Genomic DNA, 56,164 nt, shown 5'->3' with positions numbered 1-56,164 from the left:
TTCGAGCCGGCACCCGAGTACCTCGAGGAGCTGATCGAGGAGGACCGCCGTCGCGCCAAGCGCCGCCGGCTGGGCTGGATCGCCGGCACCCTCGTCGTCCTCGCGATGCTGGGCTTCGCCGCGTTCGCCGCCTACAGCTGGACGCAGACGCGCTACTTCATCGGCGCCGATGAGGACAGTGTCGTGATCTTCCAAGGTGTGCAGCAGAACATCGGTCCGATCACGCTGTCGACGCCGGTGGAGGACACCGAGATCCTCCTCGCCGACCTGCCCCCGTATCAGCGGGCCTCGGTCGAGCGCACGATCAGCGCACGCTCGCTCTCCGACGCGATGGCCATCGTCGACCGTCTCCGCACGGGCGCCGAGGCGAACATCATCGAGCAGACCCCGCTGCCCACACCGCTCCCCTCCCCGAGCGCCACACCGTCGGGAGGTGCCGGGTGAGCACCGACGTCCAGGCCGACACCACGGTCATCAAGGCCCTGCGCCGCCTGCGCATGCCGCAGACGCAGCGCAACCGCGAGTTCTGGCTGCTTCTCTTCGCCTGTGCGATCAGCGGCGCCGCCCTCACCCTCGTCCAGCTCGGCGCCCTCGGCACCATCGACCCGATGATCCTGGCGATCGGCGGCGGCCTGGCAGCTCTGGCGTTCGCGCTGCACATCGTGCTCCGCTTCGTCGCCGCCGACGCCGACCCCTTCGTCGTCCCGATCGCGACGCTGCTCACCGGACTCGGCGTCGCGATGATCTATCGGATCGACATCGCCTTCGCGAACACCGGGTGGAACGCCTACTCCACCAAACAGCTCGCCTGGACCGCCATCTCGCTGGCCGGGGCGATCACGGTGGTCATCCTGCTGCGCAACTACCGGATCCTGTTCCGGTACACCTACATCTTCGGACTCGCCGGAATCCTCCTCCTGCTCCTGCCGTTCGTGCCCGGTCTGCGGATCCCCGACGCCAACGCACAGGTGTGGGTCTCGCTCGGCGGCATGTTCGCCTTCCAGCCCGGAGAGCTCGCCAAGATCTGTCTCGCGATCTTCTTCGCCGGCTACCTCGTGCGCACGCGGGAGAGCCTCACGTCGGTGGGCAAGCGGGTGCTCGGGATCACCTGGCCGCGGATGCGCGAGCTCGGTCCGGTGCTGGTCGTCTGGCTCGTCTCGCTCGGCATCATCGTCGTCCAGCGCGACCTCGGTACCGGAACGCTCATCTTCGGCATGTTCGTGGCCATGCTCTACGTCGCGACAGGCAAGACGAGCTGGGTGCTCATCGGTCTCGGCCTCGTGGTCGCCGGCGTCGCCGTCGCCTCCCAGATCCTCAGCTATGTGCAGGGCCGCTTCGTCAACTGGCTCTTCCTGTTCGACTCCTCGAAGGTCGACCCCGACGGCGCCGGATACCAGCCCATGCAGGGCTTGTTCGGGCTCGCCCGCGGCGGCCTCATCGGCACCGGCTGGGGGCAGGGCCGCCCGGAGATCACGCCGCTCGCGCACAGCGACTACATCATCACGAGCCTGGGCGAGGAGCTCGGCCTCATCGGGCTCTTCGCGATCCTCTGCCTTTACATGGTGTTCGTCAGCCGCGGCGTCCGCATCGGTCTCGCCGGTCAGGACGATTTCGGCAAGCTGCTCGCCACGGGCCTGTCGTTCACCATCGCGCTGCAGGTGTTCATCATGGTCGGCGGCGTCACCCGGGTCATCCCGCTGACCGGTCTGACCACCCCGTTCCTCGCCGCCGGTGGCTCGTCGCTCGTCGCGAACTGGCTCATCGTGGCACTCCTCCTCCGCATCTCCGACGGCGTCCGCCGTCAGCCCCGGGTGGTGATCGGCTGACATGACACGAGAACTCCGCAGACTCAGCATCGTCATGCTGTTCATGTTCATCGCGCTGTTCGCCGCGACGAGCTGGATCCAGGTCGTCGAGACCGACGGGCTGTCGCAGAATCCGCACAACAAGCGCACCCGGTTGGACAGCTACGAGATCCAGCGCGGCGCGATCATCGTCGACGGCACCGCGATCGCCAACTCGGTCCCCAGCGACGACACGTACCGGTTCCAGCGCGTCTACACCGACGCCGAGATGTGGGAGCCCGTCACCGGCTACTTCAACCCCGCGCTCGGCTCCAGCACCGGCATCGAGGAGGCGATGAACGCCGATCTCTCGGGCACCGGCTCGAACGCGTTCTTCGCAGAGATCGAGCGGATCCTCTCCGGTCAACCACAGCGCGGATTCAGCGTCGAGCTGTCGTTGAACACGGCAGCGCAGCGCGCCGCCACCGAGGCACTGGACGGCCTGCAGGGCGCCGTCGTGGCGATGGACCCGAAGACCGGACGCATCCTCGCGCTGGCGTCCACCCCCGGCTTCGACACGAACAGCATGGCGACCCACGACGCGAACGCCGCCAACGCGACCTACGACCAGCTCGTGGCCGACCCCGGCAAACCGCTGTCGAACCGGGCGATCGCCGGCGACCTCAATCCCCCGGGGTCGACCTTCAAGATCGTCGTGGCGGCGGCCGCCTACGCCAGCGGAGAGTGGACGCCGGAGTCGACCCTCCCCAACCCCGCCTCGTACACGCTGCCGGGCTCGAACAGTCGCGTCTCCAACGCGTGGGGCGGCACCTGCGGCTCCGGCGCGACGGTCACGATCGCCGAGGCGATCCGTCTCAGCTGCAACATCCCGATGGCCGAGCTCGCGGTCGAGCTCGGCGATGACACGATCCGGGAGATGGCGGAGAAGTTCGGGTTCAACCGCAGCTTCGACATCCCGCTCACCTCGACGCCCTCGAGCTACCCCCAGGGGCTCGACGACGCGCAGACCGCCCTCACCGGATTCGGGCAGGGGCAGGTGACCGCGACGCCGTTGCAGATCGCCATGGTCTCCGCGGGCATCGCCAACGACGGCGTCGTCATGAACCCGCAGATGGTCGACGCCGTGATCGGCAACGACCTCTCGGTGATCCGGTCGTTCGACAGCACCGAGTTCGGTCGCGCGATGGAGCCGGACGTCGCCGACGAGGTGACCTCCGCCATGGTCGCGAGCGTCTCAAACGGCGCGGCGCAGGGTGCAAGAATAGACGGGGTCGACGTGGCCGGTAAGACCGGAACGGCGGAGAACGGAAACAGGCCGCACACGCTGTGGTTCACGGGGTTCGCCCCCGCGGACGACCCCGCGGTCGCGGTAGCGGTCGTCGTCGAGAACGGCGGCGGACAGGGTCAATCAGGAAGCGGGGACACCATCGCCGCTCCGATTGCGAAGAAGGTCATAGAGGCGGTGCTGGGCAGATGAGGCCGACGCAGGGTGTGTCGTTCGGTGGTCGCTACGAGCTGCAGTCGCGGATTGCGATCGGCGGCATGGGCGAGGTGTGGGAGGCGACGGATCACGTCATCGGACGCACCGTCGCCATCAAGATCCTCAAGGACGAGTACATGGGGGACCCCGGGTTCCTCGAGCGGTTCCGCGCGGAAGCGCGTCATGCTGCGCTCGTCAACCACGAGGGCATCGCCAGCGTGTTCGATTACGGCGAGGAGAACGGCAGCGCCTACCTCGTCATGGAGCTCGTGCCGGGTGAGGCCCTGTCGACGATCCTGGAGCGGGACGGCGCACTGAGTGCCGACAAGACGCTCGACATCGTCGCGCAGACCGCTTCGGCCCTCCAGGCCGCGCACGCCGCGGGTCTCGTGCACCGCGACATCAAGCCCGGGAACCTCCTCATCACGCCCGACGGCCGTGTGAAGATCACCGACTTCGGCATCGCCCGGATCGCCGATCAGGTACCGCTCACCGCGACCGGTCAGGTCATGGGCACGGTGCAGTACCTGTCGCCGGAGCAGGCGTCGGGTCACCCTGCCTCCCCCGCGACCGACACGTACTCGCTCGGCATCGTCGCGTACGAGTGCCTCGCCGGCAAGCGCCCCTTCACGGGCGAGTCGCAGGTCGCGATCGCCATGGCGCAGATCAACGAGCAGCCGCCGCCGCTGCCGCCGACGGTCCCGATCCCCGTGCAGAACCTGGTCATGGCGATGATCGCCAAGAAGCCGGCGGATCGCCCCTCCTCCTCGGCCACGGTCGCTCGTGCGGCCCAGGCCCTGCGTCGCGGAGACCTGAACTCCGCGGCCATCGCCGTGCCCGCCATCGCGACGGGCGGCATCGCCGGCGACGACGACGCCACGCGCATGCTCACCGCGACCGGTGACGACGGCACGACACGCATCCTCCCCACCACCGCGCAGCTTCCCACCGACGAGGCCGCCGCGGAGGAGCAGGAGAAGAAAAAGAAGAAGAAGAGCGCCTGGACCTGGCCGCTCATCGCGCTGCTGGTCCTGCTGCTCATCGTCGTCGCCGGCACGCTGTGGGCGCTGTTCGGCAACCAGGGCAAGGATGCCGACCCCGACCCCACCGGGTCCGCGAGCCGCACCCCCACGCAGACACAGACGCAGACGCCCTCGCAGGAGCCCACGCCCGACGAGACCCGGGTCGACGTGACCGCACTCGGTCTCAACGGCATGGACTGCGGCACCGCGACCGCGACGCTCAAGGAGGCCGGGTTCTCCGACATCGCCTGCGGCGAGGGCGACCCCGCCCCGAGCGACGGCGACGTCGGCAAGGTCTACCGGGTGCAGCCGGAGGGGAACGTCGCCACGACGACCCCGATCGCGCTCACGGTCTACGCCGGCCGCACGCCGCTGCCGACGCCGACCGACCAGCCGACGATCACCGGCGACCCGGTCGCGGGCAGCACCGTGACGATCTCCTGGGGCACCGGTTTCACCTGCCCCAGCGGCACGACGCTGTCCGGCTACGTCGTCTCGCTGCAGAACGGCACCTTCGCCTCCGGCGGCCCGAACTTCCAGCCGACGCAGCGCAACGCTCAGGTGACCGTCGGCGACGCCGTGGGACAGCAGCTCATCGCGACGTATCAGGGCCTGTGCTCCGGTGGCGACCAGCGCACGTCGAACGCCTCTCCCCCGCTCTCCGTCACGATCGTGGCACCGGAGGACGGCGAGGGTGACGGCGGCGACGGCGCCCAAGGGTAGCCTGAGTATCCAGTCCAGCCGCAGTCGTTTCCAGGGGGGTCATCCGTGTCCACAGAGCCACAAGTCATCGCGGGCCGGTACCGCGTCGACGAGCTCATCGGACACGGCGGGATGGCGAAGGTGTACCGCGGGTACGACCTGACCCTCGGCCGCGAGATCGCGATCAAGATCCTCGATCCCGATCTCGCCCGCGACACCAGTTTCCGCACGCGGTTCCGCCTGGAGGCGCAGTCGGCGTCGCGCATGTCGCACCCGTCGATCGTCCGTGTGTACGACGCCGGTGATCCGTCGACGGTCGACAGTTCCTCGGACGAGCCGCCGTACATCGTGATGGAGCTGGTCAAGGGCACCCTGCTCAAGAAGATCATCGCCGACGGTCCGGTTCCCGTCGAGGACGCGGTGCGCTACGTCGACGGCATCCTCGAAGCGCTGGACTACTCGCATCGCGCGGGCGTCGTGCACCGCGACATCAAGCCCGGCAACGTCATGGTCACCGACAAGGGCCAGGTGAAGGTCATGGACTTCGGCATCGCGCGCGCGGTGTCCGACTCGTCCTCGACGGTGGCCGAGACCACTCAGATCATCGGCACCGCCGCGTACTTCTCCCCCGAGCAGGCCAAGGGCGAACCGGTCGACGCCCGTGCCGACCTCTACTCCACAGGGGTCGTGCTCTACGAACTGCTGACGGGACGACAGCCGTTCCGTGGCGAGTCGCCGGTCGCCGTGGCCTACCAGCACGTCAGCGAGACGCCGGTCCCGCCCTCCGAGGTCAACGAGGAGTCGCCCGCCGCCCTCGACCCGATCGTGCTGCGTGCCCTCGCCAAGGACCCGTACCAGCGGTATCCGGATGCCGCGCACTTCCGCGCCGCTCTGGATGCCGCGGTGACGGGCGCCGCACCCACCCGCAAGCAGATCGGCGCGCTGACCAGCGAGCTCTACGGCCCGAGCCCCCGCCAGGCGCAGGAGACGGCGCGGTCGCTGCGTCAGCTCAGCACCGACACCACGATGGCACGCACGCAGTCGGGACCGCCCGTCGCATGGATCTGGGCGGGAGTCGCCCTGCTGGCGGTGCTCCTGGCCTCGGTGCTGTTCTGGGTCTGGACCATCAGCATGCGTCCCGCCGACGTGCCCAGCACCTCGCGAGTCGTCCCCGACCTGACGAACGTCGCCTCCGAGCGCGCACAGGACGATCTCGCTGAGCTGGATCTCTCCTCCAAGATCGTCATCGAGTCGAGCCCGTCGATCGCCGAGGGCAACGTGATCCGCACCGACCCCGAGGGCGGCGTCTCCGTGGAGCAGGGTTCGACCGTCACCCTCTACGTGTCCTCCGGCGAAGAGACAGTGGTCGTGCCGAAGCTCGAGGGGATGTCCCTCGATGCCGCGACGAAGGCGTTGAAGGCCGCCGGCCTCGAACTCGGCACCGTGACGCAGCGCAACGACAAGGGCCTCGCCGCCAACACCGTCATGACGGCGAGCGAGGAGGCGGATGCCGAGGTCGCTCCCGGCACCGTCGTGAACCTCGAGGTGGCCAGCGGGAAGGTCACTCTGAACAACGTCGTCGGCTGGTCCCTGGACTCGGCCACGCAGGCGCTCGAGGACCTGGGGCTCACCCCGGTGCCGACCGAGGCGCCGGAGTGCCCGGCGACGGATCCGGAGACCGTGCACTCGATGTCCGTCGCGCCGGGCGACGTCCCGGTCGGGTCGTCGGTCGAACTCCGCTACTGCACCGGATCCTGACGCGACACTCCGCAGCGGTTCAGCGTGCGAGCGGGTCGAGGCGGACGGAGCGGGCGACGGCATGCTCGTCGCCGCACAGCCGGAGCCAGTTGGCGAGGAGCCGGTAGCCCCCTGGGGTGAGGACGCTCTCCGGGTGGAACTGCACCCCGTGCACCGGCAGTGTCCGGTGCGCGAGCGCCATGACGGTGCCGTCGGGGGCGGTCGCGGTCACGGTGAGGTCGGCGGGAAGGTCACCCGCCGCGAGAGCGAGCGAGTGGTAGCGCCCGACGTCGAAGGGTGAGGGCAGGCCCGCGAACAGCTCGGAGCCGTCGTGCCGGACGGCCGAGACCATGCCGTGCATGACCTCGGGGGCGGAACCGACGGCCGTGCCGAATGCGGCCCCGATGACCTGGTGCCCGAGACATACTCCGAGGGTGGGCACTCCCCGCCGCATCGCGATGCGTGCCGCGTCGACCGAGACGCCGGCATCGACGGGCGCCCCCGGCCCCGGAGAGAGCAGGAGGGCGTCATGCGCGCCGAGAAGCGCGTCGATCTCGGCCGGGTCGGCCGCGTCCGACTCCACCAGCGTGGTGTCGGCGCCGAGTTCCCGGAGGTAGCCCACGAGGGTGTGCACGAAGCTGTCGTGGTTGTCGACCACGAGCACCCTGGTCATTCGACGTCGACTTCGCCCGGCGCGATGAGCGGGCTGACCCACGGGAACACGTACCAGAACAACGCGTAGAGCACCGCGGCGATCACCACGAGCAGGATGAGGACGCGCAGCCACCACGGGCCGGGCAGCAGGCGCCAGAGTGCGGCGTACATGGGTCTTCTCTCTCCTGGTGGCGGGTCAGACGGACGGCGCGGCCGGCGGGGGCGGTGGGTCGGTGAGGGCGGACGGAGGCCCCTCGGCCCGAGGCTGGAAGCTCTCGAACACCCCGTAGGCGACGATGCGCTCGGCGAGCGAGTACAGCGGCGAGCACGCCGTCAGTGTGATGTACTGCTCGCCGGTCTGCTGCTCCGGCATCTGCGGCACGTCGGCGAGCACGTCGGTCTGCGTCGGCTTCACATACTCCAGGGTGCGGAACCGGTAGGTGTACCAGCCGTCGGGCGTCTCCACCACGATCGCGTCGCCCACGTGCAGCTTGTCGAGCTGGTTGAACGGCTTCCCCCAGGTCGTCCGGTGGCCGGCGAGCGAGAAGTTCCCCACCTCTCCGGGCATCTTCGACTGCGTGTAGACGCCGATGCCCTTCTGGTCGAGGGTGCGCGCGCGACTCGTGCCCCCGTAGATGCCGAAGTTGTAGTCGGCCCCGAATCGGGGGATGTGCATCTGACCGAACCACTCCCCGTCGGCCGGCGCCGTGGGGACGGGCGCCTCGTACACGGTCTCGCCGTCGTCCGTCTCGACCAGCGGCGGCAGTTCCGGTGCCTCCCCCGCGGCGAGCTGCTGCGAGATCGCGGCACCTTCCTCGTTCTTCTGGGCCGCGATGATGATGTCGCCGATCCACATCTGCCAGGCGACGAAGAGGAGGACGACGACGCCCGCGGTCAGGAGCAGTTCGCCGAGCACGCTCGCGAACGTGGCTCGCGACCGTGGTCGCTGCCGCCGTTCGCGCCGCCCCCCAGGCGCGACAGATGCAGTCATGGGCGTGATCATATCCGTCCGACCTGTGCAGCAGGAGCTGGGGCATCGCCGATCCGCGCCCTGACGGCTCGTCGGCGCCGAGGTCTCCCGGGTACAATGACGGCATGGCACGTGACCGCAAGACCGAAGAACCCGCCGTCGAGCGCGCCGAAGGCGACGCCGCTCCCAACGCCGTCTGGTTCAAGCCGGTGATGATCGGCTTCATGCTCCTCGGCCTCGCGTGGATCCTCGTCTTCTACATCTCGGGCATGCAGTTCCCCATCCCCGGGCTCGACAACTGGAATCTGGCCATCGGCCTGGGCATCGCCCTTATCGGATTCCTCATGACGACACGCTGGCGCTGACCGCGCAGAACGACAGAAAGCCCCTCGCCTCTTCGGCGGGGGGTTTTCGTCTGTGGAGCGAAGCGGAAGTTATCCACAGGTTATCCCCACACTGGGGAGAATTACACCGATGTTATTCACAGGGGTTAACAACCCTGTTAACAACTCGGGATCAGGCCAAAAGGATCAGCGGCGGTACCACGGCGACCACGACGATCAACAGCACCACCAGGGCTGCGAGCGACACGATCTGCCAGGTCCGCTGATCGCGGCGCTTCGTGCGGACGTAGATCAGCGCCACGAGAGCACCCGTGATCGCGCCGCCGAGGTGCGCCTGCCAGGAGATGCCGCCCGCGAAGAATCCGAAGGCGAAGTTGATGCCGAGGATGACGAGGATGCCGGTGACGTTCGCCCCGATGTGCCGTCCGATGATCAGGAGCGACGCCAGGAGTCCGAAGATCGCCCCCGAGGCGCCGACCGTCCACGTCTCCGGCGCGAGAACGGCCACCATGACCGAACCGCCGAGACCGCTGATGAGATACAGCGCGAGGTAGCGGACGCGACCGAGCATCGGTTCGAGATTCTGTCCGAGCATCCACAGGGCGAGCATGTTCAGGGCGAGATGCACGAAGCCGCCGTGCACGAAAAGCACCGTCAGCAACCGCCACGGCTCGAACGGCAGGAGGGAGAGGTTCGGGTACAGGAACGGCGCGTAGAAGCCGAGGGCCTGGATGATCGGGGCGTTGAGCCCGGGGATGAGCTGCACGAGGCCGATGAACGACGTCACCGCGAGCAGCGCGTACGTGACCACGGGCTTGCCGCTGCGCACGGCACCCATGGTGGCGGCCCCACCGCCGCGCCACCGACGCGCGGCCTTCTTCTGCGCAGGGGTGCGGTTCTTGCGCTCCGCGTTCATGCACTCCGGGCAGATGACGCCGACCGGGGCAGGCGTCTGGCACTCCGGGCAGATCGTCCGAAGGCACCGCTGGCAGAGCACGAAGCTCTGCCGATCCGGATGCCGGTAGCAGAAGTTCTCACGGTTGTTCGTGAACTCGGGCGTCGTCATCCGGATCGGCCGTCGCTGTCGTCAGGCGGCGACGATGTCGATCGACTGCAGCACGACCGGCTCGATCGGGCGATCGCCCGCCGCGGTCGGAACGGCGGAGATCGCGTCGACGACCTTGCGCGACGCGTCGTCGGCGACCTCGCCGAAGATCGTGTGCTTGCCCTGCAGCCACGGCGTCGGGTCGGTCGTGATGAAGAACTGCGAGCCGTTCGTGCCCTCGACCTTGCCGGTGATGGCGTTGCGGCGAAGACCCGCGTTGGCCATCGCGAGGATGTAGGGCTCGTTGAAGTTGAGCTCGTTGTTGATCTCGTCGTCGAAGTTGTACCCCGGACCGCCGACGCCCTGGCCGAGCGGGTCGCCGCCCTGGATCATGAAGTTCGGGATGATGCGGTGGAAGACGACGTCCTTGTAGAGAGGACCCTCGCCGGGCTTGCCGGTGGCGGGGTGCGTCCACTCCTGGGAGCCGTCGGCGAGGCCGACGAAGTTCTTGACCGTCTTCGGGGCGTGGTCGCCGAAGAGGTTGATGACGATGTCACCGTGGTTGGTGTGCAGAGTTGCGACGTGGGAAGCGTGAACCATGCGTTCATTCTCGCAGAGCTTCCGGTGAGCGGGCCGGGCGTGTACAACGCAGGGGCCGATGATGCAAGGGGCGGGCGATTCCCTCGCCGCATCCAGCCTCTCGTGGCAAGATGGGGAACCCGTACTCCAATGGACAGGAGAGCATCGTGAGCCTCAGCCGCAAGCGGAAGAAGCAGCTTCGTCGTCTTCAGAAGGACGCGAACCAGCTGTGGGAAGACCAGCAGGTGCTCGTCGGCCACGCTGCCGACGTCGCTCGTGAGGCGGGTCGCCAGCTCGGCAACTTCAATCGCGAGCAGATCGTCCCGGTCGTCCAGGACACCTACAACCGCCGCGTCGCCCCGGTCGTCGACCGTTCGGTGAAGGCCGGCAAGCACGTCGTGGACGACAAGGTCGTCCCGATCGTCGGCGGTGTCGTCGGCACCGCGCTGACCGCCTGGGACGTCGCGAACGCCAAGCGTCACGGCGTCGAGTACAAGGCCCGCAAGGCCGTCTCGCAGAAGAAGGGTCCTGGTCTCGGATCCGTCATCGCCATCGTCCTGGGTGCCGCAGCCGCGGTCGGCGTGCTCTACGCCGCCTGGCAGGCGCTGCGGGCCGACGACGAGCTGTGGGTGGCCGACGACCCGCTGTCGGCTCCCGACGCGTGACCACTCCCGACCCGCACGCGCGGGTGCGGGATGCTGCGGCCGCCCGCGGACTCGACATCGAGATCCGCGAGCGGCCGCAGGCGCGTAGCCTCGTCGAGGCCGCCGAGATCCTCGGCATCCCGCCGTCGGGCATCGTGAAGACCCTCGTGGTGAAGCGCTCGGACGACACGTATCTGTTCGCTCTCGTCCCCGGCGGACGATCCATCTCCTGGCCCAAGCTGCGCGCCCTCGTGGGCGTCAACAAGCTGCGCCTCCCGGAGCCCGAGCTGGCCCTCGCGGCGACCGGCTACGAGCGCGGGACCATCGTGCCGATCGGCAGCACCACCGACTGGCCGGTCTACGCCGACGCATCGATCGTCGGTCAGCGGGTGGCGATGGGCGCCGGCACGCACGGCTACAGCCTCTTCGTCGACGCCGACGACCTCATCGCCGCGTACGACGCCACCGTCGCCGATATCTCGGTTCCCGACGAACGCTGACGGCTCGACTCCTAGAGGATGCCGGCCATCCGCAACGCGATGTCGACCAGGCGAACACGCTGCAAACCCGCGACCGCGGGGAGCGGGAACCATTCCGCGCGATCGGTGGATCCCTCCGTCTCCCAGCGGAGTTTCCCGCCGGATACCTCCGCCCGGTAGACGATGCGCAGGGTGTGCAGCGGATCCGACGACTTCTGCACGCGCCGCCCGGCGGGGATGACACGGGAATGGATACCGAGCAGCGACCCGACCCTCACCGTGTAGCCCGTCTCCTCGCGGATCTCCCGGCGCACGGCATCCTCGGGCGCCTCGCCCGGCTCCAGCCCGCCGCCGGGAAGGGTCCAGGCCACTCGCCGGCCCTCGGTCCATCGCGCCAGGAGGAGGCGCCCACCCTCATCGGTGACGACCCCGTATGCGGCGACGCGCAGGTCCATGGAGACACCCTATCCGGGTATCGAGCCATCGCCCGCCGCGTGACGGGACCGGCGGATCGATCACGAATCGAGAAGCACGGGAGCGGTCGGCGTCCCTACGCTGGGACCATCATCGAGGCCGCACGAGAGGACCATCATGGCCGACACCGAGAAGAACTTCACCACCGAGGAGCGCGAGGCCATGCAGGCCGCCGCGAAGGAGGCGCGCACCCGACGCTCCCGAGCCAAGAAGTCGCCCGAGGAACTGCGCGCCGCCGGCGAGGCCGATCTCAAGGAAGCCGTCGCGAAGCTCACCGACGAGGACAGGCAGCTCGCCGAGAAGCTGCACGCGCTGGTGTCCGAGGTGGCGCCGGAGCTCGTGCCCCGCACGTACTACGGCATGCCGGCGTGGGGCCGAGACGGCAAGGTGCTGTGCTTCTTCCAGCCGGCGAGCAAGTTCAAGGTCCGCTACGGAACCTTCGGCTTCGAGCCGATCTCCCACCTCGACGACGGCACCGTCTGGCCGACCGCGTACGCAGTGACCGCGCTCACGGAGAAGGATCTCGAGTTCCTCGCCGCGCGCATCCGCCAGGCGATCAGCTGATTCGCGGTGAAGGCCTGACGCAGCGGTGTCGCTCGCGTTAGCGTGGTGGCTGTGAGCACCCTCCCCTTCTCCGCCGCCGTCTACGCCCGCCGCCTGGAGCGCGCGCAGGACCTCGCGCATGCTGCCGGTTTCGACGCGATCGTCGTCGGCCCCGGCCCCGACCTCCAGTACCTCCTCGGCGTCGAGGGCGACACCATCGAGCGGCTGACCGCGCTGGTCCTTCCTCCCCGGGGCGCGGCTACGGTGGTCGTCCCACGCATGGAGCTCGCCAAGGTGCGCAGCACGGCCATCGGCGAGCTGGGACTGACGGTCGCCGACTGGGTGGACGGCGAGGACCCGTACGCCCTCGTGGCCGCGGCGACGGGCTCCGTCTCCCGCGTCGGCGTCTCGGATGCGCTTCCCGCGCTGCACGTCGTGCCGATCGGGGAGCGGCTGCAGGCGCGGCTCGAACTCGCCACGCCCGTCCTCCGGGAGGGCCGGATGATCAAGGATGACGAGGAGATCGCCGAGCTGCGTCGCGCCGGCGCGGCGATCGATGCCGTGCACCGCCACGTACCCGCCTGGTTGCGCGCGGGGCGCACCGAGCGGGAGGTCGCCGCCGACATCGCCGCGGCGATCGTCGAGGAAGGCCATCGGACGGTCGAGTTCGTCATCGTCGGCTCTGGGCCCAACGGCGCGGATCCGCACCACGAGGTCTCCGACCGGGTCATCGAGGAGGGCGACGTGGTGGTCGTCGACATCGGCGGCGCCGTGCCGAGCGGTTACAACTCGGACAGCACGAGGACCTATGTCGTCGGAACGCCTGATCCGGATGCTGCGGACCGCATCGCCACCCTCGTCCGCGCGCAGCAGGCGGCGGTGGATGCGGTGCGCCCTGGAGTCACGGCGGCGGAGGTCGACGCGGCCGCCCGTTCGGTGCTCGCGGAGGCCGGGCTGGGGGAGGCGTTCCTGCACCGCACGGGTCACGGGATCGGCGTCTCGGTGCATGAGGAGCCCTACATCGCCCCCGGCAACGACCTCGAGCTCCGAGAGGGCATGGCCTTCAGCATCGAGCCCGGCATCTACTTCCCGGGAGAGTGGGGCGCCCGCATCGAGGACATCGTGGTCGTGACCGCGGACGGGGTCGAACGCCTGAACACGGCACCGCACGGACTCACGGCAACCGACGGGTGAGGTGAGGCGGGGGGAGGATGGTGGAGCCTAGGAGATTCGAACTCCTGACATCCTGCTTGCAAAGCAGGCGCTCTACCAACTGAGCTAAGGCCCCGTGAGGGAATTCTTGAATTGAAAGGGTGGGGCTACCAGGACTTGAACCTGGGACCTCTTCATTATCAGTGAAGCGCTCTAACCGCCTGAGCTATAGCCCCGTCAACCTCCAGAACTTTACCGGAGTTTCGGCGAAAATCCGAATCGAGGGCGGGGGCCCCGCACCGGAGCCCCGCCCTCGCCCGGTTCATCGTCCGGGGTCGACGTTCACACTGCCAGCCGACACGGACACGTCGATCGTGCGACGGGCGCTGGGCGACTCGTCGACACGGGCATCGAACGACCCCGCATTGACGTCCTGACTGATCCGGTACTCCACATCCGGAAGGGTCAGGTTCAGGGATCCGGCGCTCACGTCGATGGTGGTCGTCGTCGGCGCGTCGCCGGTCAGCTCCACCGTCAGATCACCTGCGGCGATGCCGAGATCCGCCTGGTCGACGCCGTCGAGGAGGACGTCCGCCCGCCCCGCGTTCATCTGCACATCGACGGCCGAGGCCGCTCCGGAGACATCGAGGGATCCGGCGTTGATCTGCACCTCGAGGGTGCCGAACTCGCCGGAGACGTCGAGAGCACCGGCATCGAGCGTGAGGCTCGCGTCGAGGTCCGAGCTGCTGAGCTCCTTCGGAAGGGTGAGCACGGCGCGCTCGTCGTCACCGAACCAGTTGCCGAACCACCAGCCGAAGGCGGGCCGAGGGCTCCGGACGACGAGCTCGTCCGCTTCGCGCTCGAACGTCCACGAACCTCGACCGTTGGTCACGGAGAGCTCCGCCGCGTTCACATCTCCGAAGTCGATGCGGACCATGCTCGCATCGGCGTCGAGATCGATCGCGGTGACGCCGTCGACGTCCACCGTCTGCACCGAATCCGGTCGGCTGGAGGATAGAAGGGTGCCGGTCGCCGCGACGGCCGCCGTGCCTCCGGCTCCGAGCAGGGCGATCCCACCGACCACGGCGGTGACGATCATGACGGCGGTCGCTCCGGATGAACGCCGCGGTCCGGGCGCGCTCGGCGACGGCGTGGGGGAAGCCGCGGACGGCGGCGGCGGGGGAGTGATCGGGGTGTGTCCGCCCTGTGCTCCGGTGTTCTCGGTGGTCATCGTGAGACTCCTGTCTGGCCGTTCGGCGGCGTCGTGCCGCCCGTGTTCTCGAGGTGGGCCAGCGCGGCGAGCACGCGGCGGTTGCCCGACTCGTCCTGTTCGAAGCCCAGCTTCTGGAAGATGGAGGTGATGTGCTTCTCGACGCTCGCTCCCGAGAGGAAGAGGAGGGCAGCGATCGCCTGGTTCGACTTGCCCTCGGCGAGCAGCGCCAGCACGGTGCGCTCCCGCTCGGTGAGCCGCATCATGCGATCGTCGCGGTTCCGGCGGGTCAGGAGCTGGGCCACGACCTCCGGGTCCAGCACCGTGGCGCCGTCGGCGATCCGCTGCACCGAATCGATGAACTCGGCGACATCCGCCACCCGGTCCTTCAGGAGGTAGCCGAGCGGACCGCCCTGCGCGGCGATGAGATCGGACGCGTAGCGCTCCTCCACATACTGGGACAGCACGAGGATGGCGAGCGACGGATGCACCGCCCGCAGATCGAGCGCCGCGCGGATGCCCTCGTCCGTGAAGGTCGGCGGCAGCCGCACATCGAGGATGCAGAGGTCCGGCGTCGTCGACGTCACGGCCTCGCGGAGACCGGTCGTGTCGGTGAGGGCCGCGACCACCTCGTGGCCGGCGTCCTCGAGCAGACGCACGAGCCCCTCGCGCAGGAGGACGGAATCCTCGCAGATCAGGATGCGCATGGCACGTTCACCTCCAGGCTGGTCGGACCGCCCTGGGGGCTGTCGAGTCGGAAGGTCCCGCCCGCGGCGAGGATCCGGTTCGCGATGCCGTCGAGGCCCCCGCCCGGGATGACCTGGGCGCCGCCCATGCCGTTGTCCTCGACCCGCGCCCAGAGGACGTTTCCCTCGCGGAGCCGGACGGTGACCCGCGCTTCGCTCGCTCGGGAGTGCTTCGCCGCGTTGGTCAGCGATTCGGCGATGGAGAAGTACACCGCCGCCTCCGCATCACGTCCCGGCCGGCTTGCTCCGGCGCCGCCACCCTGGGTCCCTGAGCCGTACCCCTGGGTCCCTGCCCCGCCACCCTGGGTCCCTGAGCCTGTCGAAGGGTCCATTCGCACGTCCAACTGCACGGGGATGGGGGAGCGGCTGGCGAGCGCGGACAACGCGGCGTCGAGTCCGCGGTCGTCGAGCACGGAGGCGTGGATCCCGCGGGCGAGCTGCCGCAGTTCGGTGATGGCGGCCTTCGTCGACGTGTGGGCCTCGGAGATGAGCTCTTTCGCGGCGTCGGGGTCGGTGTCGATCTTCTGCTGGGCGAGCCCGAGGGTCATCCCGACGGAGACGAGCCGCGGCTGGACGCCGTCGTGCAGATCGCGCTCGATCCGCGTCCGTTCCACATCGGCCGCACGGACGGCACCCTCACGCTGGGCGGTGGATGCGCGGACACGCTCGGTGAGCTCGACCTCACGAGCCCGGGCGACGATCGCCAGCGCGAGTGTCCGGGCCAGGAGCGCGAGGCCGATGATCCCGGCGGCGGAGGCGAGTGCGCCGAGGATGCCGATCACGGGCGCCCAGGACACCGGGATCTGCCCGCCACCGAAGGGGCCGACGATGGTCTCGGCCGAGGTCAGCGGTGCGAGGGCGATGATCATCGACCAGAGGAGTGCCCAGAACAGTCGGAGCACCACGAAGCCGAGGACCGCGGTGATGGCGAAGTTCGCCACCGCACGCCACATCCGCCCATCGATCGCCTGCCTCCCGAGCGCGCGGAGCCAGCCGCCGAAGCCGGGACGGTCCCGCGGCTGGAGCCGCAGCGGGGCGTTCGGTACCCGGTACAGGGCGGCGACGCGAGCGATCTCGAACCAGCCGACGCCGAAGAGCGCGTACACGAGGCCCACGAGCACCACGATGCCGACGCCGAAGACGAAGAGGAGGCCGAGTCCGGTGCCGAGGAGCCCGCCGAGCATGCCGAAGATGGCGCCCCCGATCACCCCGACACCGGCGAGATGCAGGATCGTGAGCGGGATGCGCAACGGCGGCTTCACCGCCGGCGCGGTGCCCGGGGTCGCAGTCTGTGTGGTCATGCTTCCACGGTAGGGCCGCCGCCGGACCTCGCCCACCGAGTCAACCGGACACTCCCGTACGGGTTTTCCCTACCCCACCCGCCGAGACCCCGCGCTATCACCGAAACCCCGGCCTGCATCGGTGCGCAGGCCGGGGTTTCGGCGGAAAGACGGGGTCTCGGGGGCTCAGTTCGACATGAAGCCGACGAGCAACCCGCCCGTGACCTTCACGGCCAGGTTGTAGATGCCCGCGACGACGGCGCCGAGCACCGTGAACACGATGAGGTTGAGGATCGCGACAACCGCCGCGAACGCCATGACCTGCGGCAGCCCCACGAGCTCGGACAGCGGGATCGCGCCGTCGGTGAAGCTCCGCACGAACTCGTCGGCCGTGGACATGATGCCGGTCGCCTGCAGCACGAGGAAGATCAGGAAGAACGACACCATCGTGACGACGGCCAGAGCGACCGCTCCCAGGAACGAGAGCTTCACCGCGGACCAGAAGTCGACGTAGACGAGCCGCAGCCGGACCTGCTTGCCACCGGTCTTGCGTGTCGACTTCTTCGCCAGCTTGTCAGCCACTGTGCTCATGCGTCTGTATCCTCGGGTGTCTCAGTCGTCTGGGGGGCCTCGGCGTCGGCATCCGGCTCGGTCTCCTCTTCGGTGAGACCACGTTCGCCGTTCCGGGCGATGGCGAGGATGCGGTCGGCCTCCGTCGTGCGGGCGAACACCACTCCCATGGTGTCGCGACCCTTGGCGGGGACCTCGGCCACGGCAGAGCGTACCACCTTGCCGCTGGACAGAACCACCAAGACCTCGTCGTCCTCGGACACGATCAGACCACCCGCGAGAGTGCCCCGATCGTCGTTCAACTTGGCGACCTTGATGCCGTATCCGCCACGCCCCTGGACGCGGTATTCCTCGACGGCGGTGCGCTTCGCATAGCCCCCGTCGGTGACCACGAAGACGTACTTCCCGGGTGCGGCGACGGAGGCGGACAGCAGGCTGTCACCCTCACGGAACTTCATGCCCTTCACCCCGGCGGTGGCACGGCCCATGGGGCGCAACGCCTCGTCGGTCGCCTGGAATCGCACCGACATGCCCCGGCGGCTGATGAGCAGGATGTCGTCCTCGGCGTTGACGAGGAGGGCGCTGACCAGCTCGTCCTCGTCGTTCAGACGGATCGCGATCACGCCGCCCTGGCGGTTCGTGTCGTAGTTGTCCAGACGGGTCTTCTTGACCAGGCCCTCGCGCGTGGCGAGGACGAGGTAGTCCGCCACCGCGTAGTCGCGGATGTCGAGGACCTGCGCGATGCTCTCGTCCGGCTGCAGCGCGAGGAGGTTCGCGACATGGGTGCCCTTCGCGTCGCGCCCTGCTTCCGGCACCTCGTACGTCTTCGCGCGGTAGACCCGGCCCTTGTCGGTGAAGAACAGCAGCCAGTGATGCGTCGTCGTGACGAAGAAGTGCTCGACGATGTCGTCCGCGCGCAGCTGGGCGCCCTTGACACCCTTGCCGCCGCGGTGCTGCGAGCGGTAGTTGTCGCTGCGCGTGCGCTTGATGTAGCCCTCGCGCGTGACGGTGACGACCATCTCCTCCTCGGCGATGAGGTCTTCCATCGACACGTCGCCGTCGAAGCCGTGCAGGATGTGCGTCCGCCGCTCGTCGCCGAACCGCTCGACGATGCCCGTCAACTCCTCGCGGATGATCGAGCGCTGGCGGCCCTCGTCGGCCAGGATCGCCTTGTAGTCGGTGATCTGAGCCTCGAGCTCGTTGGCCTGATCGATGATCTTCTGACGCTCGAGAGCGGCGAGTCGACGCAGCTGCATCTGCAGGATCGCGTCGGCCTGGATCTCGTCGATGTCGAGGAGCTTCTGCAGTCCCTCGTTCGCATCCGCGGTGGTCTGCGAACGACGGATCAGGGCGATGACCTCGTCGAGCGCGTCGAGCGCCTTCAGGTAGCCGCGCAGGATGTGCATGCGCTTCTCGGCTTCGCGGAGGCGGAACTCCGTGCGTCGGACGATCACATCGATCTGGTGAGCGATCCAGTGCGAGATGAAGCCGTCGATCGCGAGCGTCCGGGGGACACCGTCGACGATCGCGAGCATGTTCGCGCCGAAGTTCTCCTGCAGCTGCGTGTGCTTGTACAGGTTGTTCAGCACGACCTTCGCGACCGCATCGCGCTTGAGCACCACGACCAGGCGCTGACCGGTGCGGTCCGACGACTCGTCACGGATGTCGGCGATGCCGGTGATCTTGCCGTCACGGGCGAGGTCGCCGATCTTCACCGCCACGTTGTCGGGGTTGACCTGGTAGGGCAGCTCGGTGATGACGAGGCAGGTGCGACCCTGGATCTCCTCCACGTTGACGACTGCGCGCATCGTGATCGAGCCGCGACCCGTGCGGTACGCCTCATGGATGCCCTTGGTGCCGAGGATCTGCGCGCCGGTCGGGAAGTCCGGGCCCGGAATGCGCTGGATCAGACCCTCGAGCAGTTCCTCGCGCGAGACCCCGGGGTTGTCGAGAGCCCAGAGCGCCGCGTCGGACACCTCGCGCAGATTGTGCGGCGGGATGTTGGTCGCCATCCCGACCGCGATGCCGACCGAGCCGTTGACGAGCAGGTTCGGGAAGCGGGCGGGCAGGACCGTGGGCTCCTGCGTCTGACCGTCGTAGTTGTCGGTGAAGTCGACGGTGTCTTCCTCGATGTCGCGCACCATCTCGAGCGCGAGCTGAGCCATCTTCGTCTCGGTGTATCGCGGGGCTGCGGCACCCATGTTGCCCGGGGAGCCGAAGTTCCCCTGGCCGAGGGCGAGCGGGTACCGGAGCGACCAGGGCTGCACCAGACGGACGAGGGCGTCGTAGATCGCCGAGTCGCCGTGCGGGTGGTACTGACCCATGACCTCGCCGACGACGCGGGCGCACTTGGAGAACGACTTGTCGGGGCGGAACCCACCGTCGTACATGCCGTAGATGACACGGCGGTGCACCGGCTTGAGGCCATCGCGGACGTCGGGGAGGGCGCGGCCGACGATGACCGCCATGGCGTAGTCGAGATAGCTGCGCTGCATCTCCGACTGCAGATCGACCTGGTCGATCTTGCCGTGCTCGTGACCCTCGGTGATGTCGGGGCGTTCTTCGTCAGTCATGTGTCTTTCCTGGTGGGCTGAGCTGGTCGGAGCAGCGGGTCCCGTTCGACGGACTCAGGGACCCCGCGGTGATCAGATGTCGAGGAACCGGACGTCCTTGGCGTTGCGCTGGATGAAGCTCCGACGCGATTCCACGTCCTCGCCCATCAGCACGCTGAAGATCTCGTCCGCGGCGGCGGCGTCCTCGATGGTCACCTGACGAAGCGTCCGGGTGGTGTGGTCCATCGTGGTCTCCCACAGTTCCTTGGCGTTCATCTCGCCGAGACCCTTGTAGCGCTGGATGCCCGCGTCCTTGGGGATGCGCTTGCCGTTCTCCAGGCCGTAGGCCAGCAGCGCATCGCGCTCGGCGTCGCTGAACACGTACTCGTGTGCCGCGTTCGACCACTTGAGGCGGTAGAGCGGCGGCATCGCGAGGTACACGAAGCCGGCCTCGATGAGTCCGCGCATGTAGCGGAACAGCAGGGTGAGCAGCAGGGTGGTGATGTGCTGACCGTCGACGTCGGCATCGGCCATCAGCACGATCTTGTGATACCGCGCCTTCTCGATGTCGAACTCCTCGCCGATGCCCGTGCCGAAGGCCTGGATCATCGCCTGGACTTCCTTGTTGCCGAGCGCCTTGTCGAGACGCGCGCGCTCGACGTTGAGGATCTTGCCGCGTAGCGCCAGGATCGCCTGGGTGTGCGGGTCCCGACCCTGCACGGCCGAACCGCCGGCCGAGTCGCCCTCCACGAGGAAGATCTCGCTGATCGACGGGTCCTTGCTCGTGCAGTCCTTGAGCTTGTCGGGCATCGCCGCGGATTCGAACACGCTCTTGCGACGCGCGGTCTCGCGTGCCTTGCGCGCGGCGAGGCGTGCCGTCGCCGCGTCGATGGCCTTGCGGATGACGTTCTTCGCCTGGTTCGGGTTGCGCTCGAACCAGTCGCCGAGCTGATCGCCGACGACCTTCTGCACGAAGGCCTTCGCCTCGGTGTTGCCGAGCTTCGTCTTGGTCTGACCCTCGAACTGGGGCTCGCCGAGCTTGATCGAGATGACGGCGGTCAGCCCCTCGCGCACGTCGTCTCCGGAGAGGTTGTCGTCCTTCTCCTTGAGGAGGTTGTTCGCACGGGCATAGCGGTTGACGAGCGTGGTGAGCGCCGCCCGGAAGCCCTCCTCGTGCGTGCCACCCTCGTGCGTGTTGATGGTGTTGGCGTAGGTGAACACGTTCTCCGTGTACGACGTCGTCCACTGCATCGCGACCTCGAGCGAGATCTTGCGCGCCGTGTCCTCGGACTCGAAGGCGATGATCTCCTCGTTGACGACCTCGGCGTGGCGCACCTTGTTCAGGTACTCGACGTAGTCGACGAGACCGCGCTCGTAGAAGAAGACGTCGCCCGGCTGCTTCGTGACCGCCTGGCCCTCTTCCTCGGTCTCGTACGCCGACTCCGGCCGCTCGTCGGAGAGCTCGATGCGCAGTCCCTTGTTGAGGAACGCCATCTGCTGGAACCGGGTGCGGAGCGTGTCGTAGTCGAACTCGACGGTCTCCTGGAAGATCTCCGCGTCCGGCCAGAACGTGATGCTGGTCCCGGTCTCCTCGGTGGCCTCGCCCTTCTCGAGCTTCTGCTGCGGGACGCCGCCGTCGGCGAAGCTGTGCCGCCAGACGAAGCCCTTCTGCTTGACCTCCACGTCGAAGCGGGTCGACAGGGCGTTCACCACCGAGGATCCGACGCCGTGCAGACCGCCGGAGACGGCGTAGGCGCCGCCACCGAACTTGCCGCCCGCGTGCAGGATCGTGAGCACGACCTCGACGGTCGACTTCGAGGGGTCCGACGAGTGCGGGTCGACGGGGATACCGCGACCGTTGTCGACCACGCGCACGCCGCCGTCGGCGAGGAGGGTGACGAAGATCGTGTCGGCATACCCGGCCAGCGCTTCATCCACCGAGTTGTCGACGATCTCGTAGACGAGGTGGTGCAGTCCGCGGGGACCGGTCGAGCCGATGTACATGCCGGGTCGCTTGCGGACCGCTTCGAGTCCTTCGAGGATCTGGATCGAGTCGGCGCCGTACTCACCGGGCTGCTGCTTCTTCGGTGCGGGTGCCGCCGATCCTCCGGCCTGTGAGCCCGACGAAGCGTCGTTGTTCGGTTCCGTCTCGTCAGCAGGGGATTCAGGCGTCATCAGAGGGCATTCTCCAGATCGATATCTCGAACTCCCATTCTAGCCGGGTTTCGAGTCGAAATGCCGCTCAACGGCCGCGTGTGGCCCTCTGAGCGTTTCGGACCCCTTGCATGGTGCCCTACCCGTAGGTATCGCGCGGGCCCCGCCCTGGAACGGCTCTGGGACCCCATTTCCACGAGGGGACGTCCGGTCCGATGAAGCGGAGGTTCTCCACTCCCGCCTCCGGGTACCGTCGTCCGATCTCCGTGAGGATCGTCGCGCGCATGAACTGGAGGTTCTTCGCCCACGCGGTGGAATCGCACTTGACGGTGAGCAGTCCGCGCTCGAGAGACACCGGCTCCGAGTGCTTCGCGGTGTCCGCCCCGGCGAGGTCAGCCCACTGGCGGACGAGGTCCTCCCGGGCGAGCGTCGTCTCCCATCCGGATTCGCGGCTGAGCGTGTCGAGGACGGCGCCGAGGCTTCCCGGATCACGGCCGGGGGTGAACGGCGCGTTGTCGTCGTCGACGGAGATCCGCCTTTTGCGCTGCCAGTTCTTGGCGCTCGGCTTGAGTCCCCGCAGTCGCAGGTAGGTGGCGACGGTCTCGGGAGCCTCCGCCGAGGCCGCGCTGTCGGTGACCACGTCAGTCATTCGGCGCACCGCCCTCTCCCTGCAGCCGGTGCCGCTCATCGGTGATGGTCCCCGCCGTGATGCGGACGACGTGAGCATGGAGCACGTCGGGGATATCCTCCTCCACCGCTGCCGTGACCACCACCTGCTCGTAGCCCGCGGTGAGCGCGGCGAGCCGCTGCCGCCGATCGGCGTCCAGCTCCGCGAAGACGTCGTCGAGGATCAGTACCGGGTCGCCGGCCGGGGACTCGCTGCGGAGCAGCTCGGCGGACGCTAGTCGCAGGGCGAGTGCGACCGACCAGGACTCGCCGTGGGAGGCGTACCCCTTCACCGGCAGGTCCCGGACCCGCAGCACCAGGTCGTCCCGATGGGGTCCGGTGAGGGTGAGGCCGCGATCGAGTTCGTTCGAGCGTTTCGCCGCGAGAGAGGCGCGGAACATCTCGGCGATGCGACGGGCGTCCCCGCGCACGTCGTCGATGGGAGCGGCACCGTCCGCGTCATCGCGGTCGTCGTCATCCTCGGGATCGCTGCCGGCGACCGACAGCACCCAGTCGAGCCGGGGACGGTGGTCCGCGCCGGCGATCGCCGCGTATGCATCGGCGACGGGCTGCTGCAGATCGGACGCCAGCCGCTGCCGTGCCGTGATGATCTCGGATCCGAGGGAGACGAGCTTGTCGTCCCAGACGTCGAGGGTGCTCAGCGCTTCACCGCGGATGCCCCGTGCCCTCGCCGACTTGAGCAGGGCGTTGCGCTGCTTGAGCACGCGGTCGTAGTCACCCAGCACGGCGGCGAGTCGCGGGGTGCGCTGGATGAGGAGCTGGTCGGCGAACCGGCGGCGGGCCGAGGGGTCGCCCCGCACGATCTGGAGATCCTCCGGCGCGAACAGCACGACATGTGCGTAGCGGGGGAGCTCGTTCGTCTTCGACGGGGAGCCGTTGATCCGTGCCTTGTTCGAACCCTGGCGATTGAGCTGCACCTCGACGAGCACGCGTCGCTCACCGTGCGCGAGCCGGGCCCGGATGACGGCGAACTCCTGCCCGTCCCGCACCATCGGCGCGTCCGAGGACACCCGATGCGATCCCAGCGTCGCGAGGAACACCACCGCCTCCGCGAGGTTCGTCTTGCCCTGGCCGTTCCGCCCGACGAGGACGTTCGGCCCGCGGTGCAAGGCGAGTTCCGCGGTCGCGTAATTGCGGAAATCGACCAGGCTGAGATGCTCCACAATCACGGAGCCAGCCTACCTTCCGGGTCGGACACTCCCTCGGGGCCGGGGGTGCTCAGCGCAGGAGGAGGTTGGGCTGGAGGAGGTACTTGAACGAGTCCAGACCGGCCTGGTCGACCGACGTCTGACTGGTGATGAGGACCGGGCTCAGCTTGTTGGCGTTGTCGCTGGAGGTGAAGGTCACCCGCACGAACTCGCTCTTGACCGCACCGAGGGCTTCGATGAGGTACTGCGGGTTGAGACCCAGCGTCACCTCGTCGCCGCCGGAGAGGATCGCGTCGACCGACTCGGACGCGCGGGCGTGCTCGCTGCCCGATGCATCCATCGTGACGCTGTCGGTCGAGAACGTGAAACGCAGTGGCGCCGCGCGGTCGAGCACGAGGGAGACACGGCGGACGGCCTCGATGAGATCGGCCGTGTTGACGACGGCGTAGTGGTCGGTCTGCTCGGGGAAGAGGCGGCGGACCGGGGGAAAGTTGCCTTTGATGAGCAGCGACGTCACGGTCTTGTTGCCGGCGGTGAACGCGATGATCTCGCGATCCCCGGCACCCGAGAAGGCGATCTGGATCGTGCCGGCGTGACCGAACGTCTTGCCGACCTCGACGAGGGTGCGGGCGGGAACGAGTGCGGTGGCCTCGACGGCCTCGCCGTCCCAGGGCACGTCGCGGAGCGAGACCCGATAGCGGTCGGTGGCGACGAGGCTGAGCGTCTGGCCGGTGACCTCGAGCTGGACACCCGTCAGCACGGGAGTCACGTCGTCACGGGACGCGGCGAAGCCCACCTGCGCGATCGCCGTGCCGAAATCGTCGGCCGGGACGACGCCGGAGGATCCGGACACCTCGGGAATGGACGGGTATTCCTCGACCGGCATGGCCGCGAGGGTGAAGCGAGCCGAGCCACAGGTCACGGCGATTCCGCCGTCATCCTCGACGGCGATCTCGATGGGAGCGTTCGGGAGGCGGCTCGCGATGTCAGAGAGCAGCCGCCCGTGGACGAGGATCGTGCCCGGTGTCTCGACCGTCGCCTCGATGGTCGTCCGTGCGGATGCTTCGTAGTCGAAGGCCGAGAGCGTGAGTCCGGAGCCGTCCGCCTCGATAAGGACACCGGCGAGGATCGGCTGTGGATTGCGCTGGGGCAGCAGCTTGACGACGAAGGACACAGCCTCGCTGAAGACATCGCGGTTGACCTGAAACCTCACGGGTGCTCCCTTGTCGTCGAACATGACGGGTCGTCGTCGGGTCCTGCCACTGCAGGGAATCCCATGCTAGCCCCACAGTCCTGCGGTTCCCTACGCCGGAGGACTTGTCATGCCGCCGCCGGTTCTCCCCACCGTCTGGTGATCGGATCGCACCCTGAATGACTTAACTCCTTAACGGTGTTAACACCTGTGGATACTGTGGATAAGTCGGTGGAAAGCAGGCGCGAGTAGGGAACTACACACGTGTCACTTGTGGAGACCCTGAGGAATCCGCGGGTGGACAGGGGTCGGTCGTCGTTTCGCCGTCCCAGGGTTATCCACAGGTTTCCCCGATCGCCCCACATTCGAGACGGCGCGTTCCACGTTCATCCACAAGTTATCCACATGTGCATAGACGCATCTATCCGGCGGGTGCATGTCGCCGAAACGCCGAGAGGGACGCCGTCCCGTGTCGGATGCGGCGTCCCTCTCGTGGGTGCAGGTCGTCAGCGACGACCGAGCTGCGTGGTGATCTCGGTCACCTGGTTGTAGATCGAGCGACGCTCCTTCATGAGTTCGCTGATCTTCTTGTAGGCGTACATGACCGTCGTGTGGTCCCGGTTGCCGAAGAGCTGACCGATCTTCGGGAGGGAGAGGCTGGTGCGCTCACGGCAGAGGTACATGGCGATCTGCCGTGCGGTGGCGATCTGCTGCGAACGGCTGGAGCCGTAGAGGTCGTCGACGGTGAGCTTGAAGTACTGCGCGGTCGCGGTGATGATGTCGGTCGGCGAGATGATGTTGTCCTCGGCCGTGTCGATGATGTCCCGCAGCACGGTCTGAGCCAGGGAGATGTCGAGGGCAGAGCGGTTCAGGCTCGCGAACGCGGAGACGCGGATGAGTGCACCCTCCAGCTCGCGGATGTTCGAGGACACGACCGTGGCGATGTACTCGAGCACCTCGTCCGGGATGTGGAGGGCCTCGCTCTGCGCCTTCTTCCGCAGGATGGCGATACGGGTCTCGAGGTCGGGCGCCTGCACGTCGGTGATGAGGCCCCACTCGAACCGGCTGCGCATGCGGTCCTCGAAGCCGGTCAGGTGCTTCGGTGCGACATCGCTGGTGATGACGACCTGCTTGTTGTGGTCGTGCAGCGTGTTGAACGTGTGGAAGAACGCCTCCTGCGTCTCCGCCCGTCCCTGGAGGAACTGGATGTCGTCGATGAGGAGGATGTCCACGTCGCGGTACCGCGCTTGGAACGCGGCGCCGCGGTTGTTGGCGATGGAGTTGATGAAGTCGTTCGTGAACTCCTCGCTCGACACGTACCGCACCTTCACCCCGGCATAGAGGGACTGCGCGTAGTCACCGATGGCGTGGAGGAGGTGTGTCTTGCCCAGTCCGGAGTCGCCGTAGATGAAGAGCGGGTTGTAGGCCTTGGCCGGAGCCTCGGCCACGGCCACGGCGGCCGCGTGGGCGAACCGGTTGGACTGGCCGATCACGAAGTTGTCGAAGGTGTACTTCGGGTTGAGACGGGACTCGTGGCGCAGCGCCGTCGGCTGCTCCATCGGCGACTCGGCGCGCACCGGCTCCTGGCGACCGAAGTCGGCGACCGCGATGGGGGCCGTGGGCTGGTCCGCGAGTTCGTGGTTCACGACCACCCGGTAGGACGTGACCTCTTCGCCGACGTGAGCGAGGGCCTCCATGATGGGCAGGCGGAGGCGCTTGTTGATCTGGGCGGCGGTGAGGTCGTTCGGCACCTCGAGGTACAGGGTCGCCGACATCACCCCGGCCGGCACCGCGAGGCTCAGGAAGCCCTGGAGCTGCGGCGTGACCCGATCGTCGGCTTCCAGCAGCTCCTGCACCGTGGTCCAGATCGGGACTTCGGGCTGGGCTGGTGAGGACATGGTGCTCCGGACGACGGATCGGGTCGGGGTCGACGTGCCGTTCCCCTGTGGATAACTTCGGATGCCACGGTAGTCACACCGGCTCGGAACGGCAACCTGCCCTTGAAAACACGCGGGCGTGTTGGATGTGGCGGATGCGTTCGGCTTGTGGATAATGGCTGTGCGGTACGCATGGGATGACAAGCGGTACAGGTCGCAGATTTGCCCTGTCCGCCGCCAAGACGTACCCTTAGTCGGTTGACTTATGCCTGTTTGGCAGTTCCCTATGTCTCCGGTCGAAGTGAATCCGGTGACAGCATTCCCGGAGTGATCTCATGAGCAAGCGCACCTTCCAGCCCAACAACCGTCGTCGCGCCAAGAAGCACGGCTTCCGTGCCCGCATGCGTACCCGCGCCGGCCGTGCCATCCTCTCGGCACGCCGCGCGAAGGGCCGTACCGAGCTCTCCGCGTAATCAGCTGTGCTCGCCCGCCCGTTCCGTTTGACCCGCGGGAGCGACTACCGACTGGTCGTTCGACGCGGATCGCGTTGTGGCGGGGCCCGCGTCCTCACCTCCATGCTGGCGACGGGCGAGAGCAGGGCCGCGCGGTTCGGCTTCATCATCAGCAAGCAGGTGGGCACGGCCGTGGTGCGCAACACCGTCCGTCGGCGACTCAAAGCCGTCTGTGCGGAGGCGCTCCCGCGTGTTCCTCAGGGCACGGATGTCGTCATCCGTGCCCTTCCTGCGTCCGCGACCGCCTCCTACGCGGAGCTTCGCAGCGATGTGCATCGTTGCCTGGCGCGGCTCGCACAGGCCGAGGCCGCCTCATGACCGCGTTGCCGGCCTCGTCGGTGGGGACGGGGGAGATGCACGGGCGCGACGTGCTTCGCAGCATCCCGCTCCTGCCGCGCAACGCCGTGCTCGCCTTCCTGGCGGGGTACCGCAAGGTGGTCTCGCCGATGTACGGGGACGTGTGTGCGTACTACCCCTCCTGTTCCGCCTACGCTGTAGGTGCGGTGCAGCAGCACGGCGCCGTGCGGGGGGCTCTGCTCTCGGCGTGGCGCATCCTCCGCTGCAATCCCTGGTCTCGCGGAGGCGTCGACGACGTCACACCGCACCGACACTTCCGCTACGACCTGACCGCACACGGTTTCGTCGTCCCCTCCCGAAAGGACTGATCGGTGGGTCTTGACCTTCTGTTCGCCAGTGCCACCCCCAGCCCGGAGCCGGCATCCGGCGGATTCGACCTGCTCGGCACGATCCTGTGGCCGCTGAAGTGGGTCGTCGAGCTCATCCTCGTCGCCTGGCATTGGCTGCTGACCGCCGTCGGTCTTCCTGCGGCCTCGGGCATCACCTGGGTCCTCTCGATCGTCGGCCTCGTGATCGTGGTCCGTGCAGCGCTCATCCCGCTGTTCGTGAAGCAGATCAAGAGCCAGCGCAAGATGATGGAAATCGCTCCTGAACTGCGGAAAGTTCAGGAGAAGTACCGCGGCAAGAAGGATCAGCTCTCTCGTGAGGCGATGAGCCGCGAGACGATGGCGCTGTACAAGAAGCACGGCACGACGCCGATGTCGAGCTGTCTGCCGCTGCTCGTGCAGATGCCGATCTTCTTCTCGCTCTACAGCGTGCTGAGCGACGTCAGCAAGCACGCCCGCGACAACGTGGGTGGCGTCGGCCTGCTGAGCCCGGAGCTCACGAAGGAGTTCTACGACGCGAAGCTCTTCGGCGTCGCTTCGCTGCACGAGACGCTGGGCAACGCCATCGATGCGCAGAACGTCACGGCGATCATCATCCTCGTCACCCTGGTCGTCCTGATGATCGCGTCGCAGTTCTTCACCCAGCTGCAGATCATCTCGAAGAACCTCTCGCCGGAGGCCAAGACCGGCCAGGCGTACCAGATGCAGAAGATCATGCTCTATGTGCTGCCGCTGGGCTTCATCTTCTCCGGTGTCTTCTTCCCGCTCGGTGTCGTCGTGTACTGGTTCATCTCGAACCTCTGGACCATGGGCCAGCAGTTCCTCGTCATCCGTGAGATGCCCACCCCGGGCTCGGAGGCGGCGAAGGCGCGCGAAGAGCGTCTGGCGCGTAAGGGCAAGGCCATCGATTCCTCGGGCAAGGTCGTGCCGATGTCGGTGTACGAGGCAGAGCAGCAGCGTCTGCTGGAGCAGGCGGAGAAGGCGAAGGCCGAGGCACCGAAGCGACAGCAGCCGGTAGGGAAGAAGCGCGCGAAGAAGAAGGGGAACGCGTCATGAGTGAGGTCGTCACCGGGAGCACCGAGCCCACTGTGGCGCAGCTCGAGAACGAAGGCGATGTCGCCGCGGATTACCTCGAGGAGCTGCTCGACATCGCCGACATCGACGGCGACCTGAACCTCGATGTCCGGCAGGGGCGTGCCTACGTCTCGGTCGAGGCCGAGGGTGACGGCCTCGCGCTGCTCTCCGCTCCGGACACGGTGCAGGCGCTGCAGGAGCTCACACGTCTCGCCGTGCAGAACAAGACCGGCTCGTTCTCGCGTCTCATCCTCGACATCGGAGGATCCCGCGACACGCGCCGCCGGCAGCTCGTGACCCTGGTCGAGGCGGCGGCCGCCAAGCTCGATGAGGGCTCGTCGCAGGCGTCGCTGCCGGCGATGTCGAGCTACGAGCGCAAGCTGGTCCACGACATCGCTGCCGAGCGAGGGCTCGTCTCCGAGTCGTACGGCGAGGGCGCGGACCGTCACACGGTCCTGCGTCGTCACTGACGTACCGAAGGCGAGTACGGGCGGGTGTCTGAGACGAACGATTCCGGCGAGAAGACCGTCGAGCAGGAGCCGGCTGTCGCTGCCGATCTTTTCGGAGACCGCCTGGAGATCGCTCGGCGGTTCACGGACTCCCTCGCCCGTGAGGGGGAGGAGCGGGGTCTGATCGGGCCGCTCGAACTGCCCCGCCTGTGGACCCGTCACATCCTGAACAGCGCGATCGCCGCACCGCTCTTCCATGGTTCCGTGGCGGACATCGGGTCTGGTGCCGGGCTGCCCGGTCTGGTGCTCGCCATCGCCCGCCCCGATGTGTCGTGGACACTGGTCGAGCCGATGGAGCGTCGGATCAACTGGTTGACGGAGCAGGTGAACGATCTCGAGCTCTCGAACGTCACCATCCTCCGTGCGCGTGCGGAGGACGTCCGTGCGAAGGGTGCCTTCGACGTCGTCACGGCTCGCGCGGTGAGCGCGCTGCGTACCTTGATTCCACTGACGGCTCCGCTGGTGCGCGATGGTGGTGAACTCGCCCTCTTGAAGGGCATGAACGCCGCGAACGAGATCGAGGCGGCGCGGAAGCAGATCGCGAAGTTCACACTCTCCGACGTTCGCGTCGAGGTTCTGGGCGAGGGACTGCTTCCCGAGACGACCCGGGTCGTCCGTGCCCACGTGCGCTGAGGGCATTGTCGTTTCACGTGAAACTCTGCCGTCAGAGTGGCCTTCTTTGGTGGGCACTACCTCTTGATCGGCTGATCCGAAAAGGTAGTGTCGGCTCACGCATGAGGTTCGCCCGGACAGGCCATGTTTCACGTGAAACAACAACGAGTCTCGGTGCAGTGCGGTAGGACGCTACTCTCGACTCCGAAGGCGCTGAGTCGGGAATCGCGTTCACTGGGTGCTTCGGCGACGCCGGTGTCCTGGTTGCTCCAGTTACGGTGAACCTGAATCGGCGACCGACCTCTGTCTGACACGGTTGTCGGGAGCGCTGGGTTCGGCGGCGTAAGGTTCATCCATCGCGGGAGCATCTTCACCGAGGCGGTCAGAGGCGAGTATCACGTCTCCGGAGGCAGGCCTCGGAGGAGGGAATGGGCAGGCGCCGCCACACAACTCCCTGGCATCGGAGCTGTGGACGGGCGTACTAATCAACGTCCCCGAGTCCTTTTTGAAAGCGCGTGTGGAGACCGGTGGGGCATCCACCGATCGAGCCAAGGAGCGTGGGGCGCTGCCCCGGGCAGTTCGTAGGTCAAAAGCGATGCTCTCCTGCGAGGTCATTGGACGCACTGCTCGTTGAGTGCCCTTCTGCTCGACACTGGCACCTGCCCGTGCTGGTGGGTCAGCGGGCGGGGGTGCTGTCTTCACGGTGCGGCGTGGTGGGCTGCGGATCGCAAAACCTCCCGTGAGTCAGACGCAGGAGGTGGGATCGTGGTCGGCGTGGCCACATCAGACACACAACCGTTTCACGTGAAACGTCGCGGGATTCGCTTCGACGAGTTATCGCACGCGGCGTACGTCGTCCGCTGACCATCTCCGACCGTTTGCCATGGCGCATTCGGAGGTGGAGGAGGTATCCCTCAGTCGTAGCGATCTTGAATGAGTGTTTCACGTGAAACAGTCGGTTTCTCGGGTGGCTCCCACGGTGCCCGAGTGCCGTCCTGCCGCTGAGGGGCACCGATCTTCAGTGCGTGCGCAGAGTGTAGTGACGGTGAGCGCGGCACGGGGCGAACGTGTCATCGGTCGTCGGGGGGAGCCCTCGTCAGAGCCGACTGGGTCGTGCCGCTGGCTCCTGCAGGTCGTTGCGGCAGTGGAGGTCCCCCGCGGGGGTGTCGACAGGCAAGAAGGTCATCCGCTCGGTGAAGCTACCGCAGGGGGTGCCTCGGTGCCTCGTTTCCTCCGCCGTCTGAGACGGACATGGTGCCACCAGTCCTGTCAGTGACGTTCGGGGTGTGCCTCGAAGCCTGGACTGGAGCCGGCGGGCGGCATTCTTGTGGGAAAGTGTGATGGTGTCGCCGGGTTCTGCGGCGGGGGAGGCGGCGCGATACTTCGTCCCGTGCCTGGTCAATGACGACTCGGGGCAACGGGGTCCGGCCCTGGCGCTCGATGGTGTGTCGACGTGTAAAGGCACCCGGTGAGTGGCCTTCTTCGGAGGAGTGGCCTCTGAACCTTTCTGCGGCGCTATCGGATCCCTCGTGCCTCGTCTCGAATGTCGTCGGCGGGAGACGGGGTGTAACCGGTGCAGGCCTGGCGTTGGATGGTGCGTGTCCATGTGTGGAGGGGGCCGGTGAGTGCCTTGACGCGGGACTGGGCTTTGGAGCTTTTGGCCGCTGCGGCAGAGGCGCTCATGCCTCGTCTGGTGTTTCGTCCGGGGAATGACTCCGGACAACCGGGGCTGGCCTTGATGCTCAACGGTGTCCCTCGAAGAGCGGGCCGGCCCCGGTGATCGGCCTTCCCGCGGAGGAGTGGGCAACGGTGTGACCGGGCGCCGCTGTGGCAGACGTGCCGCGGTGCCTCCTCTCTATAGCGGTCCGCGGCGGACCTGCTGCGAGCTCTGATCCTCGCTATGGACGGTGTGCACAGGAAGGGGAGTGGGAGCTGTGTGCGGCGTTCGCGCGAGGTCGGGTATGAACGTGCCCTGCCGCCACCGTGGGGCTACCGCTCGCGTGACGCAGATGGCTCTTGAGCGACGGTCGTTCCACACACTTCGAGCACGCATGCCGAGTGGTGTGCGTGGATGGGCGACGCCACGTCGTTCGATGGGCGTCGCCGTGAAGGGAAGTCCCTCCGCGCCAGAACTGCTCCCAGGTGTGCTCCGTCGTCGTGGGGCGACCCGAACAGCGGCTGGAAACACGTGCTGCTGTGCGTGCCCGAGATGGTGAACGGATGTGAACAGGTCAGGACGGGTTGTGTTTCACGTGAAACAGACCGCGATCGGGCGGCGGATTCACGGGAGACGAGCCGTCGCAAAGGGCGATGGGACGGGCCAGATTGGGGGTCGGTGCCCCCATGCGGCGCGATCCCTCGTCCACCTGCCGGCTCGGACGCTGGAGGAGGCAGCGGTGTGATGCTCCGCGAGTTGTGCGGGCAGGCAGGTCATGGAGGGGCCAGAACGACGCGACGCGCCTGTTGCGCTGTCATACGGAGCACGGGGCGCGAGCGGACCGGATCGGTGCCGCGCGACGCTGGCGTCCTCCCGGCGGAGGGTGCACGCGTGAAGGATCCGCGTGCTCTGCGGGGGAGGTGCCCGGCAGAGCGGTGGCTCGCGGGTGTAGGCAGGGGTTATCCAGAAGGATGCGGTCGCGAGTTCGCCTGACCGCGGCAGGCACCCCGCGTGGGAAGCTGCGACAAGGTACCCGAGTGAGGTGGGGAGGCGGAGGTTTGCGAGCGCGGGACTGGGCCTCGAGAAATGTGGCGTCGAACCGGACGACGCGAAGAAGCTACGCCAGACCGCCAGGCGCTCTCATCGAGGAGGGGCACGAGGTCGGCTCGCGAGCACGCTTCGGTGGAGCGGTAGGGACCCCAGTCGCGTGATTCAGACATCCGTCTCAGCAGGGGACCCCGGTGTCAGCGCTGGGGGCGTCCCTTCGCCTTTCGTCGATGGAGTTGCGCGAAGCCACCGGTGACGAAAGCCGCGTTCAGCGGGCCGTGCTGAAGCCGTCGTTTCGCGTGAAACGAACCTCACCGGAGCTGACTGTCCGCGTGTATGCGGAAGTGCGCGGACGGGAAGCATCTCTGCCGCCCGGTCGTGCCTGTGATCCGACGTCGGTCGCTGCGATTAGAGTGGAACGCGGCCCCGAAAGGAGTGGATGTTTCACGTGAAACAGTCCGAGAAGGCATCGTCGAACGAATCGTTCGGGATGGACACCCCCCTCGCGCGAGAAATCGCGGATCTCTCCGTTCGTCGCCGCGCGCTCGAAGCAGTCACCGTGGAGTTCGGGGGAGACACGCGAATCCTGACGGTCTCGAACCAGAAGGGTGGCGTGGGTAAGACCACGAGCGCCGTCAATATCGCTTCGGCATTGGCAGGTCTGGGTGCGAAGGTGATCGTCATCGACCTGGACCCTCAGGGGAACGCCTCCACGGCGCTCGGGGTGCCGCACAATGCCGACACACCGAGCGTCTATGACGTCCTCATCGACGAGTTCCCGCTCGCGGAGATCGTGCAGCCCAGTCCGGAGAGCCCCAATCTCTTCTGTGCGCCGAGCACCATCCACCTCGCGGGTGCCGAGATCGAACTCGTCGCACAGGTCGCCCGGGAGCACCGACTTCGCCGTGCTCTGGAGGACTACCTCGTCGAGAACCCTGTCGACTTCGTCATCATCGATTGCCCCCCATCGCTCGGACTCCTCACGATCAACGCGTTCACCGCGGCGAACGAGGTCTTCATCCCGATCCAGTGCGAGTACTACGCCCTGGAAGGCCTGAGCCAGCTGCTCGGCAGCATCCAGATGATCCAGAAGCACCTGAATCCGAGCCTCCATCTCTCGACGATCCTCCTGACGATGTTCGACGGGCGGACGCGTCTGGCGCAGCAGGTTGCGGAGGAAGTGCGCTCGCACTTCCCGTCACAGGTGTTGGACACCGTGATTCCGCGGTCCGTACGCGTATCGGAAGCCCCCAGTTTCGGCCAGACGGTCATCGCCTACGACGGTCAGTCCGCCGGAGCGATCGCCTACCGTGAGGCCGCCGTCGAGATCGCGTCGCGACAGACGCAGAGCAAGGAGAAATAATGGCGAAGCGCACTGGACTCGGCCGCGGCATCGGCGCCCTCATCCCGACGGCGGACCAGGCCGAACGTCCTGTCGACGTGTTCTTCCCGGGCGCGAAGATCGCTCCGGCACCCGAGGCTCCCTCCGCGAACACCGACGCGGCACCCGAGGCTGAGCTCGAGGCGGTGCCCGGGATCCACCTGATCCAGGTCGACCCGCAGGCGATCGTCCCCAACCCCCGCCAGCCGCGCACGCACTTCAACCCGGAGGACCTCGCGGAGCTCGTGCACAGCGTCCGCGAGTTCGGCGTGCTGCAGCCGGTGGTGGTCCGGAAGAACAGCGACGGCGAGTACGAACTCATCATGGGGGAGCGGCGCACGCGGGCTGCCCGCGAGGCCGGACTCGAGTCGATCCCGGCCATCGTCCGGGATACCGCCGATGAGGACCTGCTGCGGGACGCGCTCCTGGAGAACCTCCACCGCTCGGAGCTGAACCCGTTGGAAGAGGCATCGGCCTACCAGCAGCTCCTCGACGATTTCGGCATCACGCAGGAGGAGCTCGCCACGCGCATCGGTCGTTCCCGGCCGCAGATCAGCAACACCATCCGCCTGCTCAAGCTTCCTGTCCCCGTGCAGCAGCGGGTGGCCGCCGGTGTCCTGACCGCCGGACACGCACGCGCGATCCTGAGCGTGGACTCGCCGGAGGCCATGCAGCGCCTGGCGGACAAGGTCGTCAACGAGGACCTCTCCGTCCGTGCCACGGAAGAGGCGGCCAAGTCGCAGCCCTCCGCAGGGAAGACTCCCAAGCCCACGCCCGGGGCACGGCGGGCGTACCTGGATGAGGTCGCCGGCAAGCTGGGGGACCGGCTCAACACCCGCGTCCGGATCGCACTGGGAGCTCGGAAAGGCCAGGTCACGATCGATTTCGCATCGATCCAGGACCTGAACCGCATTCTCGAGGAGCTCGGCGAAGAAGGGTACGGCTCCGCGCGCTGACCCCGCCCCTGGTCGGGGGTGACATAGACTCGCGTCATCTTGTCGATGCGAGGGGGATGTCATGTCCAGACCAGCTGATCCAGCGAGTATCAAGCGTCGCGTGATCGCCGTCAGTATTGCGGCGGCTCTGGGCGGATTCCTCTTCGGATTCGACACCGCGGTGATCAACGGTGCTGTCGATGCCCTGGCGGGAGATGTCTCAGGGTTCGACCTCGGCACGGGTCTCAAGGGCTTCGCTGTCTCCTCCGCCCTGATCGGCTGTGCGGTCGGCGCCTGGTTCGCCGGCCCGGTGTCGAACAAGTTCGGACGCATCCCGGTGATGGTTGTCGCCGCGGCGATGTTCTTCGTCTCGGCGATCGGCTCCGGACTCGCGTTCAGCGTCGTCGACCTCATCGTCTGGCGTGTGATCGGCGGCCTCGGCGTCGGCGCGGCTTCGGTGATCGCCCCCGCCTACATCGCGGAGGTGTCTCCCGCGGCGATCCGCGGTCGTCTGGGCTCGTTGCAGCAGCTCGCCATCGTCCTCGGCATCTTCGCCGCCCTGCTGTCGGACGCCCTGCTCGCCGGCATCGCGGGGGAGGCCGACCAGCCGCTCTGGGGCCTGACCGCCTGGCGATGGATGTTCATGGTCGCGGCCATCCCCGCCCTCGTCTACGGGTTGATGTCGCTCCGGCTGCCGGAATCCCCGCGCTACCTGGTGCGCAAGGGGGAAGTGAAGCGTGCCGCGGAAGTGCTCCAGACCGTCACGGGGACGATCGACACCGAGGCGAAGATCAAGGAGATCACGGGCACGATCGACACGGAGCGCTCCGAGTCGCTGCGAGACCTGCGAGGCAGCCGTCTCGGCCTCAAGCCGATCGTCTGGGTCGGCATCCTGCTGTCGGTGTTCCAGCAGTTCGTCGGCATCAACGTGATCTTCTACTACTCCACGACACTGTGGCAGTCGGTCGGATTCGACGAGTCCAGCGCTCTCCTGACCTCCGTCATCACCTCTGTGACCAACATCGTCGTCACGATCGTCGCGATCCTGCTCGTCGACCGGATCGGTCGCCGGATCATGCTGCTCGTCGGCTCCGTCGGCATGACGGTGACCCTCGGACTCATGGCGCTCGCCTTCTCGTTCGGCACGCTGGACGCCTCGGGCACCGCGACGCTTCCCGACCCCTGGGCCACCGTCGCCCTCGTCTGCGCCAACGGCTTCGTGGTGTTCTTCGGTGCGAGCTGGGGACCGCTCGTGTGGGTCCTCCTGGGCGAGATCTTCCCGAACTCGATCCGTGCCGGTGCCCTGGCCGTGGCCGCCGCGGCGCAGTGGGTGGCGAACTTCTTCATCTCGACGACGTTCCCGGCGTTCGCCGAGATCGGCCTCACCTTCGCGTACGGCTTCTACGCGTTCTTCGCGCTGCTGTCGTTCTTCTTCGTGTTCTTCAAGGTGCCGGAGACCAAGGGCCGCGAGCTCGAGGACATGAGCGAGGATGCGAAGGTGGAGCGCCGACCCCGTCGCGCACGCGCGTAGGCTGGAGGGATGACCGAGTCCGTCCCCCGTCGCGCCAGCCTGGAAGTGCTGCGCGCCGAGGCCTCGGACGAACTCGCCGTCCTCGTCCAGGAGCGCCTGCTCGGCGGTGAGGACCCCTGGGAGTTCATGGAGGAGCTGCCCAGTGTCGACGAACTCGTCGTCTACCTGCTGCGCGCCGACAACATCGCCGCGAACGACGGGGTACGTCCCAACGCCGCGCGGCATTACCGCGTGCTGCGCCAGATCGCCCTGGAGTACCCGGAGCTCACACCAGCCGTCTGGGGACTCCTGGACGAGAAGCAGCGCCATCGTCGCTGGGACCCTCGCATCGCCGACGCCTCCTGACGACCGATGCTCCTCGTTCCCTACGACCCGTCGTGGCCGCAGCGATTCGAGGAGTTCGCGGCATCGATCCGCGCTGCCGGGGCGGACGGCTGGTTCGTCGAGCACATCGGTTCGACGGCCATTCCCGGGATGAGCGCGAAACCGATCGTCGACCTGGCGGTGCGCGTGCAGACGCGAGGGGAGTTCGACGCCCACCGGTCCGAACTGGAGGCGACCGCCTGGCGCACCGGCAGCGGAATCCGCACTCATCCGGTGATGATCATGGAGGCGGCCGGGGAGCGCCTCGCCATCGCACACTTCTTCACGGCAACCGAATGGGATGACGTGCCACAGCGCCTGCTGCGGGACTGGTTGTGCGCGCACCCGGACGATGCGGAGCGATACGAACGCGTCAAGCACGACGCAGCGCGGGCGGCGGAGGAGCGGAACTCCTCCTACAACGCAGCGAAGACCGCTGTCATCCAGGAGATCGTCGACAGGGCGCGGGCAGCACGCGGGCTCGAGCCGGTGGACGTGTACGACAAGCGCTGATCACCCTGGGCTGGCCGAGCATGCGAGAAGGGCCGCGCCCGGAGGCGCGGCCCTTCTCGTGGTCGTGGGGATCAGCCGAGGAAAGCGGCGAGATCCTGCTCGAGAGCGAACTTCGGCTTGGCGCCGATGATCGTCGTCTTGACCTCTCCGCCCTGGAAGACCTTCATCGCCGGGATCGACGTGATCTGGTACTTCATGGCCAGCTCCGGGTTCTCGTCCACGTTGAGCTTGAGGATGGTGATCTTGTCGGGGTTGTCGGACTGGATCTCGTCCAGCACCGGCGCGACCATACGACACGGACCGCACCACTCGGCCCAGAAGTCCACCAGCACGGGACCATCGGCCTGCAGCACGTCCTGCTCCCAGGTCGCCTGGCTCGTTGCCTTTGCACTCATCAGAGTTCTCCTTGTTCGAGGTTCGCCTGTTGCAACAACGGGCGGGGGGAAAGTGTTCCCGGCCCTGGTCAGGCCGTGATGACCTCGGCGGCCTCGGCTGCGGGGACCTCGACGGACGCGTCCTCGAGGTCGGCGAGGAAGTGCTCGGCGTCGAGAGCCGCGATCGTGCCCGTCCCGGCGGCGGTGATGGCCTGGCGGTAGGTGGGGTCGATCACGTCACCGGCGGCGAAGACACCGGGGACCGACGTCCGCGAGGAGCGTCCGTCGACCCAGATCGTCCCTTCGGGCGTGAGCTCGAGCTTCTCGTGCACGAGGTGCGTGCGCGGGTCGTTGCCGATCGCGATGAACAGGCCGTCGAGAGGAAGGTCGCGCAGCGACCCGTCCTCCGTGGAACGCAGCTGCACGCCGGAGACGGCGGTGTCGCCCAGGATCTCGACGACCTCGCTGTTCCACACGAACTCGATCTTCTCGTTCGCGAAGGCGCGCTCCTGCATGATCTTCGAGGCGCGGAGGGAGTCCTTGCGGTGGATGACGTACACCTTGTCCGCGAAACGCGTGAGGAAGGTGGCCTCCTCCATCGCCGAGTCGCCGCCGCCGACGACGGCGATCGTCTTCTGACGGAAGAAGAAGCCGTCGCAGGTGGCGCACCAGGAGACGCCGAAGCCGGAGAGACGCTCCTCGCCCTCGATGCCGAGCTTGCGGTAGGCGGAACCGGTCGCGTAGATGATCGTCTTGGCCTCGTGGGTGGCACCCGAACCGAGGGTGACCTTCTTGACGGGACCGGCGACATCGAGCTCCGTGACGTCGTCGTAGAGCACCTCGGTGCCGAACTTCTCGGCCTGCTCCTGGAACTTCGCCATGAGCTCAGGGCCCTGGATGCCCTCCGGGAAGCCGGGGTAGTTCTCCACCTCGGTCGTGTTCATGAGCTCGCCGCCGACCTCGACGGAGCTCGCGATGAGGAGCGGCTCCAGGTTCGCGCGCGCCGCGTAGATGGCAGCCGTGAATCCGGCGGGGCCGGAGCCGATGATGATGACCTGACGCATGTGATCTCCGTTAGAAAGGCGGTGCCGTCGAAAGACGTCCGACTGCTTCAACCCATGGTAACCGCGGGGCATTCCCACGTCAGCGGCCGGGCAGGAAGCGGCGGACGAGCCCGCCGGCGGCCTTCAGCTCCGGGGCGCGGAAGACCGCGAGGATCGCGACGTAGACGATCACGACGACGAGGCCGACGACGGCGGTCGCCAGGGCGCCGGGGATGACTCCGGACGTGGCCCATCCGGTCGTCCCCCCGATCAGGAGGAACGTTCCCCATCCGGCGAGCCCCGCCGGGATCGCGGCGACCGCGAACAGCGCGAGCGCACGCAGCCAGGACAGGATTCCGATGACGCCGATCTTGCGATGCAGCAGCCAGGTGGCGACGATCGTCTGCAGCGTGCTGGCGATGGACTGCCCCAGAGCCACGGCGGCGGCCAGCTGCGTGAGGTCGATGACCTCCGCCGACAGCAGGGCGACGGCTCCCAGCGCGGTCACGACGATCAGCGCGCACTGGAAGATCGTGAACCAGAAGGGCGTGCGCGTGTCGTCGTACGCGTAGAAAGTGCGCTGCACGATGAACAGGATCGTGAGGGGGATCAGGCTGACCAGGTAGCAGAGGAGGACGACGGCCGCCCCCTCGGCGTCGGAAGCACTCTCGGTGAAGACACGGGAGGCGGGGATCGCCGCGGCGGCCACCGCGGCGACGGCGGCGACGATGAAGAACAGCAGCGTGCGGATGCTGCGCGAGATGTCTCCACGGACCTCGTCGTGCCGCCCGGCGGCGGCGTGCTCGCTGATCTGCGTGAAGTACGGGGTCCCGATCGACAGCACGATGACCGAGTAGGGGAGCATGAAGATGAGCCAGGCGTTCGTGGTCACGGCGAGCGAGGCGCCCGACTCCGAGGCGTTGCTGACGATGTTGCCCTGCAGCACGCCGGCGGACAGTGAGGCGAACGCCATCAGGAAGGTCCATCCCGCGAGCTTTCCCACGTTGCCGAGGCCGACGCCCCGCCACTGGAAATCGGGGCGGAGCGAGAGGCCCGTCCGACGCCAGAAAAGCAGCAGGACGAGCGCCTGCACGGCGATGCCGAGGGTCGCCGTGCCGCCGAGCAGGGCGATCATCTCCGGCGTCCAGTCGGCGGAGTCGCGGGACACCGGCGAGAACGCCCATCCCAGGATCAGGAATCCGATGATCGAGACGATGTTGTTGACGACCGGCGCCCAGGTGAACGGACCGAAGATGCGCCGCGCGTTCAGGGCTTCGCCCAACAGGGCGTACAGACCGTAGAAGAGGATCTGCGGGAGACACCAGTACGCGAGCGCGGTCGCGAGCGCCTGGGTCGTCGAGGAGAGCCCGCCTGCCACGATCTGCACGAGCCAGGGCGCTGCGATCGTGGCGAGAGCCGTGACGGCGACGAGCACGACCGTCCCGAGGGTGAAGAGCTTCGAGATGAACGCGTTGCCCCCGTCGGCGTCGGCGGTGGCCTTGACGATCTGCGGCACGATCACCGCGGTGAGGATGCCGACGGAGATGAGGGAGAAGACGCTGTTCGGGAGCGTGTTCGCCGCGGCGAAGGCATCGGCCGGGCCCGACTTGAACGAGCCGATCACCGCGACGAGGACGATACTGCGCAGCAGCCCGGTCACGCGGGAGACCAGGGTGCCCGCGCCGATGATGGCGCTGGCGCGCCCGAGACTAGTCACGCGACTCCTTCGTGGGAGGGGCATCCGGGCCGTCGGGGCGCTCCTGCACCGCGGCTTCCGCTTCCTTCTCCTCGATCAGTTCCTCGACGGCGGCCTCCACGGCCTGCTCCTCGATGGCCTCCCGACGCTTCCGGCGCACCGTGCGCACCACCCCGAGGGCGATGAGGAGCACGGCGAGGCCGCCGAAGACGATGAGACCGATGGTCTCCCATTCCGCGCGCACCGCGACCCGGATGGTCTGCTCCGACTGGATCGGCACTCCGGTCGGGCTGGTGAGGCTGAGGCGCAGGTCGAGCTCGCCGCTGCCGACACGGGCCGACACCGGCACCTTCGCCCTCGTGGTCGAGCTCGCCTGTACGGCGACGTCGATCACGGGTGTCACTTCGAGGCGCGGATCGGTGGGGGACGCGTACAACCGCACCGTCACCGGCCACGGGAGGTCGTTGCGCACGGCGATGGGGAGGTCGGCGTTGGCCGTGAGGAGCTGGATGGTGCTGGAGTCGGGGATGCTGACGGCGCCGAGCGTCTCGGTGGTGCGCGCGCGATGGGCCGCGACCTTCTCGGTGAAGGCTTCCGCGGAGGAACCGACCGCGATGGTGCGCAGGATCCGGATCCGCTCCGGGCTCAGCAGCACGAGGGGGTCACTGAGGATGGTCGCGAAAGCGGTGAGGGAGCGCTCATCGGCGAGGAGGTTCGTGAGGTCGGACGCCCGGGTCGCCGCGGCCGTCTCCGGCAGTGTCACCGCGACGGCAGGGGCCGCCCGCACCGCCGAGAGCTCGAAGCCGATGGAGTCCGCGGTGGAGATCGCGTCACGAAGGGCCTCTGCGGGACGACTCTCGTCGCGCTCCAGGCCGATGAGGAGCGGAGCGCCAGGCGCCCGGGCACCGGCGAGGAAGAGCCGGGCTGCCGCCTCTGCCAGCAACCCCTGGCGGGGAGCCGAGGCGGATTCGGTCGCCGCTGCGGAGAGGGCCGCCGACGTGGCCGCGTCGGTGACGAGCAGGTTCTGTCCGCCCGCCGTCGCATGAGCCGCACTCTGACCGCCGACCGTCTCGGACGACACGACCGTCGTGGCGGTGCCCCCCAGGTAGCCGGTGAACGACGCGAGGTCAGCCTGCGTGAGGTCGCTCTCCGGCCAGACGATTCCCGGGACCGCGCCGTCGATCTCCGTGAGCTCGTCGTCGGTGGGAAGCGCGGGCCCGTCGGTCGGCGTCGCCGAGGGGTCGGTGGTGGCGGCGGGGGTGTTCGTCGGTGTCACGGCGCGCTGCTGCGGGAAGGCCGCGGGATCGAGCAGCGAGGTCAGCGGCAGCGGCGCCAGCGCCTCGGGCAGACCGGCCTGCGCCTGCACCGTGAGGTCGGCATCGCCGAACTGCAGGGCGAAGCGGGCGTTGGGGAGTTCGTCGAGCCTCTGCAGCCAGTCGCTCGCCGTGGAGGGAGCCGCGGTGCCCAGTGCGCGGATCGAGGTGAGGATGGCGGGATCGACCGCGAGCACAGCCGTCGTCCCGGCGACGCCGTCGAGCTGCGCGGTGAGGTCGCCGTCCGGGGCGGTCAGCTCCGTGAGCTCGTCAGCGCTCAGGAGGGCACCGCCGGCCGGGGTGGCGGTGATGGGCACGAGGACGCCGACCGGACTGGTCGGGCTGGAGCTGACCACGAGGACGCTCGTCGCGCTGGTGTCCCAGGTGGTGGTGCGCTCCCCCTCGGCGTCCTCCGTACCGGCATCGCTCAGGGCGGCCCGCAGCGGGTACACCCCCGGTTTCAACGGCTTCAGCGTCTCCTGCGGCACGAACACGGTGGTGGTGGCGGATCCGCCCGCCTCCGCCGGCTTGGTGGCCTCTTCGCCGAGGGAGAGGAAGGAACCGGCGGCCTGTCCCTCGTCCAGCCATTCGGTCACGGCATCGTCGTCGGTCAGTGGCGTGCTCCCGAGCTCGATCTCGACGCGACCCGCGGAGAGCTCCGCCTCGGTCTCGTTCTCGATCGTGACCACGGCCGACGTCGACGTGCCCGGCGCGACGGTGCCGCGTAGACCCGCCGTGACGTGCAGTTCGACACGGTGGTCGTCGTCCGCGGCGGGCTGGTCGGCCGCCATCGCGGGACCGGCGACACCCACCGCGCAGACGCCGGCGGCCACCACGAACGCCGCGAGCCGGCGCGCACGCGCGCGGAGGCCCGTCGGGGGAGTGATCGCGGTCATGAAGGTCTTCCTCGAACGCCGGGGAGAGGCGGATCGTGAGTACTGACCCTGCGATTCTAGGAGGCCGGACGGAGGAGAACCCTGAAGACGCGTAGAGTGACGGCCGTGTCCGACACCCCCGCCCCCCGCCCCGACCCGCTCCGCAGCGCTGCGTTCGCCGCGGATCTCGATGCCGCCGATCTCCGATCCGAGCCGCTGCGACGTCTCTGGGGCGAGGAGGCGGATGATGCACTCGCCCGTGGTCTGCGCGAGCCCATCCTTCGGGCGATCGCCGAGGATGAGGGGGTCCTCGCGACCCTCGGACGCCTCCTGGTGCTCGGCCTTCCCCAGCCGCGCGCGGCCGTGGAGCGCGCACTGCCGACGCTCGGCGTGGACGGGCTGGAGGCTCTGGGGCTGGCGACGACCGACGCCGACACCGTGACGCCGAGCGCGCTGCTGCGCCCGCAGTCGTTCGTCGACGAGGACGGAGTCGGGGAATGGTGGATCGCCAGCGACCTGGACGAGGTCGCCCTCGACGGCCCGCTGCCCGCCGACCACGTCCTCGGTGTGGGCGGAGCCTCCCGCACGCTCGCTGAGACGGTCGTCCCGCTCGCGGTGGATCGTGCCCTCGACCTCGGCACGGGCTGCGGCATCCAGGCGCTCCTCGTGGCACGACGCGCCGGCCGGGTCGTGGCCACCGACGTCTCCCGCCGCGCCCTCGCCTACGCCGCGCTGAACGCGCAACTGAACGGGGTCACGAACATCGAGTTCCGTCACGGGAGCATGTTTGAGCCGGTCGCCGGGGAGGCGTTCGACCTCATCGTCTCGAACCCGCCGTTCGTGATCACCCCGCGCACGGCGGGGGTGCCCGCCTACGAGTATCGCGACGGCGGTCTGGTCGGCGACGCACTGGTCGAGCAGTTCGTGCGCACGGCACCGGCGCACCTCACCCCGGGCGGCATCGCGCAGCTGCTGGGCAACTGGGAGTCGCGGACGGGCATCACCGGCCTCGCGCGGCTGGACGCGTGGGTGCCCGCCGACCTCGACCTGTGGGTCGTGGAGCGGGAGGAGCTGTCCCCTCTCGCCTATGCCGAGCTGTGGATCAGGGACGGCGGCATCACGCCGCGCGATGCCGCCTTCACTCCGCTGCTGACCGCGTGGCTCGACGACTTCGCGGCGCGCGGCGTGACCGCGATCGGCTTCGGCTATGTGCTGCTCCGCCGCGGGCGGGGGGAGCCGCTGCGGCGATCGGAGCGGGTGACGCAGCCCGTGGCGAACGTGGGCGCGGCGCTCGGCCTCGGGCTCGCGGCCCACGATGCGCTCGCCGCAGGGCTGCCCGACACCCTCGTCGTGGCTCCGGACGTCACCGAGGCGCGCCACCTTCTCCCCGGTAACGACGACCCGAGCGTGATCGAGCTGCGTCAGGGCGGCGGGTTCGCGCGCACCGTCGCGGTGGACCCCGCGCTCGCCGGCTTCGTCGGCGCGTGCGACGGCGAGCTCCAGGTGCTGCAGATCGCCCCCGCCCTCGCGGACCTCTTCGAGGTGCCGTTCGCGCAGCTGTGGGCGGAGCTCGAGCCGCGCATCCGCGGGCTCGTCCTCGACGGCTTCCTGCTCCCGGGGGAATAGTCCCGGCTTCCATGCGTTCGAATACACCATGAAGGCTTTCGGATTCCTCTCGTTCGGTCACTACGCCGACGTGCCCGGCTCGGCCACCCGCACGGCGGGCGACATGCTGAAGCAGACCATCGAGATCGCGGAGGGCGCCGACGAGCTCGGCGTCAACGGCGCCTACGTCCGCGTGCACCACTGGGCACGCCAGGCGGCGTCCCCGATGCCGCTGCTGACGGCCATGGCCGCGCGCACCGAGCGCATCGAGGTCGGCACCGGCGTGATCGACATGCGGTACGAGAACCCGTTCCAGTTCGCCGAGGAGGCGGCCGCACTCGACCTCATCGCCGACGGCCGTATCGCGCTCGGCGTGAGCCGCGGGTCACCCGAGACGGCGCTGCGCGGCTACGAGACCTTCGGCTTCCGCGACGAGGAGGACCCGGAGCGAGGCAGCGTGCTCGCACGGGAGAAGTTCGAGATCTTCCTCCGCGCCATCGACGGCGAGCGACTCGCTCCCGGCGACCCCCGGATGGTGGGTGCGGGACAGTACCTCGCGATCGAACCGCAGTCGCCCACGCTGCGCGACCACATCTGGTGGGGCTCGGGTTCGCGCGCGACGGCCGAGGAGACCGGCCGCAAGGGGCTCAACATGATGAGCTCGACGCTCGTGACGGAGGCCACCGGTCAGCCCTTCCACGAGCTGCAGCGCGAGCAGATCGAGCTCTTCCGCTCCGCCTACCGTGAGGCCGGCCACACCGGGACGCCTCGGGTGTCGGTCAGCCGGAGCGTGTTCCCGCTCGTGTCGGACATGGACCGCGCCTACTTCGGGCTGCGCAGCGAGGAGAACGGCGACCAGATCGGCATCATCGACGGGTTCCGCTCCACGTTCGGCAAGACCTACGCCGCGGAGCCCGATGTGCTCATCGAGCAGCTCCGGCAGGACGAGGCCGTCATGGCCGCGGACACCCTCATGCTGACGATCCCGAACCAGCTCGGGCCGGAGTACAACCTCCACGTGCTCGAGGCGTTCGCGGAGCACGTGGCGCCGGCCCTCGGGTGGAAGCCCAACACGGAGGGTCCGGTCCAGGGCGACCCCGTGGTCTGATCCGGTACGGCGGTCCGACCGATAGTGTCGGAGGCATGTCCGCAGGCAGTTCCCCGCTCACCATCCGGCCGTGCCGGGGGGAAGAGGAGTACGCGGAACTCGTCGAGATCTGGCGCAGCGCCGTTCGCGCCACCCATGACTTCCTGGAGGAGACCGACTTCGCCCGGATCGAATCGCACCTCGCGTCCGATTACTTCCCCGCGGTGACCCTCACCGTCGCCGAGCAGGACGGGGTTCCGGTCGGGTTCGCCGGCGTCCACGACGACGGGCTGGAGATGCTGTTCGTCTCCGATGCCGTTCGCGGACGCGGTGTGGGCTCTGCCCTGCTCGCCGAGGTCGTCGTCCACCAGGGCGTGGCCAGGGTCGATGTGAACGAGGACAACCCGGGCGCGCGCGGGTTCTACCGCAGCCGAGGCTTCGTGGAGGTGGGCCGGAGCGCGCTCGACGGTGACGGTCGTCCCTATCCGATCATCCACATGGCGCTTTCGGACGACCCCAAGGCCTGATCCGCGGGAGTCCGGTACGGCGGTCCGCTCTTGACAGCGGCCGTGGAACGCCCGACGCTGGGGACGGCGCGCCGACCGGTGCCCGTCCCCACCGCTTCGGAGGCACCATGACCCGCGTGCGCGTCGACCTCAACATCACTCTCGACGGCTTCGCCACGACGACCGATCAGACCCCGGAGAACCCGTTCGGCGAGGACTGGGGACGACTCACCGCCGCCTACACCGCGACCCGCACCTTCCAGGAGCGCGTCTTCCACGACACCAGCGGCGCCGGCACGACCGGGGTGGACGAGAAGTACGCGGCACAGTACTTCCAGGGCATCGGTGCCGAGATCATGGGCGCCGGGATGTTCGGCCTCCACGCGAACCCGGACGACCCGGACTGGCGCGGCTGGTGGGGTGAGGAGCCGCCGTTCGAGGTTCCGGTGTTCGTCCTCACCCACACCCCGCGCCCGCCGATCGAGTTCGCGAACGGCACGAGCTTCCGCTTCCTCTCCGCGACCCCCGAGGAGGCGCTGCGGGAGGCGGTGGCGGTGGCCGGAGGGAGTGACATCCGTGTCGGCGGCGGGGCGACCACGGTCCGGGAGTTCCTGCGCGCGGGGCTCGTCGACGACCTGCACGTGGGCATCACCCCGATCCTCACCGGCAGCGGGATCCGTCTGTGGGACGACCTGCGCGGCCTCGAGGCCGGCTATCGCGTGACCTCCGAGGTCGCGGAGTCCGGCGTGACCCACATCACGTTCTCCCGCGAGGCCTGAGGCCCGGCACGCGGTCGCAGATTCGCACCGAGGTCGCACGGATTGCCGGGAGAACCTGCGACCTCGTGCGGAAGTGCGGCTGCGCCCAGGAGAGTCGCGGCATCGGTCTGGAAGGATCGGGGCGTGCATTCCGCGCTCGCTCCCTCCGAAACCGTCCCGTTCTGGGGGCGCCGCTCCGTGGTGCTCTCGGTGTTCCTCATCCCGCTGGCTCTGGCGATATTGCTGTTCACCGTCGAGTCCGGCCCCGTCTTCCTCCTGTGTCTCGTGGCCGTCCTCCCCGCGGCGGCGGTGACGATGTTCGCCGCGCGCTGGATCGCTCCGCGGGTCTCGCGCTCCTGGACGTCCTCCATGCTGGCGCCGGCCTGGGGCGCCGGTGCTGCTGTGCTCATCGCCACCGGGCTCGGCGCGTGGTCTTCCGAGCAGGCTCTGTACGTCGACGATCAGGGCATCCTGCGCGAGGCGATCCCCTCGACGTGGGTGCTGACGCCCATCGTGGAGGAGCTCGGGAAGGGTCTCGGGGTGCTGCTCATCCTCGTGCTCGCCCGGCGCGTCGGGCGCCGCGGCGTACTCTTCGGCGCGATGGCCGGGGCGCTGGTCGGCGTGGGCTTCGCGGCGGTGGAGGACGCCTCCGCCATCGCGGCTGACATCGCGGCGAACGATGTCGGCTACGGCGTGGTGACGTGGATCGTCCGCACGCTCACCTTCCCCACGCATGCCGCTCTCACCGTCTGGACCGGGGCGGCGCTCGGCCTCGCGCTGGATGCCCGTCGCGCCTGGTCCCGCCCGCTCGTCGCGCTCGCCGGACTCACGGTGGCCATCGGAGCCCACGCCGCGATCAACTACGGGAACCTCGCCGGCGCCACCGATCAGGCCTCGTTCTTCACAGCCGTGGGCACGGCCCTCGGCTGGATCGCGGTGTCGACGGTCCTCGCGGTGACCCTCCGTCTCGTGCTGACCCGCCGGGGAGCCTGAGCCCTCGGAAGCACGTGTGCCGGGCGGCTCAGGCGGCGGGGATCCAAAGGACGGCGCCGTCGCGCCAGCCGAGGCCGGCCGGGCCCTCAGGGAGTGGGTCCTCGTGCCGGGGACGGACCACACGGAGGCGGCGCCCGGCGAGCTCGACGATGTAGACGACGTCGGCACCGCGGTAGACGTGCGCGACGACCTCGACCGGGACGGGGGCACCCGGCCCCGCCGCGGGCGACAGATGCAGATCCTCCTGCCGGAGCACGACCTCGCCCGAGCCGTCCGACCCGGCGCCCGTGAGCGGGACCTGCACGGCGGTGCCCTCGAGGGTCGCTACCGCGCCGGAGCGCGTGGCGGGGAGGAGGTTCGCGGCACCGATGAAGTCCGCGGCGAACGGGGTGAGCGGGGCGCTGTACAGCTCCGCCGGCGCGCCCTCCTGTTCGATGATCCCGCCGTTCATGAGCACGATGCGGTCGGAGAGGCTCATCGCCTCCTCCTGGTCGTGCGTGACGAACACCGTCGTGAGACCGAGCGTACGGTGCAGTTCCTTGAGCTCGACCTGCATGTCCTCGCGCAGACGCGCATCGAGGTTCGACAGCGGCTCGTCGAGCAGGAGCACGCGCGGCTCAAACGCGATGGCGCGGGCCAGGGCGACGCGCTGCTGCTGTCCGCCGGAGAGCTGCGCGGGCATGCGATCGGCGAGGTGGCCCATCTGCACACGCTCCAGCGCCCGGACGGCGAGCTCCTTCTGCTCGGCCTTCGACTTCTCGCCCGACATCCGCAGCCCGAAGCGCACGTTCTCGGCGACGCTCATGTGCGGGAAGAGCGCGTAGCTCTGGAACATCATGCCGAGGTGACGCTTCTCGGGCGGCAGCTTCGTGACGTCCTGCCCCGCGATCTCGATCGTGCCGCTCGTAGGCGACTCGAGCCCGGCGATGCAGCGGAGGAGCGTCGTCTTCCCGCAGCCCGACGGGCCCAGGAGCGAGACGAACTCGCCGGACCGCATCGAGAGGTCGATGCCCTTGAGCACCTTCGTCCCCTTGAAGTCCTTGGTGAGAGCAGTGATGGTGAGCGTTGTCATCAGACGAACAACCTTCCCAGGCCGATGATGCGTTCGAGGACGATCATGAGGACGACGGTGAGCAGGACCATGAGGGTCGAGACGGCCGCCACGGTGGGGGACGTGCTGAACTCCAGCTGGCCGTAGATGGCGATGGGCAGGGTCTCCAGCTGCGGGGTGCGCAGGAAGAGGGCTATGACCGCATCGTCGAACGAGATGTTGAAAGCGAAGAACGCTCCGGCCGCGATGCCGGGACGCGCGATGGGCAGCACCACGAGGCGGTAGCGGTTCCAGGTGCCGGCGCCGAGGGTGCGCGCCGCCTCCTCGGTGAAGTGGTCGGCACGGGTCATCACGCCGGTCACGGTGCGCATGACGTAGGGGATCGCGATGACCACATGGATCGCGATGAGCACGCCCACGTTGGGGGAGCCGATCGTGAGGGAAGCGATGGAGAGGGCGCCGATCGCGAGGATGATCGTGGGGATCGTCAGCGGCGACATCAGCAGCGCCTGGATCGCCGCCCCTCCCGGAACGCGGAACCGCGTCAGCGCCAGGGCGGCCGCGGTGCCGATGGAGGCGGCGAGGATCGCGACCGTCACCCCCACCACGAGGCTCAGGCGGAACGGTTCCAGGTATGTGTCGGAGGTGAGGGCCTCCACGTACCAGTCGAGCGTGAAGCCCTGTCCGGGGAACGTGAGGAACCGGTTTTCTCCCACCGAGGCGCCGGCGACGACGAACAACGGGACGAGCATGTACAGCGTCACGATGACGCCGAGGAGGATCGCGAGGATACGGCCGAGGAGCGGGACGGAACGGACCATAGTCACACCTTCTGCTTCCCGAGCCGGGACGTGGCTGCGAGCACGAGCATCACGCCCGCGAACAGCAGCACGGCCTGCGCCGCCGCGAACGCCCAGTCGAGGTTGGTGGTCGCGTCGACGTAGATCGTCTGCGCGAACACGGGGATCTGCGAACCGCCGATGAAGCGGGGGGTGATGAAGGAGCTCACCGAGAGCACGAACACCAGGGTGGCGCCGGCGACGATGCCGGGCACCGAGAGCGGCAGCACGACGTGCCGCAGCGTGCGCCAGAATCCAGCGCCGAGCGTGCGGGAGGCCTCCTCCAGCTGCGGCGTGATCCCGGAGATGACGCCGAGGATGCTGAGCACAGCGAACGGCAGGAGGACCTGCACCATCGCGATCACGACGCCGGTCTCGGTGCCGAGGAATCCCTGCGTACCGCCGATGAGGAGTTCCGCCCCGGGGATCTGCATCATCAGGCCGGACGGCCCCATGAGCACCACCCAGCCGAAGGTGCGGACGACGACGCTCGTCATCAGCGGCAGGATCACGACGATGAGGAGGAAGGAGCGCACCTTCGAGCCGGCGCGCGCCATGATGTACGACAGCGGGATGGCGATGACGAGGGTGATCACCGTCTGGATCACCCCCAGGCGGAGCGATCGCAGCGCCGCCTGGAGGTGATACTCGCTCGCGAACAAGCGGGTGAAGTTGTCGAGGGTGAACCCGCCTGCCGGCGATTGCACGCTCATGAGCAGCATGCCGGCCACCGGGGTGACGAAGGCGAGCGCGAGCAGCACGATCGCCGGCAGGAGCAGGAGCCAGGGCTCCCTACGGGTTCGGACGCTCATTTGGTGATCAGCGCATTCCACTCATCGGTCCACGCCTGACGCGACGCGGCGATGTCGCCCGGGGCGTAGACGACCACGTCGTCGAGCTCGTCGCCGGTGAGCACGGCCTCGGCCGCCTGATCCGACAGCTCGGTCGCGGTGTTGACGGGGGAGTAGCGCATGTTCTCCGCGAAGACGGCCTGCGCTTCGGGGCGCAGCTCGTAGTCGATGAAGAGCGTCGCCAGCTCGGCGTTGTCCCGGCCCTCGACGACGTTCGCCGTGATGAGCGACGCGGTCGCACCCTCCTCCGGGACGATGAACTCGACGGGCAGACCCGCGTCCTGCAGGGTGCCCGCGTAGTCCATCGCGTACGGCGCCAGCCACGTGCCGCGCTGGGCGAAGGCGGTCTGCAGGTCCGGCGAGGTCGGGACGACGATCGCGTCGCCCGAGGAAGCCAGCGCCCCGAGGTCGGCGATGGCTGCGGACGGGTCCTCGATGCCACCCCCGAGTGCGTCGGCCACGCGGAGCATCGACAGCACCCCGTAGGTGTTCGAGAAGTCCGTCAGGGCGATGTGACCGGCGTAGGCGTCGTCGAAGAGGTCTTCCCAGGACGTCGGTGCCGGGGCGTCGGCCTCGGTGTTGTAGACGAGCCCGATGGGCGCGAGCTGGATGACCGGACCCTCGCCGCGCTCGAGACCCGCGGTGGCGATGTCGATGAGGTCTCCCGACGCGGACAGGTCGTCGGCGGCGATCGGGGCGATGAGGCCCTGCTCCGCAGCGGTGAATTCCTGTCCGCCGGAGAAGTGCACGACGTCGATCTGAGGACTCGCCTTCTGGGCGGTGACCTGGGCGAGGGCGTCGGCGCTGTACAGGGTGATCAGCTCGACCTTCGCTCCGGTCTCCTCCTCGAACGGGTCGACGACGGCCTCGATGAAGGCTTTCTCCCAGTCTCCGCCGAACGACGTGACGACCAGGGTCTCGCCGGCGAACTCCTTGTCACCACCGGACGAGGACTCGCCGTCGCCGGACGCGCAGCCGGCGAGGACGAGGGCACCGGTGGCGACGAGCGCGCCGGCGGTGAGGATTCTGCGGGTGTTCATGCACTGCTCCTTCGGGATGGGTCCAGCACGGGGTGGACGCCTAGACCAGGCGTCCGATGGTGAGCTGCTTCGCTCCGTCGATGCGGATCGCGGCGCTCTCCTGAGCGAACTCCGCGAGTCCTTCGGTGATGCCGGCCCAGATGTTGACGGGTGTCCATCCGAGGGGGCCGAGAGTACGGGCACCACGATCGTAGAAGACTCCGATCTCGTACCACTCGAACGGCAGTCCGCCCATCTGCATGGGGCGCTGCCAGTACCACTGCAGGTCACCCGGCGCGGGCACGACCTGCTGGTTCTCCGCGGGCACGGCCTCGGGGTCGAAGTTCTGGGCCTCCTCGGGAAGGCCGACCATGACCTCGGGTCCGGCGTACATCGCGTGCATCGCCTGCATGGTGACCGGCTTCTCCAGCGCACCCCACATGGCCTCGCACGTGCGAGGGGCGAGGTCCTCGAATAGGGTGGCGACGGCGCGGACGCCGTTCTCGTACTCGAGGAAGACCTGCTTGGTCATCGTGTTCCTTTCTGGCCAGCGGACGGTTCCGCTGCGCGTTCACGGGAGGCGGCGACGAACGCCGCGAACAGCGGGCGCTCCTCAGCGGCCTCTTCGGAGGCGGTCATCTTCTCGGGGTGCCACTGCACCGCCCAGAAGGCCCAGTCGTCGTCCGACTCGACGGCTTCGACGATGCCGTCGGGTGCCCAGGCGACGGGGCGTAGCCCGGGGGCCGGAGTGTCGACGGACTGGTGATGGATGGTGTTGACGGTCCTCGTCGTCGTTCCGTAGAGGGCGGCGAGCCTGCTGTCTTCCGTGAACGTGACGGCGTGCCGTGCGGAGAGCTGCTCGTCCGCTCCTCCGACCGGGTGGTGGTGGGCGGTGGCGGGGATGTCGACGATGAGGGAGCCGCCGAACGCGACGGTGCAGACCTGGAGTCCTCGGCAGATCGCGAGCACCGGCAGGCCGCGTTCGCGAGCGCCGAGGGCGAGCGCGATCTCGTAGCCGTCGCGAGCCGAGTCGTAGGTCTTCCCCATCTGCGGCTCTGCGCCGTAGTGGGAGGGGTGCAGATCCTCTCCCCCGGAGAGCACCAGCCCGTCGAGCCGATCGAGGACCTCGTCGACACCGGCGGTCGGAGGCAGCAGCACGACGGCGCCGCCGGCGGCCTCGATCGGCGTGGCGTACTCGGTGCCGAGGCTGTGCGCCGGGCGGCCTGTGCCGAGGTCGGTGTCGATGGCGCGGCGCCACGTGGTGATGCCGATGAGCGGCCGGGTCACGACAGCTCGATCCACGTGGTCTTCAGATCGGTGAACTTCTCCATCGCGTGCAGACTCTTGTCGCGTCCGAAGCCGGAGCCCTTCACCCCGCCGAAGGGGATGGTCATATCGCCCTCCTCGAAGCAGTTGACCCAGACGACACCCGCCCGCAGCCGCCGAGAGAGGGTGTGCACCGCGTTGAGGTCGGTGCTCCACAGTGCGGCGGCGAGGCCGTACTCGGTGCCGTTGGCGATGGCGAGGGCGTCGTCGACGTCGTCGTACGCGATGACTGACAGCACAGGACCGAAGACCTCGCGCTGCGCCACCTCGTGCGCGGGGGTCACGCCGAGCACGACGGGGGCGAAGTAGCTGCCGCCGTCGACGGCGGAGAACCGCTCGGCGCTTCCGGCCGCGAGCTCGGCACCCTCGGTCTCCGCGCGCGCGACGAACCCGGCGATCCCGGCGAGCTGCTTCTCGCTGACGATCGCCCCCATCGACGTGGACACGTCGAACGGATCGGCCGGGAGAGCAGTACGGGCGACATCGGCGGCGATCTCCAGGGCCCGGTCGTACTGCGCGCGGGGGACGAGCAGCCGGGACGAGGCCGTGCACATCTGCCCCTGGTTGTAGAAGCAGCCGTCGGCCGAGGCTCGGACCGCGCGCTCCAGATCGGCGTCGGGCAGCACGAGGCTCGCCGTCTTGCCGCCGAGCTCCGGCCACACGCGCTTGCCGTTCGACGCGGCGGCGTATCCGAGGAACCGGCGGCCGATCTCGGGCGAGCCCGTGAACGTGACGACGTCGACATCGGGGTGCTCGCCGAGTGCACGGCCGGCGACCTGGCCGGCGCCGGGGGTGACGTTCAGCACGCCGGCCGGGATGCCGGCCTCATGGGCGAGTTCGGCCAGGCGCAGGGCGGAGAAGGTGGTGTGCTCGGCGGGCTTGAGGACGACGCTGTTGCCGACGGCGAGAGCGGGGGCGAGCTTCCAGGCCGTCATCGTGAGCGGGAAGTTCCACGGCACGACCGCGGCGACGACGCCGGCCGGCTCCCTGGTGACGAGGGCGAGGCTGCCCGGCGCGGTGACCGGGAGCTCGTCGAGCACCTTGTCGGCCGCCTCTCCGTACCAGCGGAAGCAGTTCACGACCGCGCGCAGCTCGGTCTGGAGCGCCTCTCGTACCGGCTTGCCCATCTCGAGTGAGATCGTGAGGGCCAGCTCCTCGGCGTTGTCGTGGATCCGCTGCGCGAAGGCGATCAGGCGCTGGCCGCGGTCCCGGGGGGCGATGCGCGACCACACGCCGGAGTCGAACGCGGCGCGGGCCGAGCGGACCGCGCGGTCGATGTCGTCGGCGGAGGCGGCCGCGATAGGGGGCAACGCCCGGCCGTCGCGGGGGCTGATCGGTGTGAGGGGTTCGGCCGTCCCGGCCTGCCAGGAGCCGTCTATGAACATGCGGGTGCGTAGTGACAGCGCCGCTGCGCGGTCCGCCCAGTCGTCTCCAGTTGCCGTGAACACGGTCGTCCTCTCCAGGGGTGAAGGCCCTGGAAGGGATACTCGCCCTATTTCGCCATCACGTCAAGATAAAACGAACGATCCCGCCACTTCTTTACACGTCTGTAACAGAATCGGCCTACAGGCGGATGGCTCCCGTCGGCATGTCCTGCGCCAGCGCCGCCGGCGCCTCGTCCACGATCAGCGAGCCGCGCAGCACCGGTGTGATGACGACGAGGGACTCCACGACCTCCAGCCCGTCGTGGCCGGCGACCGCGGGACCGGTGAGGAAGTCGTAGAACTCGTCCGCGTCGCGCACGAGCACGTTCATGAGGAGCTGCGACGTGCCTGTCGTCGCGACGATGAACTTCACCTCCGGGGCAGCGGCCAGGGCGGATCCCACCTTCTCCAGCCGATCCATCGGCACCCGCAGCCACACGAGTGCCTCCAGCCCGAGGCCGAAGAGGCTCGGGACGATCTCCGTGCGGGGGTGCATGAGCCCGCGGCGGTTGAGCGATTCCATCCGTCGGCGCGTCGTGGTGACATTCAGTCCGAGCGCGCGGGCGAGCTGTGCCACGGGCATCCGTCCGTCCTTCAGCAGGAGTCGGATCAGCGCTTCCTCGTCCTCACTCAGGGCGTCCGCCGGGTCGACCTCGGATCCGGACGACTCGTCCAGCATCCGCACCTGTTCGTCGGACAGCACCCCCACCCGCCAATCGTGCCCGGAGCGGAAGAACTTCAGCACCGTGGTGACGTTGATCGACGCGATGCCCTCCACTTCGGGGAAGTCCGTGAACAGTAGTTCGCGGATCGATGCGTCGTCGTGGGGGAGGAGCATGCCGGCGATGTCGCTGCTGCCCTCGAGGACCGACACGGACGAGGCGTCGGCGCGACGGGCGAGGGTGCGGGCGACGTGCCAGAGCGCATGCGGTTCGGTCGTGATCCGGAACAGGACGGCCCGCGCATGGAGTACGCGGGCGGGGTCGACGTAGGTCGAGACGCGCACAAGACCGCGGTCCAGCAGACGCTGTCCGCGGCGGGCGACTGTACGCTCCGGGAGGTCGACAACGCGGGCGATCTCCCCCCAGGAGGCGCGGCCGTTCACCTGCAGGGCCGCTGCGACGATCCGATCGGTCTCATCGGCCAGGGCATCGTTCGCGGGCACGGGTTCTCCTTCGCGGGTCGGGCACGTGAAGGTTATCCCAGACCCGGAGCGGGTCAGATGTCGGAGTAGTCGTTGGCGCCGCTCTGGATGCCGGTCACCACGTCCTCGGTGAGGACCAGGAGGACGTACTCCACGCCGACCTGTCCCGGGTGGACCAGCGATCGGGTGCCGGACACCTCGCGCATTCCGATCTTCAGGTAGTCCGCGATGCCGTCGCCGTCCTCATCCCACTCGTCCTCCGCGCCCGCCGACAGGGCCTCGGCGCGGCTGGCGCCGAGTCCGACCCCTTCCGGGGTCGTGAACGAGACGGACGGGGCATCCGCCGTCACCGAGACGACGATCCTCGAGTCATCGTCGGTCGCGCGCAGGCCGTCCC

General features: G+C 68.4%; 55 protein-coding genes and 2 tRNA genes (2 of these 57 cut by a window edge). 26 read left to right on the top strand and 31 right to left on the bottom strand.

What is annotated here, in order from left to right; genetic code table 11:
* The 5 genes in view from ACIGJI_RS15420 to pknB are tightly spaced (at most 45 nt apart) and all read left to right on the top strand, a layout consistent with a single transcriptional unit that may run on beyond the window.
* On the top strand, window positions 1-444 hold the 3' end of the coding sequence (locus ACIGJI_RS15420; protein WP_060922719.1) for a PP2C family serine/threonine-protein phosphatase. 861 nt of this gene lie to the left of the window's left edge; the window shows 444 of its 1,305 coding nt (coding positions 862-1,305); its start codon lies beyond the left edge, outside the window; the stop codon is at window positions 442-444.
* Entirely contained in the window at window positions 441-1,826 is a 1,386-nt protein-coding gene (locus tag ACIGJI_RS15415) for an FtsW/RodA/SpoVE family cell cycle protein (protein ID WP_187662805.1), read from the top strand. Before ACIGJI_RS15420 ends, ACIGJI_RS15415 begins: the two co-directional genes overlap by 4 nt.
* A 1-nt stretch (window position 1,827) precedes the next feature.
* Window positions 1,828-3,282, top strand: coding sequence for a penicillin-binding protein 2 (locus tag ACIGJI_RS15410; protein ID WP_268777826.1), 1,455 nt, complete (start codon window positions 1,828-1,830; stop codon window positions 3,280-3,282).
* Window positions 3,279-5,030 (top strand): serine/threonine-protein kinase, encoded by a 1,752-nt coding sequence (locus tag ACIGJI_RS15405; RefSeq protein WP_232089135.1) that lies wholly within the window; start codon window positions 3,279-3,281, stop codon window positions 5,028-5,030. The genes ACIGJI_RS15410 and ACIGJI_RS15405 overlap by 4 nt, the downstream gene beginning before the upstream one ends.
* Window positions 5,031-5,075: 45 nt before the next feature.
* Window positions 5,076-6,767, top strand: a complete 1,692-nt coding sequence (gene pknB, locus ACIGJI_RS15400; RefSeq protein ID WP_187662803.1) for a Stk1 family PASTA domain-containing Ser/Thr kinase — start codon at window positions 5,076-5,078, stop codon at window positions 6,765-6,767.
* A 19-nt stretch (window positions 6,768-6,786) separates the two neighbouring features.
* Here pknB and ACIGJI_RS15395 read toward each other — a convergent pair whose 3' ends face one another.
* From ACIGJI_RS15395 to ACIGJI_RS15385, 3 genes are read right to left on the bottom strand one after another with little or no spacing between them, the layout of a single operon-like run.
* Complete coding sequence (locus tag ACIGJI_RS15395) at window positions 6,787-7,419, bottom strand: aminodeoxychorismate/anthranilate synthase component II (protein ID WP_363446020.1); 633 nt, start codon at window positions 7,417-7,419, stop codon at window positions 6,787-6,789.
* Window positions 7,416-7,571, bottom strand: coding sequence for a DUF4175 domain-containing protein (locus tag ACIGJI_RS15390; RefSeq protein WP_136051341.1), 156 nt, complete (start codon window positions 7,569-7,571; stop codon window positions 7,416-7,418). The genes ACIGJI_RS15395 and ACIGJI_RS15390 overlap by 4 nt, the downstream gene beginning before the upstream one ends.
* A gap of 25 nt (window positions 7,572-7,596) precedes the next feature.
* A complete protein-coding gene (locus tag ACIGJI_RS15385) occupies window positions 7,597-8,391 on the bottom strand; it encodes a class E sortase (RefSeq protein WP_187662801.1) in 795 nt (264 codons plus the stop codon).
* A 104-nt stretch (window positions 8,392-8,495) separates the two neighbouring features.
* Between ACIGJI_RS15385 and ACIGJI_RS15380 the strand changes: the two genes are divergently transcribed.
* Window positions 8,496-8,735 carry a cell division protein CrgA gene (locus ACIGJI_RS15380; protein WP_025102888.1) on the top strand — a complete coding sequence of 80 codons (240 nt, stop codon included), beginning with the start codon at window positions 8,496-8,498 and terminating at the stop codon, window positions 8,733-8,735.
* Window positions 8,736-8,886: 151 nt separating this feature from the next.
* Here the strand turns inward: ACIGJI_RS15380 and ACIGJI_RS15375 are convergent, their stop codons facing one another.
* Window positions 8,887-9,780, bottom strand: coding sequence for a rhomboid family intramembrane serine protease (locus tag ACIGJI_RS15375; RefSeq protein ID WP_187662800.1), 894 nt, complete (start codon window positions 9,778-9,780; stop codon window positions 8,887-8,889).
* A 21-nt stretch (window positions 9,781-9,801) separates the two neighbouring features.
* On the bottom strand, window positions 9,802-10,359 hold the full coding sequence (locus tag ACIGJI_RS15370; protein ID WP_187662799.1) for a peptidylprolyl isomerase: 558 nt from the start codon (window positions 10,357-10,359) through the stop codon (window positions 9,802-9,804).
* Between the two features lie 146 nt (window positions 10,360-10,505).
* On the opposite strand from ACIGJI_RS15370, the gene ACIGJI_RS15365 reads away from it, so the two are divergent.
* Both ACIGJI_RS15365 and ACIGJI_RS15360 read left to right on the top strand, forming a co-directional pair.
* Window positions 10,506-11,003: a hypothetical protein gene (locus tag ACIGJI_RS15365; protein ID WP_025102885.1), complete on the top strand. Its 498-nt coding sequence runs from the start codon at window positions 10,506-10,508 to the stop codon at window positions 11,001-11,003.
* Window positions 11,000-11,482 (top strand): aminoacyl-tRNA deacylase, encoded by a 483-nt coding sequence (locus ACIGJI_RS15360; protein WP_232089133.1) that lies wholly within the window; start codon window positions 11,000-11,002, stop codon window positions 11,480-11,482. Before ACIGJI_RS15365 ends, ACIGJI_RS15360 begins: the two co-directional genes overlap by 4 nt.
* An 11-nt stretch (window positions 11,483-11,493) precedes the next feature.
* Here the strand turns inward: ACIGJI_RS15360 and ACIGJI_RS15355 are convergent, their stop codons facing one another.
* Complete coding sequence (locus ACIGJI_RS15355) at window positions 11,494-11,916, bottom strand: NUDIX hydrolase (RefSeq protein ID WP_187662798.1); 423 nt, start codon at window positions 11,914-11,916, stop codon at window positions 11,494-11,496.
* A gap of 136 nt (window positions 11,917-12,052) precedes the next feature.
* On the opposite strand from ACIGJI_RS15355, the gene ACIGJI_RS15350 reads away from it, so the two are divergent.
* Both ACIGJI_RS15350 and ACIGJI_RS15345 read left to right on the top strand, forming a co-directional pair.
* Window positions 12,053-12,499, top strand: coding sequence for a hypothetical protein (locus tag ACIGJI_RS15350; protein WP_363446022.1), 447 nt, complete (start codon window positions 12,053-12,055; stop codon window positions 12,497-12,499).
* Between the two features lie 51 nt (window positions 12,500-12,550).
* Window positions 12,551-13,672, top strand: coding sequence for a Xaa-Pro peptidase family protein (locus ACIGJI_RS15345; RefSeq protein ID WP_363446024.1), 1,122 nt, complete (start codon window positions 12,551-12,553; stop codon window positions 13,670-13,672).
* An 18-nt stretch (window positions 13,673-13,690) separates the two neighbouring features.
* Here ACIGJI_RS15345 and ACIGJI_RS15340 read toward each other — a convergent pair.
* The 12 genes from ACIGJI_RS15340 to dnaA form a co-directional block, all read right to left on the bottom strand.
* A tRNA-Ala gene (locus ACIGJI_RS15340) sits at window positions 13,691-13,766 on the bottom strand.
* A gap of 26 nt (window positions 13,767-13,792) precedes the next feature.
* Window positions 13,793-13,866, bottom strand: a tRNA-Ile gene (locus ACIGJI_RS15335).
* Window positions 13,867-13,952: 86 nt separating this feature from the next.
* Entirely contained in the window at window positions 13,953-14,861 is a 909-nt protein-coding gene (locus ACIGJI_RS15330) for a DUF4097 family beta strand repeat-containing protein (RefSeq protein WP_363446026.1), read from the bottom strand.
* Window positions 14,858-15,547, bottom strand: a complete 690-nt coding sequence (locus ACIGJI_RS15325; protein WP_280569997.1) for a response regulator transcription factor — start codon at window positions 15,545-15,547, stop codon at window positions 14,858-14,860. Before ACIGJI_RS15325 ends, ACIGJI_RS15330 begins: the two co-directional genes overlap by 4 nt.
* A complete protein-coding gene (locus ACIGJI_RS15320) occupies window positions 15,535-16,887 on the bottom strand; it encodes a histidine kinase (RefSeq protein WP_363446028.1) in 1,353 nt (450 codons plus the stop codon). Before ACIGJI_RS15320 ends, ACIGJI_RS15325 begins: the two co-directional genes overlap by 13 nt.
* 165 nt (window positions 16,888-17,052) lie before the next feature.
* Window positions 17,053-17,457: a DUF3566 domain-containing protein gene (locus tag ACIGJI_RS15315; protein ID WP_025102877.1), complete on the bottom strand. Its 405-nt coding sequence runs from the start codon at window positions 17,455-17,457 to the stop codon at window positions 17,053-17,055.
* Complete coding sequence (gene gyrA / locus ACIGJI_RS15310; RefSeq protein WP_187662792.1) at window positions 17,454-20,009, bottom strand: DNA gyrase subunit A; 2,556 nt, start codon at window positions 20,007-20,009, stop codon at window positions 17,454-17,456. The genes ACIGJI_RS15315 and gyrA overlap by 4 nt, the downstream gene beginning before the upstream one ends.
* A 72-nt stretch (window positions 20,010-20,081) precedes the next feature.
* Complete coding sequence (gyrB, locus tag ACIGJI_RS15305) at window positions 20,082-22,163, bottom strand: DNA topoisomerase (ATP-hydrolyzing) subunit B (RefSeq protein WP_363446030.1); 2,082 nt, start codon at window positions 22,161-22,163, stop codon at window positions 20,082-20,084.
* Between the two features lie 118 nt (window positions 22,164-22,281).
* Window positions 22,282-22,791, bottom strand: coding sequence for a DciA family protein (locus ACIGJI_RS15300; RefSeq protein ID WP_363446032.1), 510 nt, complete (start codon window positions 22,789-22,791; stop codon window positions 22,282-22,284).
* The gene (gene recF, locus ACIGJI_RS15295; protein ID WP_363446034.1) at window positions 22,784-23,998 is read right to left on the bottom strand and encodes a DNA replication/repair protein RecF; all 1,215 of its coding nucleotides are present in this window, start codon (window positions 23,996-23,998) and stop codon (window positions 22,784-22,786) included. Before recF ends, ACIGJI_RS15300 begins: the two co-directional genes overlap by 8 nt.
* 49 nt (window positions 23,999-24,047) lie before the next feature.
* Window positions 24,048-25,190 carry a DNA polymerase III subunit beta gene (dnaN, locus tag ACIGJI_RS15290; protein ID WP_259954814.1) on the bottom strand — a complete coding sequence of 381 codons (1,143 nt, stop codon included), beginning with the start codon at window positions 25,188-25,190 and terminating at the stop codon, window positions 24,048-24,050.
* A 485-nt stretch (window positions 25,191-25,675) separates the two neighbouring features.
* Entirely contained in the window at window positions 25,676-27,067 is a 1,392-nt protein-coding gene (gene dnaA / locus ACIGJI_RS15285) for a chromosomal replication initiator protein DnaA (RefSeq protein ID WP_187662787.1), read from the bottom strand.
* 314 nt (window positions 27,068-27,381) lie between these two features.
* Between dnaA and rpmH the strand changes: the two genes are divergently transcribed.
* The 11 genes from rpmH to ACIGJI_RS15230 all read left to right on the top strand — a co-directional run bounded on the left by rpmH (window position 27,382) and on the right by ACIGJI_RS15230 (window position 37,863).
* Entirely contained in the window at window positions 27,382-27,519 is a 138-nt protein-coding gene (gene rpmH / locus ACIGJI_RS15280; protein WP_022879826.1) for a 50S ribosomal protein L34, read from the top strand.
* 6 nt (window positions 27,520-27,525) lie between these two features.
* On the top strand, window positions 27,526-27,876 hold the full coding sequence (gene rnpA, locus ACIGJI_RS15275) for a ribonuclease P protein component (RefSeq protein ID WP_363446036.1): 351 nt from the start codon (window positions 27,526-27,528) through the stop codon (window positions 27,874-27,876).
* Window positions 27,873-28,223, top strand: a complete 351-nt coding sequence (gene yidD, locus ACIGJI_RS15270; RefSeq protein WP_062637723.1) for a membrane protein insertion efficiency factor YidD — start codon at window positions 27,873-27,875, stop codon at window positions 28,221-28,223. The genes rnpA and yidD overlap by 4 nt, the downstream gene beginning before the upstream one ends.
* A gap of 3 nt (window positions 28,224-28,226) precedes the next feature.
* Window positions 28,227-29,297, top strand: a complete 1,071-nt coding sequence (gene yidC, locus ACIGJI_RS15265) for a membrane protein insertase YidC (protein ID WP_187662784.1) — start codon at window positions 28,227-28,229, stop codon at window positions 29,295-29,297.
* Complete coding sequence (locus ACIGJI_RS15260) at window positions 29,294-29,785, top strand: R3H domain-containing nucleic acid-binding protein (RefSeq protein WP_187662783.1); 492 nt, start codon at window positions 29,294-29,296, stop codon at window positions 29,783-29,785. Before yidC ends, ACIGJI_RS15260 begins: the two co-directional genes overlap by 4 nt.
* 24 nt (window positions 29,786-29,809) lie before the next feature.
* Window positions 29,810-30,457, top strand: a complete 648-nt coding sequence (gene rsmG / locus ACIGJI_RS15255; RefSeq protein ID WP_187662782.1) for a 16S rRNA (guanine(527)-N(7))-methyltransferase RsmG — start codon at window positions 29,810-29,812, stop codon at window positions 30,455-30,457.
* 3,173 nt (window positions 30,458-33,630) lie between these two features.
* Window positions 33,631-34,503: a ParA family protein gene (locus ACIGJI_RS15250; protein ID WP_363446039.1), complete on the top strand. Its 873-nt coding sequence runs from the start codon at window positions 33,631-33,633 to the stop codon at window positions 34,501-34,503.
* A complete protein-coding gene (locus ACIGJI_RS15245; protein WP_363446041.1) occupies window positions 34,503-35,477 on the top strand; it encodes a ParB/RepB/Spo0J family partition protein in 975 nt (324 codons plus the stop codon). Before ACIGJI_RS15250 ends, ACIGJI_RS15245 begins: the two co-directional genes overlap by 1 nt.
* A 61-nt stretch (window positions 35,478-35,538) precedes the next feature.
* Complete coding sequence (locus ACIGJI_RS15240) at window positions 35,539-36,987, top strand: sugar porter family MFS transporter (RefSeq protein WP_187662780.1); 1,449 nt, start codon at window positions 35,539-35,541, stop codon at window positions 36,985-36,987.
* 9 nt (window positions 36,988-36,996) lie between these two features.
* The gene (locus ACIGJI_RS15235) at window positions 36,997-37,332 is read left to right on the top strand and encodes a hypothetical protein (RefSeq protein WP_025102860.1); all 336 of its coding nucleotides are present in this window, start codon (window positions 36,997-36,999) and stop codon (window positions 37,330-37,332) included.
* A 6-nt stretch (window positions 37,333-37,338) separates the two neighbouring features.
* Entirely contained in the window at window positions 37,339-37,863 is a 525-nt protein-coding gene (locus ACIGJI_RS15230) for a GrpB family protein (RefSeq protein ID WP_363446043.1), read from the top strand.
* Window positions 37,864-37,934: 71 nt separating this feature from the next.
* Here ACIGJI_RS15230 and trxA read toward each other — a convergent pair whose 3' ends face one another.
* The 4 genes from trxA to ACIGJI_RS15210 form a co-directional block, all read right to left on the bottom strand.
* Window positions 37,935-38,258: a thioredoxin gene (gene trxA / locus ACIGJI_RS15225; RefSeq protein WP_025102859.1), complete on the bottom strand. Its 324-nt coding sequence runs from the start codon at window positions 38,256-38,258 to the stop codon at window positions 37,935-37,937.
* Window positions 38,259-38,326: 68 nt separating this feature from the next.
* Window positions 38,327-39,301: a thioredoxin-disulfide reductase gene (gene trxB, locus ACIGJI_RS15220; protein ID WP_280567630.1), complete on the bottom strand. Its 975-nt coding sequence runs from the start codon at window positions 39,299-39,301 to the stop codon at window positions 38,327-38,329.
* Between the two features lie 79 nt (window positions 39,302-39,380).
* Window positions 39,381-40,997, bottom strand: coding sequence for a murein biosynthesis integral membrane protein MurJ (murJ, locus tag ACIGJI_RS15215; protein WP_363446045.1), 1,617 nt, complete (start codon window positions 40,995-40,997; stop codon window positions 39,381-39,383).
* The gene (locus ACIGJI_RS15210; protein ID WP_363446047.1) at window positions 40,990-43,185 is read right to left on the bottom strand and encodes a DUF6049 family protein; all 2,196 of its coding nucleotides are present in this window, start codon (window positions 43,183-43,185) and stop codon (window positions 40,990-40,992) included. Before ACIGJI_RS15210 ends, murJ begins: the two co-directional genes overlap by 8 nt.
* A 96-nt stretch (window positions 43,186-43,281) precedes the next feature.
* Here ACIGJI_RS15210 and ACIGJI_RS15205 point away from each other — a divergent pair, with 96 nt between their 5' ends.
* The 5 genes from ACIGJI_RS15205 (at window position 43,282) to ACIGJI_RS15185 (ending at window position 48,113) form a co-directional block, all read left to right on the top strand.
* Window positions 43,282-44,790, top strand: coding sequence for a methyltransferase (locus ACIGJI_RS15205; RefSeq protein ID WP_268777843.1), 1,509 nt, complete (start codon window positions 43,282-43,284; stop codon window positions 44,788-44,790).
* A gap of 28 nt (window positions 44,791-44,818) precedes the next feature.
* Window positions 44,819-45,877 carry an LLM class flavin-dependent oxidoreductase gene (locus ACIGJI_RS15200; protein ID WP_259953747.1) on the top strand — a complete coding sequence of 353 codons (1,059 nt, stop codon included), beginning with the start codon at window positions 44,819-44,821 and terminating at the stop codon, window positions 45,875-45,877.
* A gap of 35 nt (window positions 45,878-45,912) precedes the next feature.
* A complete protein-coding gene (locus tag ACIGJI_RS15195) occupies window positions 45,913-46,383 on the top strand; it encodes a GNAT family N-acetyltransferase (protein WP_187662772.1) in 471 nt (156 codons plus the stop codon).
* A gap of 107 nt (window positions 46,384-46,490) precedes the next feature.
* Complete coding sequence (locus ACIGJI_RS15190) at window positions 46,491-47,141, top strand: dihydrofolate reductase family protein (protein ID WP_363446050.1); 651 nt, start codon at window positions 46,491-46,493, stop codon at window positions 47,139-47,141.
* Window positions 47,142-47,264: 123 nt separating this feature from the next.
* Window positions 47,265-48,113, top strand: coding sequence for a PrsW family glutamic-type intramembrane protease (locus tag ACIGJI_RS15185; RefSeq protein ID WP_363446052.1), 849 nt, complete (start codon window positions 47,265-47,267; stop codon window positions 48,111-48,113).
* Between the two features lie 28 nt (window positions 48,114-48,141).
* Here the strand turns inward: ACIGJI_RS15185 and ACIGJI_RS15180 are convergent, their stop codons facing one another.
* From ACIGJI_RS15180 to ACIGJI_RS15140, 9 genes are all read right to left on the bottom strand, one after another.
* On the bottom strand, window positions 48,142-49,185 hold the full coding sequence (locus ACIGJI_RS15180; protein WP_363446054.1) for an ABC transporter ATP-binding protein: 1,044 nt from the start codon (window positions 49,183-49,185) through the stop codon (window positions 48,142-48,144).
* The gene (locus tag ACIGJI_RS15175; RefSeq protein ID WP_280567648.1) at window positions 49,185-49,985 is read right to left on the bottom strand and encodes an ABC transporter permease; all 801 of its coding nucleotides are present in this window, start codon (window positions 49,983-49,985) and stop codon (window positions 49,185-49,187) included. Before ACIGJI_RS15175 ends, ACIGJI_RS15180 begins: the two co-directional genes overlap by 1 nt.
* 2 nt (window positions 49,986-49,987) lie before the next feature.
* Window positions 49,988-50,815 (bottom strand): ABC transporter permease, encoded by an 828-nt coding sequence (locus ACIGJI_RS15170; protein ID WP_268777850.1) that lies wholly within the window; start codon window positions 50,813-50,815, stop codon window positions 49,988-49,990.
* Window positions 50,812-51,894 carry an ABC transporter substrate-binding protein gene (locus ACIGJI_RS15165; RefSeq protein WP_268777851.1) on the bottom strand — a complete coding sequence of 361 codons (1,083 nt, stop codon included), beginning with the start codon at window positions 51,892-51,894 and terminating at the stop codon, window positions 50,812-50,814. Before ACIGJI_RS15165 ends, ACIGJI_RS15170 begins: the two co-directional genes overlap by 4 nt.
* 40 nt (window positions 51,895-51,934) lie before the next feature.
* A complete protein-coding gene (locus ACIGJI_RS15160) occupies window positions 51,935-52,405 on the bottom strand; it encodes a DUF3830 family protein (protein WP_268777852.1) in 471 nt (156 codons plus the stop codon).
* Complete coding sequence (locus tag ACIGJI_RS15155; RefSeq protein WP_363446057.1) at window positions 52,402-53,160, bottom strand: gamma-glutamyl-gamma-aminobutyrate hydrolase family protein; 759 nt, start codon at window positions 53,158-53,160, stop codon at window positions 52,402-52,404. Before ACIGJI_RS15155 ends, ACIGJI_RS15160 begins: the two co-directional genes overlap by 4 nt.
* The gene (locus ACIGJI_RS15150) at window positions 53,157-54,647 is read right to left on the bottom strand and encodes an aldehyde dehydrogenase family protein (protein ID WP_363446059.1); all 1,491 of its coding nucleotides are present in this window, start codon (window positions 54,645-54,647) and stop codon (window positions 53,157-53,159) included. The genes ACIGJI_RS15155 and ACIGJI_RS15150 overlap by 4 nt, the downstream gene beginning before the upstream one ends.
* Window positions 54,648-54,762: 115 nt before the next feature.
* Window positions 54,763-55,788 carry an Lrp/AsnC family transcriptional regulator gene (locus ACIGJI_RS15145; protein WP_025102843.1) on the bottom strand — a complete coding sequence of 342 codons (1,026 nt, stop codon included), beginning with the start codon at window positions 55,786-55,788 and terminating at the stop codon, window positions 54,763-54,765.
* A gap of 53 nt (window positions 55,789-55,841) precedes the next feature.
* Window positions 55,842-56,164: the final stretch of a hypothetical protein gene (locus ACIGJI_RS15140; RefSeq protein ID WP_292796804.1), read on the bottom strand. Its footprint extends 331 nt past the window's final position; the window shows 323 of its 654 coding nt (coding positions 332-654); its start codon lies beyond the right edge, outside the window; it ends in the stop codon at window positions 55,842-55,844.

It is taken from the genome of Microbacterium sp. NPDC064978 (genome assembly GCF_044543605.1).
Classification (GTDB): domain Bacteria; phylum Actinomycetota; class Actinomycetes; order Actinomycetales; family Microbacteriaceae; genus Microbacterium; species Microbacterium meiriae.
Note: the sequence above shows the minus strand (reverse complement) of the source record. Positions and strands in the feature narration are given on the sequence as shown.

Bases quoted from the DNA above. Each gene is read 5' to 3' on its own strand.
- ACIGJI_RS15410 (WP_268777826.1), top strand. From the start codon at position 1,828: ATGACACGAGAACTCCGCAGACTCAGCATCGTCATGCTGTTCATGTTC.
- ACIGJI_RS15405 (WP_232089135.1), top strand. From the start codon at position 3,279: ATGAGGCCGACGCAGGGTGTGTCGTTCGGTGGTCGCTACGAGCTGCAG.
- ACIGJI_RS15395 (WP_363446020.1), bottom strand. From the start codon at position 7,419: ATGACCAGGGTGCTCGTGGTCGACAACCACGACAGCTTCGTGCACACC.
- ACIGJI_RS15390 (WP_136051341.1), bottom strand. From the start codon at position 7,571: ATGTACGCCGCACTCTGGCGCCTGCTGCCCGGCCCGTGGTGGCTGCGC.
- ACIGJI_RS15385 (WP_187662801.1), bottom strand. From the start codon at position 8,391: ATGACTGCATCTGTCGCGCCTGGGGGGCGGCGCGAACGGCGGCAGCGA.
- ACIGJI_RS15380 (WP_025102888.1), top strand. From the start codon at position 8,496: ATGGCACGTGACCGCAAGACCGAAGAACCCGCCGTCGAGCGCGCCGAA.
- ACIGJI_RS15375 (WP_187662800.1), bottom strand. From the start codon at position 9,780: ATGACGACGCCCGAGTTCACGAACAACCGTGAGAACTTCTGCTACCGG.
- ACIGJI_RS15370 (WP_187662799.1), bottom strand. From the start codon at position 10,359: ATGGTTCACGCTTCCCACGTCGCAACTCTGCACACCAACCACGGTGAC.
- ACIGJI_RS15355 (WP_187662798.1), bottom strand. From the start codon at position 11,916: ATGGACCTGCGCGTCGCCGCATACGGGGTCGTCACCGATGAGGGTGGG.
- ACIGJI_RS15350 (WP_363446022.1), top strand. From the start codon at position 12,053: ATGGCCGACACCGAGAAGAACTTCACCACCGAGGAGCGCGAGGCCATG.
- ACIGJI_RS15330 (WP_363446026.1), bottom strand. From the start codon at position 14,861: ATGACCACCGAGAACACCGGAGCACAGGGCGGACACACCCCGATCACT.
- ACIGJI_RS15325 (WP_280569997.1), bottom strand. From the start codon at position 15,547: ATGCGCATCCTGATCTGCGAGGATTCCGTCCTCCTGCGCGAGGGGCTC.
- ACIGJI_RS15320 (WP_363446028.1), bottom strand. From the start codon at position 16,887: ATGACCACACAGACTGCGACCCCGGGCACCGCGCCGGCGGTGAAGCCG.
- ACIGJI_RS15315 (WP_025102877.1), bottom strand. From the start codon at position 17,457: ATGAGCACAGTGGCTGACAAGCTGGCGAAGAAGTCGACACGCAAGACC.
- gyrA (WP_187662792.1), bottom strand. From the start codon at position 20,009: ATGACTGACGAAGAACGCCCCGACATCACCGAGGGTCACGAGCACGGC.
- gyrB (WP_363446030.1), bottom strand. From the start codon at position 22,163: ATGACGCCTGAATCCCCTGCTGACGAGACGGAACCGAACAACGACGCT.
- ACIGJI_RS15300 (WP_363446032.1), bottom strand. From the start codon at position 22,791: ATGACTGACGTGGTCACCGACAGCGCGGCCTCGGCGGAGGCTCCCGAG.
- dnaA (WP_187662787.1), bottom strand. From the start codon at position 27,067: ATGTCCTCACCAGCCCAGCCCGAAGTCCCGATCTGGACCACGGTGCAG.
- rpmH (WP_022879826.1), top strand. From the start codon at position 27,382: ATGAGCAAGCGCACCTTCCAGCCCAACAACCGTCGTCGCGCCAAGAAG.
- yidD (WP_062637723.1), top strand. From the start codon at position 27,873: ATGACCGCGTTGCCGGCCTCGTCGGTGGGGACGGGGGAGATGCACGGG.
- ACIGJI_RS15260 (WP_187662783.1), top strand. From the start codon at position 29,294: ATGAGTGAGGTCGTCACCGGGAGCACCGAGCCCACTGTGGCGCAGCTC.
- ACIGJI_RS15250 (WP_363446039.1), top strand. From the start codon at position 33,631: ATGGACACCCCCCTCGCGCGAGAAATCGCGGATCTCTCCGTTCGTCGC.
- ACIGJI_RS15245 (WP_363446041.1), top strand. From the start codon at position 34,503: ATGGCGAAGCGCACTGGACTCGGCCGCGGCATCGGCGCCCTCATCCCG.
- ACIGJI_RS15240 (WP_187662780.1), top strand. From the start codon at position 35,539: ATGTCCAGACCAGCTGATCCAGCGAGTATCAAGCGTCGCGTGATCGCC.
- ACIGJI_RS15235 (WP_025102860.1), top strand. From the start codon at position 36,997: ATGACCGAGTCCGTCCCCCGTCGCGCCAGCCTGGAAGTGCTGCGCGCC.
- ACIGJI_RS15230 (WP_363446043.1), top strand. From the start codon at position 37,339: ATGCTCCTCGTTCCCTACGACCCGTCGTGGCCGCAGCGATTCGAGGAG.
- trxA (WP_025102859.1), bottom strand. From the start codon at position 38,258: ATGAGTGCAAAGGCAACGAGCCAGGCGACCTGGGAGCAGGACGTGCTG.
- trxB (WP_280567630.1), bottom strand. From the start codon at position 39,301: ATGCGTCAGGTCATCATCATCGGCTCCGGCCCCGCCGGATTCACGGCT.
- ACIGJI_RS15210 (WP_363446047.1), bottom strand. From the start codon at position 43,185: ATGACCGCGATCACTCCCCCGACGGGCCTCCGCGCGCGTGCGCGCCGG.
- ACIGJI_RS15200 (WP_259953747.1), top strand. From the start codon at position 44,819: ATGAAGGCTTTCGGATTCCTCTCGTTCGGTCACTACGCCGACGTGCCC.
- ACIGJI_RS15195 (WP_187662772.1), top strand. From the start codon at position 45,913: ATGTCCGCAGGCAGTTCCCCGCTCACCATCCGGCCGTGCCGGGGGGAA.
- ACIGJI_RS15190 (WP_363446050.1), top strand. From the start codon at position 46,491: ATGACCCGCGTGCGCGTCGACCTCAACATCACTCTCGACGGCTTCGCC.
- ACIGJI_RS15180 (WP_363446054.1), bottom strand. From the start codon at position 49,185: ATGACAACGCTCACCATCACTGCTCTCACCAAGGACTTCAAGGGGACG.
- ACIGJI_RS15175 (WP_280567648.1), bottom strand. From the start codon at position 49,985: ATGGTCCGTTCCGTCCCGCTCCTCGGCCGTATCCTCGCGATCCTCCTC.
- ACIGJI_RS15170 (WP_268777850.1), bottom strand. From the start codon at position 50,815: ATGAGCGTCCGAACCCGTAGGGAGCCCTGGCTCCTGCTCCTGCCGGCG.
- ACIGJI_RS15165 (WP_268777851.1), bottom strand. From the start codon at position 51,894: ATGAACACCCGCAGAATCCTCACCGCCGGCGCGCTCGTCGCCACCGGT.
- ACIGJI_RS15160 (WP_268777852.1), bottom strand. From the start codon at position 52,405: ATGACCAAGCAGGTCTTCCTCGAGTACGAGAACGGCGTCCGCGCCGTC.